Genomic DNA, 55,475 nt, shown 5'->3' with positions numbered 1-55,475 from the left:
TGTGCGTCAGTGCAACACCGCAGTGCACCACAGCAGTGCACCACCACGAGTGAGGACGACGTCATGGACGCCCGTTTCAACCTGTTCGACACCGAGTTCGGCGCCAAGTTCACCAAGCGGTTCGCCAACGCGGGCGTGCTGCTCCACCAGTCGACGCTGCCGAAGACCACGCAGGAGCTCGTGTCGCTGCGCGCCAGCCAGATCAACGGCTGCGGCTGGTGCATCGACATGCACACCAAGGAGGCGGCCGCCGCCGGTGAAAGCGCGGTCCGGCTCAACCTCGTCGCCGCCTGGCGCGAGTCCACCGTCTTCACCGAGGCCGAGCAGGCCGCGCTGGCGCTCGCCGAAGAGGGCACCCGGCTCGCCGACGCCCACGAAGGCGTGTCCGACGAGACCTGGGCCCGGGCGCGCAAGCACTACGACGACGACCAGCTCGCCGCCCTGATCTCCCTGGTCGCCCTGATCAACGCGGCGAACCGGCTCGCCGTGATCGTGCACCAGCGGGGAGGCTCCTACGAGCCCGGCATGTTCGCCACCGCGCTCAACAACTGACCGGCGGACGCGCGCCGGTTCCGGCCCGGGTCAGCGAGCGGGGGACGCGGCGAGCTCGGCGGCGTACGGGGGCCGGGCGCCGGCCCGGGAGCAGGTGACCGCGGCCGCGCGGGCCGCGAAGGCCAGGATGTCGCGCCACTCCTCCGCGCCGAGGACGGGGGAGGGCACGAGGGCGCCGTGGCCGTCAAGGCGGTGCAGCAGCGCCGCATTGACGGTGTCGCCCGCGCCGATGGTGTCGACGACCGTCACCCGCTCGCCGGGGACCGACAGTTCGAGGCCGTCACGGGTCAGGACGGTCAGACCCGCGCCGCCGCGGGTGAGCACCACGGCGTACGGGCCCGCGGCCAGCCACTTTCCGGCGGCGGCCACCGGATCGCCCTCGCCCTCCGGGCCCGCGAGCCAGGCCGCGTCCTCTTCCGAGAGCTTGAGGAGGGTGACGTACGGGAGCCAGGAGCGGAAGCGGGCCCGGTAGGCGTCCGCGTCGGGGATGAGACCGGGGCGCACGTTCGGGTCGAGGGCGGTGAACAGGCCGCGGGCGAAGGCGCGGCGCATCAGCTCCTCGTACGCGCTCGCGCCCGGTTCGAGGACGAGCGAGCAGGTGCCGAAGGAGACGGCCCGGGCCGCTTCGGGCAGAGTGTCCGGGCTGGTGAACAGGCGGTCCGCGGTGCCGCCGGCGTGGAAGGAGTACTCGGCCGAGCCGCCGTCGCCGATGTGCGCCACGGCCAGCGTGGTGGGCTCGGGCCCGCGCTGGACCAGGGAGGTGTCCACGCCGTCCGCCGTCAGGCCGCTGAGCAGCGCCCGGCCGAAGTGATCGGTGGACAGCCGCGAGCAGAAGGCGGTGGAGGAGCCGAGGCGGGCCAGGGCGACGGCGGTGTTGTACGGGCCGCCGCCGCGCTTGGGCAGCAGGGCGGGGAGATCGCCGGCGGTGGGCCCGTCCTGGCCTCCGTCCCCGGGCCGGGCCTCCGCGGGAACGAGGTCGATGAGGGCTTCCCCGGCGACGATGATCATGAAGTGGGACCTTTCGGGACGGCGCGCGGGCGGCTCCGCGGCCACGGTACCAACGCGTCGCTGCGCACGGTCGTTCCCGGAAGGCGGTCGGGCACCGGGCCGGTCGTCCGGACGGACCTCCAACGCCTGCCGCCGGAAGGCCCGGAAGCCCGGAAGCGCCCGGCAACCCGGGAAACACCCTGGGCCCCGCCGGGGATGGCGGGGCCCACGGTGTTCCGGGACCGGCTGGGCCGCGCGGGCCCGGAGTGACCGTCAGGCGTCGGCGACGGCCCGCAGGGGGCTGAGCGCGGCGGCCCGGCGGGCGGGGAGCGCGGCCGCGGCGGCGCCGGCGGCGAGGGACAGGGCGACGACGAGGGCGAGGGTGCCCCAGGGGAGGGCGAACGTGTACTGGGGGATCGCCCCGTTGGCCAGTCCGCTGATCTTCCACGCTCCGAACAGGCCGCAGGCGAGCCCCAGCAGGGTGCCGTAGGCGGCGACAGCGAGGGATTCCAGGCGGATCATGCGGCGGATGCCGGCGCGGTCCATGCCGATGGCGCGCAGGACCCCGATCTCCCGGGTCCGTTCGGTGACCGACATGGCGAGGGTGTTGACCATGCCCAGTGCGGAGATGACGACGCCGACGGCGAGCAGCCCGTACACGATGGTGATCAGGTCGCCGGCGACGCCGGCCTGCTCCTGGACGATCCGGGCACGGCTGTCGACCTTCAGCAGGGGGCTGTTGTCGACGGCGCCGCGCAACTTCTTCTCCAGGCCGGCGGAGGCGGTCCCGTGGTCGGTGGCCACGAGGATGCGCTGCAGGGAGTCGCGCAGGTAGCTGTGCTGCTGCACGTCGCCGCGGTAGGCGAGGACGTCCTGGGCGGTGGGGTTGTCCTCGTAGACGCCGACGACGGTGTAGGGCCGCGCGCGGTCGCCCTGCCCGGGGCCGATGCTCGCCTTGATCCGCCCGCCGGTGCCGACCCGGTTCTCGCGGGCGAAGCTGCTGGAGACGGCGATCCGGCCCGGTCCGAGGTCCTCGGCGGAGCCGCTGGTGAAGCGGAGCTTCATGACCTCCCCGACGGTCTTCGGGTCGACGCCGGAGACCGGCCGGGCGAAGGCGCCGGTGGAGAGGGTGGAATCCGCGACGGCGGAGGCGGTTCTGACGCCGGGGACGGCGGCGACCCGCCGGACGGCGGCCGCGTCGACGGCGGTGGTGGTGTTGCGGGTGCTGATGACGTAGTCGGCGCTCAGACCGGCGGCGGCCTGGGAGTCCAGGGCCCGGCTGGAGGAGTGGTCGATGACGGCGAGGCCGGAGACGAGCGCGGTGCTGATCATCAGGGCGACGGCGGTGGCGGCGGTGCGGCGGGGATCCCGTAGCGCGTTGTCCTTCGCGAGCTCGCCCGCCACGCCGAGCCGGGCGGTGAGCCGGCCGATGAGGCGGATCACCGGGCCCGCCAGGAGCGGGGCCAGCAGGATCAGGCCGGTCACGAGGACGCCGCAGCCGAGCATGGCGGTCTGCAGGTTCTCGTCCGAGGCGTCCTTCGCGTCGCTCAAGGAGAGCAGCAGTCCGGCGCCGAGGAGGAGCGCCGCCGCGCCGGTCGCGCCCCGGACCCTGGACCGTGTCGCGGCGGGCGGCTGGTCGGCGGTGCGCATCGCCTCGACCGGGGCGATCCGCGCGGCCCGCCGGGAGGGCAGCCACGCGGCGAGGACCGTGACGCCGACGCCGACGGCGAGGGAGGCGAGCACCGGGGCGGGGCCGATCACCAGCGGCCCTTGCGGCAGCAGGTCGTCCGCGGTGCCGAGCACGCCGGGCAGGGCGCCGGCGACACCGAGTCCGAGGACGAATCCGAGCAGGGAGGCGACGAGGCCGACCAGCGCCGCCTCGGCGAGCACGGAGCCGACGACCTGGCGCCGGGTCGCGCCGATCGCGCGGAGCAGCGCGATCTCCTTGGCACGTCGCGTGATGAGCATCGTGAAGGTGTTGATGATGAGGAACGAGCCGATGAAGAGCGACACCACGGCGAAGATCATGGGCAGCCGGGAGTAGCTGCTGGTCTTGGTGTCGATGAACACCGACTGCTGGGCGGCCTTCGCCCCCGCGGTGGTCGCCTCCGCACGGTCGGCCGGCAGCAGCGCGCGGACGCGCTCGGCGAGTTCGAACGGGGAGGTGCCGGGCGTGGCGGACAGGTCGATGCCGGTGTAGCGGCCCGGGGCGGCGAACAGCTTCTGCGCGGTGGCCTTGTCGAACACCGCGAGGGTGCCGCCGGCGGTGACCCGGGTGTCCTTGGTGGAGACGATGCCGACCAGCCGCATCTTCAGGACGGGCCCGTCGGTGGCCAGGGTGACGGTGTCGCCGAGCGCGTACTTGCCGGCCGCCGCGGTGCCGCGGTCCAGCGCTATCTCGCCGTCCGTGCGCGGGGCGCGGCCGGCCGTCAGCGGGTAGCGGCTGTCCTTGCCGCCGGCGCCGGGGACGTAGGCGGCGGCGAGCTTGCCCCTCGCGTTGCCGGCGCGCATCGGGGTGCCGTCCTTGGCGGCCAGGGTGGCCGAGCCGTCGGCCGTCGGACGGGCCGCGGCGACACCGGGCAGAGCGGCCAGCCTGGCGACGAGCGCGTCGTCGAGGACGGTGGTGCGCGCGTCGGCCCGGGCGCCCGGCGGGTATTTCGGCTCGACGGTGACCGCGATGCCGGCGTAGTTCCTGGCCATGGAGGCGCGGTAGGCGGCGGTGGTGGAGTCGGCGAAGACGAGCGAGCCGGAGATGAACGCGACCCCGAGACAGACCGCGAGGACGGTCATGATCAGGCGGGCCTTGTGCGCGACGACGTTGCGCAGGGCTGTTCGCAGCATGGTGAGCTTTCGGCGGGTGTGGTCGGCGGGAGGGTTACGGGTACGGCCGGCAGCGGCAGGGGAAGCCGCGGCACGGTCAGGAGACGCGGCCCCGGGCTTCGAACGCGAGCATCCGGTCCAGGACGGCTCCCGACGTCGGCTCGTGCAGTTCGTCCACCAGGCGGCCGTCGGCGAGGAACACCACGCGGTCGGCGTACGAGGCGGCCACGGGGTCGTGGGTGACCATCACCACCGTCCGGCCCAGCTCCCGCACCGAGTCGCGCAGAAACCCGAGCACCTCGGCGCCGGAGCGCGAGTCGAGGTTGCCGGTCGGCTCGTCGGCGAACACGATCTCCGGGCGGGATACCAGGGCGCGGGCCACGGCGACGCGCTGCTGCTGCCCGCCGGACAGCTGGGCGGGACGGTGCGCGAGCCGGCCCGCCAGGCCGACGGTGGCGACGACGGTGTCCAGCCACCCGGCGTCGGGCCGGCGGCCGGCCAGCCGCAGGGGCAGGGTGATGTTCTCCAGCGCCGTGAGCGTCGGCAGCAGGTTGAAGCCCTGGAAGACGAAGCCCACCTTCTCCCGCCGCAGCCGGGTGAGCTGCCGGTCGTTCAGATCGGACAGCTCGACGCCGCCGATCCGGGCCGATCCCGACGTCACGGGGTCCAGGCCGGCCATGCAGTGCATCAGCGTGGACTTGCCGGAGCCGGAGGGACCCATGACGGCCGTGAACCGGCCCCGCGCGAAGTCGACGGACACCCCGTCCAGCGCGGTGACCCGGGTCTCTCCCCTCCCGTACGTCTTGGTCAGGCCGGACGCGCGGGCTGCCGGCTCCGCGAGGGCTGTGCTGGAGGAAGGGAACGTCTGCGACGTGGGTGCCTGCGGCTTGGGTGCCTGCGACATGGATGACTGCGACTCGGATACCTGCGACATGGATACTCCGCCTGGCGTGTGACGGCCCGCGAGGAGTTCCGCGGGCCGGGGGACGTGTCCATCCTCACGGCCCTGAGCTGCGGAAACATCGTGCTGGAGGCGGGAGTTGGCCTCTGCCGAAAGGGCAGCGGCACCCCCGCGCGCCTCTGCCGAAGGGCAGAGATCCGGCGGGGGAGATCTGCCCCAGGGGAGAGGAACGCGGGAGGCTTCAGCGAGCCAGGCCCGTCCGGTGCGCCAGCAGCGCCGCCTGGACGCGGCTCGCCGAACCGGTCTTGTCCAGGATGGCGCCGACGTGGGTCTTCACCGTGCCGGTCCCGATGCCGAGCCGCGCGGCGATGTCCTGGTTCGACAGGCCCTCGCCGAGCATCGCCAGGACCTCCCGCTCCCGCCCGGTGAGCCGGGCGATCCGCTCGTCAGCGAGCGCGCCGCCGGGGCTCGGCGGTTCACCGGCGCGCAGCATCCGGGAGACCACCGCCCCGGTCACGCCCGGGGAGAGCACGGCGTCCCCGGCGGCGGCCGCCCGCACGGCGCTGATCAGCTCCTGCGGGCCCTCGTCCTTCAGCAGGAATCCGGCGGCGCCTTCCCGCAGCGCCCGCACCACGTTGTCGTCGTCGCCGAAGGTCGTCAGCATCACCACGCGCGGCGCCGGATCGAGGGCGAGCAGCGGGGCGATCGCGGCCAGCCCGTCGCACACCGGCATCCGGATGTCCAGCAGCACCACGTCGGGCCGGTGCGCGGCGGCCATCTCGACGGCTTGCCGTCCGTCCGGGGCCTCGGCGACGACCTCGATGCCGTCCGCGTGGCGGAGGATCAGGCGCACTCCGTGCCGGATCATCGTCTCGTCGTCGGCGAGCAGGACATGGATCGGCCGGACGGGCTCGGTCACGGAATCTCCCAGGGTGCGGCGTCCCGGACCGACGGGACGGTGAAACGGTCGACGGCGGTCAGACGCTGTGAGGCGTCGAAGCAGTAGCGGGCGATGACCAGGGCGCCGGGGCGGCGCTCGGTGGCGCCGTTGAACGGATAGATGCAGCCGGCCGTGCCGGCGGGTCGCGGCGGTTCGTGGCCGGTGGCCGCGGCCCGGACGGCCGCGTTGTCCTGGACACCCGAGGCCGTCACCTCGCCGTAGGTCATGCCGGCCCGGGGCAGCGGGCGCGGTCCGGCGTCCCGGTGGGGCGCCGTCGCGTACACGAACAGGGTGCCGAGGAACATCAGCACGCTCAGCGCCGCCAGCCCCAGGGCGAGCGTCAGCACGTGCGCGGTGCGGCGCTCGGGCGCGGCACCGCCTTCGGTGACGGCCTCGCCTGCCTCCGGTCCGGCGCCTGCGGTGCCGGGCCCGGGTGCGGGGACGTCTCCGGGCTCGGCCGGCACGGTCGCGTCGACCCGGAAGCCGCCGGACGGCAGGGGAGCGGCCTCGAACGTCCCGCCCAGCAGCGCCACCCGCTCCCCGAGACCGGTGAGACCGCGACCGGTGCCCACGCCCCCGGCAGGGGCCGCGGCCGCGGGCGGAGCGCCGTTGCGCACGGTCACCCGCACCGTCTCGTCGCCGTGCACCACCGTCACGGTGACGTGCGCCGCGCTCGCGTACCGGTGCACGTTGGTCAGCGACTCCCGCACCACTCGGTGCACCGCGCGGCGCACCGGCGCGGGGCGGGCGCCGAGGTCCGGCCCCGTCCAGTCCAGCCGTACGGCGACCCCGCCGTCACGGGACTCCGCCACCAGCGCCTCGATGTCGGCGCGGGTGCCGGTGGCGTCGGTGAGGGCCTCCGGCCCGGTGTCCCGGCCCAGCGGCCCCAGCACGCCGAGGGCCTGCCGCAGCTCGCGCATCGCGTCCCGGGTGGTCCGCCGCACCAGGACGGCCTCTTCGCGCAGCCCGGGGTCGGCCCGCTCCAGGGCCAGCTCCAGCCCGCCGGCGTGCAGCGAGATGAGACTCAGCCGGTGCCCCACCAGATCGTGCATCTCGGCGGCGATGCGGGACCGCTCGTGAATGCGGGCCTCGCTGTCGGCGAACCGGCGGGCCCGCTCCGCCGCGTCCCCGCGCTCGCGCAGCGCCTGCACCAGACGCCGCTGCTGACCGTAGGACGTGCCGACCAGGCCGGGCACGGCCACGGCGGTCGGCATGAGGACCAGGCCGAGCGCCAGCCCGTACGGCACCGGACCCGGACCCAGCCAGGGCGCGGAGGCCGTCGCGCACGCCACGAGCAGCACGGCCGCCGCGATCAGCAGCCGGGCGCGCCGCCGCGCCCGGGCCGTCTGCCGCGCCACCGTGTACGCGGCCGCCGCCGCGACCGGCCCCACGCAGGACGCCAGGCCGGTCAGCACGGCGAGGACGAGGAGCACGGCCGCTGGGGCGCGGTGACGCAGCGGGAAGAGCCCGGCACCGGCGACCAGCGCCGGCAGCTGCAGATACGGGTGGGGCAGCTGTCCGAGGCTCGCGACCGCGCCCCACACGCCCAGGCCCGCGAGCGCCACGCAGACCGTCCCCGCCGCTGAGGCCGCAGCCCCGCCCGGACGGATTCCGGGCGCACTACGGGGGAGGGGACGGCGGAACGGGCGAGTGGGCGACACGCTGACCAGTATCAATGCCCAAGAGCGGCGGCACCGTGCGCCTCAGGGCTGATTCACGGCTCTGCCGAAAGACAGAGGCGCGACACCGCCGTAGGCCCCCTGCCGGAAAACCCTTGGCGCGGCGGTCTCCCACCCGCCTAGGGTGGGCGGCGTCCAGGTGCGAAGGCAGGACCTACTTCGACTCATAATCGGGAGGCCGCGGGTTCGAGTCCCGCCGCCGGCACACAGGCCGGTGTAGCTCAGCAGGCAGAGCACCTTGTCGGTTCCGCCGCCTCGATCTCTGGACACCTTGCTTCACGCATGTCACGCACCTCCCGGTGCGCGGGCCGGCGGCTGCTTCGTTGTGATCGAAACCCATGCCGCCGGCCCCTTTGAACTCGGGGGAATTCCCATGGCCCGCTTCAACGCCCGCGCGCCCAAGGGCAGCGGCCGTCCCGTCTCGCCCGTCACCACCGCCGGCCGCACCCGCACCCACCTGGGCGGTGCGGGGCACGTGCGGGACGCGCGGTCCGAGCTGTTCCTGCTCGCGGTGGACAACTTCGTCTCCCAGCAGACCCACCACGAGAGTGCCGCCGGCCGTGACGACCGGTTCACCGCGCTCGTGCGCAAGCTCGCCGTCGAGGACCCGTCCTGGACCGCGGGCCTGCTGGGATGGCTGCGCGGCGACGGGCAGATGCGCACCGCCGCCCTCGTCGGCGCCGCCGAGTACGTCAAGGCCCGCCTCGCCGCCGGTGCCGCGGACGGCCCCGCCAACCGCGAGGTGGTCGCCTCGGTCCTGCGCCGCGCCGACGAGCCCGGCGAAATGCTCGCGTACTGGACCTCCACGTACGGCCGCAACGTGCCCAAGCCCGTCAAGCGAGGCATCGGCGACGCCGTGCGCCGCCTCTACACCGGCCGCAACCTCCTCAAGTACGACACCGCCTCCAAGGGCTACCGCTTCGGCGACGTCCTCAACCTCGTCCACCCCGCTCCCGACCCGGGCAAGCCGTGGCAGGGCGAGCTCTTCCAGTACGCCCTCGACCGCCGCCACCACCCCGACGACGCCCTGCCGCCCGCCACGGACCGCACGCTCAGCGCCCACCACGCGCTGATGGCCGTCCCCCTCGCCGAACGGCGCGCCCTCGTCACCGGCCCCGGCGCCGCCGAGCGGCTCGCCGAGGCCGGCATGACCTGGGAGGCGCTGGCGGGCTGGCTGCAGGGGCCGATGGACGCGGCGGCCTGGGAGGCCGTCATCCCGTCCATGGGCACCATGGCCCTGGTCCGCAACCTGCGGAACTTCGACCGGGCGGGCGTACGCGACGAGACCGCCCGGCAGGTGGCGGCCCGCATCGCCGACCCCGCGGAGGTCGCCCGCTCCCGGCAGTTCCCGTTCCGCTACCTCGCCGCGTACCAGCACGCCCCGTCGCTGCGCTGGGCCTATCCGCTGGAGCAGGCGCTGGGCCACTCGCTTGCGAACGTGCCCCGGCTGCCGGGCCGGACGCTGGTCCTGGTCGACCGCTCCGGCTCCATGTGGTCCCCGCTGTCCGAACGCTCCGAGCTCAACCGCGCCGACGCCGCCGCGATCTTCGGCACGGCCGTGGCGATGCGCGCCGCCGCTGCCGACCTCGTCGAGTTCGGCACCACCAGCGCGCCCGTCGCCTACCGCGGCGGCGAGTCCGTCCTCAAGGTGCTGGGCCGCTTCGGCAGCCTCGGCGGTACCGACACCACCGAAGCGGTGCGCCGGCACTACCGCGGGCACGACCGGGTCCTGATCGTCACCGACGAGCAGGCCTCGTACCACCGCGCGGGCGACCCGGCCGCACAGGTCCCGGCGGACGTGCCCGTCTACACCTGGAACCTCGCCGGCTACCGCCCCGGCCACGGCCCCTCCGGCTCGGGCAACCGGCACACCTTCGGCGGTCTCACCGACGCGGCGTTCCGCATGGTGCCGCTGCTGGAGAACGGCCGCGACGCCCACTGGCCCTGGGAGCACTGACGCCCACCGGCCCGGGGAGCACTGAGGAGAGCCTCCCCCGCCGCGTGGCGGCGCTCGCCGCCCGACCGGACAATGGCGGCGAGAGCACAGGGAGGCGCTCATGCGGCTGACCAATCTCCGCGACGAGCCGGCCGACTACGTCCGGGCCCGGGAAGAGCTGCGGCAGGCCGAGATCGAGCTGATGCGTCACCGGGAGCGCGTGGCCGAGCAGCGCCGCCGGCTGCCGCCCGGCCCCGTCGTCGACGACTACGTCTTCGAGGAGGGCCCCGCCGACCTGCAGGCCGGTGACACACCGGTGACGACCGTCCGGCTGAGCGAACTGTTCACCGGGCCCGGCCGTGACCTGGTCGTCTACCACTTCATGTTCGGCAAGCGGCAGACCGAGGCGTGCCCCATGTGCACCATGTGGCTCGACGGCATCAACGGCGTCGCCCGCCACATCGCCCAGAACGTGGACTTCGCCGTCGTCGCCGCCGCGGGCACCCCCGAGCTCCGCGCGTACGCCCGCAAGCGCGGTTGGACCGGCCTGCGCCTGCTCAGCGCCGGGACCGGGACCTTCAAGTACGACCTCGGGAGCGAGGACGCCGAGGGCAACCAGGACTCGACCGTCTCGGTGTTCACCCGCGACGACGACGGAACGGTGCGCCACTTCTACTCGGCACACCCCCGGATGGCCGACGACATCGACCAGCGGGGCATCGACCTGATGAGCCCGGTGTGGCACGTCCTCGACCTCACGTCCCGGGGCCGGGGCGAGTGGTACGCCGGGCTCGATTACTAATCTTGTTGTCAAGCGGCTGCCGTGACGGGTGGTGTCGGCTCGTAGCACCGTCCGTCGCGGAGCAGGGCCCACAGAACGTTGACTCGTCGGCGGGCGAGAGCGAGCACGGCCTGGGTATGCCGTTTACCCTCGGCGCGTTTACGGTCGTAAAAGCGGCGGGACTCATCGCAGTAGCGGATGCTGATCAACGCGGAGGTGTAGAAGACGCGTTGGAGACCTCTGCTGTATCGCTTGGGCCGGCGCAGGTTGCCGCTGATACGGCCCGAGTCGCGTGGGGCTGGGGCCACGCCGGCGAAGCCGGCCAGGCGGTCTGGGGTGCCGAATAGGGCCATGTCTCCGCCGGTGGACGCGAGGAACTCGGCACCGAGCAGTGGTCCGATGCCGGGCACGCTCGTGATCACCTTCGCGTCCCCGTGCTCGCGAAACCGGGCCTCAATGAGCTTGTCGATGTCGGCGATCTGCCCGTTGAGGCGCATCACCTCCTTCGCCAGGGTGTGCACCAGCTGGGCTGTCGGCTTCTCCCCGAACACACTGGTCTGCTGGCGCTCGGCAGCCTCCACGGCGGCCGTGGCCAGTTGCGCGGCGCCGCGGACCTTGCGGTTGCGCAGCCAGGTTTCCAGACGGCGGACACCAGCTCGGCGGATGGCCGCCGGTGTCTGATAGCCGGTGAGCAATATCAATGGGCCTACATTGGTCAGATCCAGGGCCCGTTCCATGCCGGGGAAGATCCCGGTGAGGTGACCTCGCAGGCGGTTGATCATACGGGTGCGGTCGTCTGCCAGGTCTCGACGGTGACGAGTGAGGATCTTGAGTTCAACGACGAGTTCATCACCAGGCCGCAGAACCTGAAGGTCCCGGCGGATCCGGGCCTGATCGGCGATGATCGCCGCGTCCTTGGCATCGGTCTTCCCCTCGCCCCGGTAGCCCTCCGAGGCTCGGTTGACCGCTATGCCGGGGATATAGAGCACGTGTTGCCCATGGCTGAGAAGCAGATCGACCAGGGCGGGCCGCGAGCTAGGCGGCGCCGCCATCGGCAAGGTCGATGCCCCAGGTCACGTCTTCACCCTGGGCAAAGACGTCAGTAAGGAGCCGCAGCAGTTCCTCTTCATCGTTGGCCACACGACGCGACAGAAGATGCCTGCCGCTTTCGTCGATCACCACGCAGTGGTGATGGCCCTTGCCGGCGTCGATACCGGCCCAGATCACTGTCACGCGCTCTCCACAGATCGTTTGCATGCAGGTCCCGCAGACGACCTCGCTGGCCAGTCCCTACTCAGCGATCGGTTCGCAATTACTAATCAGCAGCCGAGTCGTCAGGGGGTGCCGGGCGGCCAATCGAACGCAGCCACACGGTCGGCAGACTACTGAGAGCCACACCCGGCACCCCTGGGTGAGCCAACCCTACGAATGGCTCGCTCATCCCGTGCAACAACGTAGGGACTACTGAAACGACGGCCGCGCAGCGGCGGCGAGACCGGGGGAACAATCCCCGGCGCCCGCTGTTTCGGCTCCGCGCTCGCGGGCACCCGGCCGGGACGGAAGGGTCGATTCCCCACCCTGGCGAGAGGAAGTGCTGACGTGTCCGCCCACCACGAGCCGTCACACCGGGGCAGCCCGGCAGAGCAGGACCCGAAGGACGAACAGCTGTCGCGCTTCCGTGCCGCACCGGAGCACGACGCCCTCACCACCGACCAGGGCGTACGCGTCGACGACACCGACAACGCCCTGCGCGCCGGGACCCGCGGGCCGACGCTCCTGGAGGACTTCCACAACCGCGAGAAGATCACGCACTTCGACCACGAGCGGATCCCCGAGCGCGTCGTCCACGCCCGCGGCGCCGGAGCGTACGGCTACTTCGAGCCGTACGCGTCGCTGAGCGAGTACACCTGCGCCGACTTCCTGGCCGAGGCGGGCCGCCGCACGCCCGTCTTCGTGCGGTTCTCCACCGTCCAGGGGCCGCGCGGCTCGGCCGACACCGTCCGTGACGTACGCGGCTTCGCCACCAAGTTCTACACGCGCGAGGGCAACTACGACCTGGTCGGCAACAACATGCCGGTGTTCTTCATCCAGGACGCCGTCAAGTTCCCCGACTTCGTGCACGCGGTGAAGATGGAGCCGCAGCACGAGATGCCGACGGGAGCATCGGCCCACGACACGTTCTGGGACTTCGCCTCCCTGCAGCCCGAGACCACCCACATGCTGATGTGGCTCATGTCGGACCGGGCCATCCCGCGCAGTTTCCGCATGATGCAGGGCTTCGGGGTGCACACCTTCCGGTTCGTGACGGCCGACGGGCGCGGCACGTTCGTGAAGTTCCACTGGAAGCCCGTCCTGGGCGTGCACTCGCTCGTGTGGGACGAGGCGCAGATCACCGCGGGCCGCGACCCCGACTTCAACCGGCGGGACCTGTGGGAGTCCATCGAGTCGGGCGCGTACCCGGAGTGGGAGCTGGGCGTCCAGCTGGTCCCGGAGGAGGACGAGTTCGCCTTCGACTTCGACCTGCTCGACGCCACGAAGATCATCCCGGAGGAGCAGGTGCCGGTCCGCCCGATCGGCAAACTGGTCCTCAACCGCAACCCGCAGAACTTCTTCGCCGAGACCGAGCAGGTCGCCTTCCACACGGCGAACGTCGTCCCCGGCATCGACTTCACCAACGACCCGCTGCTGCAGGGACGGAACTTCTCCTACCTCGACACCCAGCTGATCCGGCTGGGCGGGCCGAACTTCAGCCAGCTCCCCGTCAACCGCCCCGTCGCCGACGTCAACCACAACCACCGGGACGGCTTCGGGCAGCAGATCATCCACCCGGGCACGAACTACTTCCCCAACTCGCTCGGCGGCGGCTGCCCCGCGCACGCGGGCGCCGGCGGCGGCGCCGGGGTGTTCCGGCACTACGCCGAACGGGTGGAGGGGCAGAAGATCAGGGAGCGCAGCCCGAGCTTCCAGGACCACTACAGCCAGGCCGCCCTGTTCTGGAACAGCATGGCCGACTGGGAACGGCGCCACATCGTCGAGGCGTTCCGCTTCGAACTGGGCAAGGTGGAGACGGCCGCGGTGCGCGAGCGCATGGTCGGCAACCTGGCCCACGTCAACGGCGAGCTGGCCGCCGCCGTCGCCGACGGCCTGGGCCTGCCCGCCCCCCAGCCCGTCGACGGCATCACCAGCGCGGCGTCACCCGCCCTCAGCCAGGAGAACCTGCGCGGCGAAGGCGCCCGGACCCGCAAGCTCGCCGTCCTGGCCGCCCCCGGAACGCAGGCCGCCCAGATCGAGGCCGTCCGCGAGCGGCTGACGGGCGCGGGCCTGATCGTGGAGGTCCTGGCGGCCAAGGACGGCGAGGTCCCGGCCGCGGGCGGCGGGACGGTGACGGTCGACCGGGCGCTGCCCACCATGGCCTCCGTCCTCTACGACGCCGTGCTCGTCCCCGACGGGACCGAAGCCGTGGACGCGCTCGCCGCCGACCCGGCGGCCGTGCGGTTCGTGGAGGAGGCCTACCGCCACGGCAAGCCGCTGGCCGTCCTCGGCGAGGGCACGCGCCTGCTGACCGCGGCCAAGCTGCCCGAAGAGGTCGTCATGGGCGAGTCGGCCGCCTCGTACGGCATCCTGACGGCCGACGGCACGGCGACGCCCGACGCCCTGGCCGACGCCCTGGTCACCGCCCTGGAGCAGCACCGCTTCCCCTACCGCCCCGGACTGCTGAACTGACGGCGCCGGCGGCCTCGGGCGAGGCCCCGGCACCCGTACGGACACGACAGGAGGACCACCCGATGGGCCGGAAGATCCGCGAGATCATGTCGAACGTCCCCGTGGCCGTGGGGCCGCAGACATCCGTCGTCGAAGTGGCCCGGCGCATGCGCGAGGAGGACATCGGAGCCGTCCTCGTCACCGACGGGGACCGGCTGCGCGGCCTGGTCACCGACCGGGACCTCGTGGTGCGGATCCTGGCCGAGGGCGGCGACCCGGGCGAACGGACCGTCCACCAGGCGTGCAGCGAGGAACTCGTCAGCGTGACCCCGGACGATGCGGCCGAGGACGCGGTGCGCCTGATGCGCGAGCACACCGTCCGCCGGCTGCCGGTGGTCGAGGACGGCCGGGCCGTCGGAATCGTCTCGCTCGGCGACCTGGCGGTCGAACGCGACCGGGGCTCCGCCCTGGGCGACATCAGCGCGGCCGAGCCGAACCGCTAGACGGCCGGGCCCCGCCCGCGGCAACCGGCCGCAGGCGGGGGCCGGGCGCTCATTGCGCCAGCATGCGCAGCACGGCCTCCTCGACGGCTCCCTGCGTGGCCGGCGCCCCCCAGGGCACGCCCCGGCCCAGCTCACCGAGGGCCGGGGCCACCGTGACGCCGTCCTCGTAGAGCTCGAAGACCCGCGGGTTGATGTAGGAGGACCGGCACACCGCAGGGGTGTTGCCCAGATAGACGGCGACCTCCTTGACCGCCCGCACGACGGCGCGCCGCCGTGCGGCCTCCGGCGCCCGGGCCACGGGCTCGGAGACGGCCAGGGCGACGGCCGCCAGGACGGTGGCGTGCCAGGTCCGGAAGTCCTTGGCCGTGACGTCCAGGCCGGCGAGCTCCCGGAGCCAGGCGTTGAGCTCGTCGCTGTCCACCTCGCACCAGCCGCCGCGCCGCCGGTAGGCGAACAGCCGCTGTTCTGGCCGCCGGTGGCGGTGCAGCGAGGCCAGGGTGCGGCAGACGTCCGGATCGGCCACGGCCTGCACGCGGTGCTGACCGCCCTTGGCCGGATAGGCGAAGGTCACCTCGCCCCGGCGGCACGTCAGGTGCTCGCTCAGCATGGTGGTGAGCCCGTACGTGCCGTGCTCCTGGGCGTACGCGTCCGAACCCACCCGGAACAACCCCAGGTCGAGCAGGCGGACCGCGCAGGAGAGCACCCGGTCGTGGGCCAGCCCCCGCTCGCCCAGGTGCCGCCCGGCCGTGCGCCGGACCGCGGGGAGGCACTCGGCCACCCGCAGGACGTGCTCGTGCTTCGCCGCCTCCTGCTGCGCGCGGAACGCCGGGTGGTACAGATACTGGCGGCGTCCGGCCGCGTCCGTCCCCACGGCCTGCAGGTGACCGTTGAGCCACGGGCAGATCCACACCTCCCGCCAGGCCGGCGGAATCGCCAGCCCGCGGATGCGCTCCGCCTCGGCGGCCGGCAGCGGGTCGCCGTGCCGGTCCAGGTAGGCGAAGCCCCGCCCTCGGCGCACCCGGCGGTGCCCCGGCCTGTTGGGGTCGCTGGTGCGAAGGCGCATGGCGTGTCCCTCCGCTCATGTGTCTCTCACCCTACGCCTGCCGCCCGCCGGCCCCCTGCGCCCGCCGTCCGGCGGCCTGTGCGAACCGCCGGGGCGGGAGGGGTTTGCGGACGCGGAAGCCGGTAACCCGGTGCCGGATACGCCCGTACCCGCGGAGAAGGGACGCACGCATGGAGAAGGGACGCACGCATGCCGAGCCCTGACGACGCCCGTGGCCGTCTGCGGCAGAACCTGGAAGAGGAAGGCGAGGCCTACACCAGCGGCGAGGACCACCCGCTGGGGGCCTACGTCGGGGCGATGGGCGTCTACGTCGGGGGGATCGCGGCCCTGGCGGCGGTCGCCCGGCTCACCCGCCGGGAGCTGCCGGACCCCGCCCCCTGGGACGTGGTGCTGTGCGCCGGTGCGACCCACCGGCTGTCCCGGCTGCTGGCCAAGGACCCGGTGACCAGTCCGCTGCGCGCGCCGTTCGCCCGCTACCGGGGCGTCGAGGGCCCCGCCGAACTGGCGGAGGACGTACGCGGCACCGGCGCGCGCAAGGCCATCGGCGAGCTCCTGACCTGCCCTTTCTGCACCGGCATGTGGATCTCCACGGGGATCGCCGCCGGGATGGTCTTCGCGCCGCGCGCGACGCGGCTCGCGTCGGCCACGCTGACCGCGCTCGCCTGCTCCGACCTGCTGCAGTTCGTGCGCGTGCGGATGCAGCAGAAGACCGGGGAATCCGGGGAATAGCCCCCTGGGCACACGGGAGGGAGCAACCATGGCCGACCCGTCCGGCACCAGGGCGCCGGGAACGCTCACGCGCGGCGACGCGCAGCGCGGGCGGTCCGGCGCGGCCGCGTGCCCGCCTCCCCGCGGCGAGCTCACCGCGGCGCTGACCGAGGCGTTCGCCCGCGAGCCGGGCAGCGGACGGCTTCCCGGCCGGGCGCTCGCCGAGCGCGCCGACGTCTACGGAGACGACGTCCAGCTCGCCCTCCACCTCTGCTACGAGCTGCACTACCGCGGCTGGGAGGGCGTCGACGACGGCTGGGAGTGGGACCCCGGCCTGCTGGGCCTGCGCCAGGTCCTGGAGCGGCGCTTCCTGGCCGCCCTGCGCGCCGACGCCCCGGGCACCGGGAACGCCGCGGCGGCCCTGGAGGAACTGGTCCTGGACCGGGCGGGCGGCCCGGACGTCTCACGGTTCCTGCAGCACCGGGGCGAGTGGTGGCACATGCGCGAGTACGCCGTCCACCGCTCGCTCTACCAGCTCAAGGAGGCCGACCCCCACGCGTGGATGATCCCCCGGCTGACGGGCCGGGCCAAGGCCGCGTTCGTCACCGTCGAATACGAGGAGTTCGGCGCCGGCCGCGCCGAGCGGGTGCACGCCGAGCTGTTCGCGGCCCTCATGCGCGACCTGGACCTGGACGACGCCTACGGGCACTACGCGCACGCCGTCCCCGCCGTGACCCTCGCCACGGTCAACCTGATGTCGCTCCTGGGACTGCACCGGGCCCGCAGGGGCGCCCTGGCCGGGCACTTCGCCGTCCTGGAGTGCACCTCCCCGCCCGGTTCCCGCAGGCTCGCCCGGGCGCTGCAGCGCCTCGGCGCCGGGCCGGCGGCCGTCGGCTTCTACACCGAGCACGTCGAGGCGGACGCGGTGCACGAGCAGCTCGTACGCCACGAGTTCATCGGCGGCCTGCTCGCCGGGGAGCCCGGACTGGGGCCGGACGTCGCCTTCGGCATCGCCGCCACCCTGTGGCTGGAGGACCGCCTCACCGACCACCTGCTCGGCGCGTGGGAAGAGGGCAGGAGCTCGCTGCGCGCGCCGCTGAGCTGACTACCCCGTGCCGGTCACGGTGCCGGTCACGAGGTGTCGCGCCGGGACGCGGGACGGCGGCGGTGACTGGTGTCGCACCACGGGAAGACCTGGCTGCGGCGGCACGTGCACAGGGCGACCACCGGCCGGTCCGAGCGCACGATCGTGCCGTCCTCCGTGACGACCTCCACAGGGCCGTCGATCAGCATGGGCCCGCCGGGTTCCTGCCGGACCCGCGGGGCCCGCGGCCGGGGCTCAGACGCGCTGGGCACGGATCACCACCAGTTCCTCCTTCTCCTCGCCGGGCGCCAGGAGGCCCCGGGCGAGGAGCCACTCGGCGCGGGCACGTGTTTCCGGTCCCAGCGGGATCAGAACCCGGTCGATCACTTGCGGCTTCAGCCCGCCGGCGGCCAGCAGCGCCAGGGTGGGCCGTACGCCGCAGAGAGCGGAATGGACCAGCAGCAGGACACCCGAGGGCCGCAGCACCGCGGGCACCTGCGTACACAGCCGGTCCAGCACCGTCCGGCCGTCCTCGCCGCCGTCGAGCGTCCGGGCGATCCCCCGCGGCGGGCGCGGGCCCGGGGGAGTGGGCACGTAGGGCGGATTGGCGACGACGAGATCGAACCGCTCGCCGGCGACCGGGGACAGCAGATCGCCGCGCACCGTCCGGATGCGGCAGCCGGCCAGGAGCCCGTTGAGCCGGGCGGTCAGCACCGCCCGGCCGCACACGTCGATCGCCGTCACCTCGGCGGCCCCTCGCCGGGCGGCGGCGACGGCCAGAGCGCCGCTGCCGGTGCCGACATCCAGGACCCGGGCGGCGCGCGGCAGCTCTTCGCGGCACAGAGCGGCGGCCAGGAGGCGCGTGTCCTCCTGCGGGGGGTACACGCCGGGAAGGACGACGCATCGCATGCACCACGAGTGACCGGGCGTCCCGGGTTTAAACCCGCAGAGACGGCCAGGAGCAGGCGCTGCGATCCGCTCCCCGGCGTAAGGACTTGGCTGCACAAGGTTGCCACGGTGCCCGGAGCGGCACCGCCCCGGGCCTCCCGCACCCCGGCTGAGCTGGGCTTTCACTCAGGGTGAGCGACCCCACAGCCGATCGGCTTCCCCGGGCGGGGAAGCGCTTGTGACGATGTCATGGACGCCGGAGCAGCGCCGCGGGAACGGTTCTGCGGTCCCGGCGTTTTTCCCGGCCTGCTGCTTCAGGGACGCCCTGGATGCTCTCGCCGCCCGGCAGGGGCGCGATCGTGGCCGGCCCGCCGCCCAGGACGCCCACGACCCCGGACCGGAGCCTTGCGCCTTTTCTCTCGCCAGCATGCCAGCACGTCTGTGCCCGCAGCCGCCGCAGTGCGGCCCGTGCGGGCGCTCCTCCGTCGCCGCCCGGCGGGCGGGAACCGGTCGCCGTGGCGCTGCCTGCGCAGCCGCAGCATGCGCTGGTGGTCCGCTGCGAACCTGGTGTCGAACCTGGGCACCTGGATGCAGCTGACCGTGCAGAACCTGCTCGTCCTCCAGCTCACCGGCTCCGCCGCCGCGACCGGCCTGTCGCTCGCGGTGCAGGCCGCGCCCGGCCTGCTCTTCGGGCTGCTCGGCGGCGCCGTCGTCGACCGCTGGCCCCGGAAGGTGACCGCCGCGGTCAGCCAGGCCCTGCTGGCGCTCGTCGCCTTCGCCACGGCCGCGCTGGTCGCGTTCGGCATGCTCACCGTTCCCGTCCTGATGGCCCTCGCGGCCGTCACCGGCCTGATCGCCACCGTGGACGGTCCCGCGACGTCGCTGCTGGGCAACGACCTCGTCCCCGAGGAGGACGTGCCCTCCGCGATCGCGCTCGGGTCGGTGGTGCACAGCGTCGGCCGGCTGGCCGGCACCGCCCTGGCCGCCGTGGGCATCGCCGCGATCGGCACCGCCGGCGCCTACGCGATCAATGGTCTGTCGTTCCTCTTCGTGACCGCGGTCATCCCCTTCCTGCGGCTGCACCCGGCCGCCGCCGCGGCCGCCGAGGCGGCCCCGGTGACACGCGAGGAGCGCAAGGCGGTCGCCCGCGGCGGCCTGTCCTTCTTCCTCAGCCGCCGGACCCTGGTCGCGCTGGCCGTCATCGGTGCGGTGAGCGCCGTCCTGGGCCGCAACTACCAGCTGACCCTGGCCACGCTCGTCACCGGCCCGCTGCACGGCGGCCCGGGCGCGTACGGCCTGGTCTCCGCGCTGCTGGCCGTCGGCGGCATCGCCGGTGCCGTCGTGGCCGGACGCCTGCGGCGGCCCACGGTCCGCGTCGTCGCCCTGCTGGCGGCCGCCGGTGCCCTGCTGCAGGTCGTCGCCGGTCTCAGCCCCGTCCTCGCCGTACTGCTGATCATGGTCGTGCCCATGGCGATCGCCGAGTCCGTGGCCGACACCGCCACGGCGACCGTGCTGCAGACCGACCCGCCGGCGCACATGCGCGGCCGTGTCCTGGGCGTGTGGCGCAGCGTCAGCACCGGCTGGAGTCTGGCCGGGCCGCCGCTGCTGGGCCTGCTGGTGCAGGGGGCCGGTGAGCGCGGCGCGCTCGTGATCGGCGGAGTCGTCATCGTCGCCGTGATCGCGGCCGGTGCCCTCGCCCGGCGCCGCCGCACGCCGTCGCGGCCCGTGGCCGTCCCGGCCGCCGTGCCCGCCGCCGCCGAGCCGGTCTTCCAGCCCGCGGCCTGAGCCGGCCCGAGGCCGCGGCCCGAGCCGGTCCGGGCCCGCGGCCCGAGCCCGTCCGGGCCGTGGTCACACGATCGCGGCCCAGATGAGCACGGTGACGGCGAAGAGCACCACCATGGTGCCGATGACGATGACGGGCGCCTTGCCCCAGCCCCGCGAGAGGTCGTCCCGCGGGCCGGCGCCGCTGGTGCTGTCCTCGCCCGGCGGGGTCTCGCCGGGCGGCACTCCGCCGCCCGGTTCCAGGCCGGGGGTGCGGTCGGGTTCGGGGTCGTGGGTCACGACGGGGCCCCTTTCCTCGGTGCGCCGGCTCGCGGCCTTCCGCGAAGGCCCGGCCCGGCCACCTTCACACGACGCGGGCCGGGGTGCGCGCTGTGGTGCGCAGTTGTGTGACAACGGGCCCGGCCACGGATGACCGTTGTGCGGGCGGGTACCCCGCGGCGGGTGAGAATCCAGCATCCCGCCCATCGCGACGGTGACCGCAGGGGCCTCTTCGAGCGGTTCGCCGAGAAGGCCTCCCACTTCACCAGCTCCCGGCCGTTCTTCGGGCTGTGCCTGCTGCTCGTGGTGAACTTCGTGGCCATGCACGTCCTACGGCTCTCGGTCGAGCTGGAGCTGCTCGCCGCGGGCCTCATGACGTGCGTGACGCTCCTGCTGCTCGCCCTGCTGAAGAACTCCGAGCTGCGGGCCGAGCACGCCATCCAGCGCAAGCTCGACGCGGTGGCCGAGGCCCTGCTGGAGCACCACGAGGGCACGGGCGACGGCAAGGCCTTCGACGCGCTGCGCGACGCCGTCCGGATGGAGGAGGAGATCTGAATCCTCCGCCCGGATCGTGACTGCGGTAGGAGCTCCGGCTCCTCCGCCGGGGCTGTCACCGCGGCTCCGTCCCCGGGACCGGTCGTCCGCGGCGCTCGTGCGCGGCGGCCGCGCGCGTGGCGAGCAGGGTGCTCGACCGCCCGTCGACGTACGGCAGGAGGACGGCCTGCCCGCCCCAGGAGGCGAGTTGCGCGGCCTCGGGCATCTGCTCCACCGAGTAGTCCCCGCCCTTGACCCACACGTGCGGGCGCAGCCGGGCGACCAGCCGCTCCGGGGTGTCCTCGTCGAAGGCCACGACCGCGTCCACGCACTGCAGGGCCCGCAGCACCCGGATGCGGTCCGGGAGCGGGTTGATGGGGCGGGCGGGGCCCTTGCGGCGGCGTACCGAGGCGTCCGAGTTGAGGCAGACGATCAGGCAGTCGCCGATGCCCCGGGCCTGCTGGAGCATGCTGACGTGCCCGGCGTGCAGCAGGTCGAAGCAGCCGCCCGCCGCGACGACCGTGCCCCCGGCCGCCCGGACCCGGTGGGCCAGCCGGACGCCGTCGTCGGGCTCCTCGCCCGCGGCCCCGGTCTCCGGGCCGGCGGGCTCGTCGGGGACGCGCTCCCGGACGGCGGTGCGGGCGCCGCCCTCGGCGACGTAGCGGGTGGCCGCCGCCACCGCGCCCTGCACGGCCTCGGCCGGCAGCGCGCCGTCGCCCAGCAGCCCGGCCGCCGTTGCCGCGAAGCAGTCTCCCGCTCCGCACGCGTCGCCGTCGTGCCGGGTGGCCGCCGGCACGAGCAGGGGGCTGTCGCCGTGGGAGAGGAGCGCGCCCCGCGCGCCGAGGGTGACGGCCACTCCGGCGGCCTGCCAGCGCCCGACCAGCTGTTCGGCCATGCGGGCCACCGTGAGCAGGTCCTCGCCGCCGGTGTCGTCGGCGGCCTCTTCCAGGCCCAGGAACCGGCGGGCCTCCTCGCCGGTCGGGGTCACCAGGCGGGCTCCCGGTACGGGCGGGCCGCCGCGGGGGTGGGGGTCCCACACCAGGGTGGCGCGCACGGCCCGGCTGGCGAGCGCGTCGCGCATCGCGTCGGCCGTGCCCCGGGCGTAGTCCGCGACGAGCAGGGCCGGGGCCTGTGCCACGGCCCGGCACGCCGCGTCGGTCGCGTCGGCGGCCCGGCCGGTGCCGCGGTCCAGCCGGACCACGGGCCGCCGGCCGGCCATGACGCGCGTCTTCTCGGACAGGCCGCCGTCGAGGGGCAGCTCCACCAGCGTCACGACGGGCTCCAGCAGCTCGCGCACCTGCCGGCTCGCCGGGTCCGTGCCCAGCGCGGTGACCAGGGTGACCGGGCGTCCGCCGCGGGCGGCCAGGCAGGCGGCCAGCGCCGCGCCACCGGGCCGGAGGTGTTCGGAGCAGCCGTCGAGGACCGGGACGGGGGCGTCCGGTGCGAGCCGCTCGGCCGTGCCCACGAGGTCACGGTCGAGGAGGGTGTCCCCGACGACCACCAGGGGAGTGGTTCCGCTCATGTCGTCCATGGGCCGCCGGCCCCTTTCTCGTTCGGGCTTCTTGCCTCAACCCGGTTGCACGCCGAGTTCCGTGTCGAAGGCGCCGCACATCAAGTGCACCGCCACCAGGTGCAGTTCCTGGACGGTCGCGGTCGTGGCCGCCTCGACGCACAGCGTCTCGTCGCTGACTGCGGCCAGGGGGTTGGGCGCGGGTCCGGTCAGCGCCCACACGTGGGCGGCCGACTCGTGCCCGGCAGCGGCGGCGGACAGCAGGTTGGGGCTGGCGCCGCTCGTCGACAGCAGGATCAGGACGTCGCCGGGGCGGGCGTGCGCCCGCACCTGGCGCGCGAACAGCTCGTCCGCGCCGTAGTCGTTGACGATCGCGGTGCAGCTGGAGGTGTCCGCGTGCAGGGCGATGGCGGAGAACGGTGCCCGGTCCGCGCGGTAGCGGCCGACGAGCTCGGCCGTGAGGTGCTGGGCCTGGGCGGCGCTGCCGCCGTTGCCCGCCGCGAGCAGCCGGCCGCCGGCCGGCAGGGTCGCGGCGAGCCGGGCGCCCCAGCGCTCGGCGGTGTGCACGTGCTCGGCGCGGAACCGCTCCAGCGCGGCGAGGAGGCGGCCGCAGTGGTCGCCGTGCGCGGCGCCGGCGGGCCGGGACGTACGGGTGGTGGTCATCGGGCACCTCCGGAGGGCAGGGACGCGGGGGCGGCGACGCGGTCGTAGACCTCCTCCGCGCCCCGGGCCACGTGATCCCAGGTGAACCGGTTCAGCACGCGCGCCCGCCCGGCTCTGCCGAAGGACGCGAGGCGCTGCGGAGCACCGAGGAGGCCGCGCACCGCCTGCGCGAGGTGCTCGGGGCTGCCCGGCTCGACCAGCAGGCCCGTCTCGCCGTGGGCGACGGTGTCGCGGTGCCCGCCCACGTCCGTGGCGATCACCGGCACGCCGCAGGCCATGGCTTCGAGCGGCACGATCCCGAACGGCTCGTAGACCGGCGTGCACAGGACCACGTCGGCGCTGCGGATCAGCGAGGGCATCTCTTCGTGCGGCACGCAGCCCAGCAGCACCAGCCGGTCCGCGACGCCGAGGCGCCCGGCCAGCTCCCGCAGCCTCACCGCTTCGGGGTCCGTCTGCAGAGCGGCGCCGGGAGGGCCGCCCGCCACCAGCAGTTCCGTGCCGGGGATGTCCGCGAGGGCGCGGAGCGCGAGGTCGAAGCCCTTGCGGGCGACGAGCCTGCCGATGGCGAGGAGACGGTGCCGCTCCCGGCGCTCCGGGGCGGGCGCGAGGGGCCCGTGCGGGGTGAAGTGGCCGGTGTCCACGCCGCACGGCACGACGGAGCAGCGGTGCCCGGGTATGCCCATGGCCCGCAGCTCCCGCACCTCGTCCGAGCAGGTCGCCAGGATCCTGGCACAGGACATGCCGATCCGCCGTTCGACGTCGGGGCGCCCGGCCGGGCTGGTGTCCGCGGCACCCTGGTGGCGGCGCTTGACCGTGCCCAGCGCGTGGTACGTCTGGACGACCGGCACCGTCAGGTGGGTGGTGGCCAGCAGCGCGGCGAGGCCGGACATCCAGAAGTGGGCGTGCACCACTTCTGGCGGCTCCTGCTCCCAGGCCTCGGCGAGGCGGGCGCCGAAGCAGGGCATGTGCTCGAACAGGTCGTCCTTGGCGAGCGCGCGGGCGGGACCGGCCCGTACGTGCTCGACCACGGCGCCCGACGGCAGCGGCACCCGGTCGGGCAGGGCTTCGCTGTCCCTGCGCGTGTAGACGGTCACCTCGTGCCCCCGGCCGGCCAGCCGGTCCGCCAGGCGCGCGACGTACACGTTCTGGCCTCCCGCGTCGGGTCCGCCGAGGGCGGCGAGCGGGCTCGCGTGCTCCGACACCATGACGATCTTCATCGGGTCACCTCCTTGAGCAGCCGGTCCCAGTCGTCCAGGAACCGGGGCAGGCCGTACCGGGCGAGCGCCGCCGCGCGGGCCGCACGGCCGGTCTCCCGGGCCGCCCCAGGATCGGCGAGGAAGCCGCGCAGGGCGTCGCACAGGACGTCCGGGCGGTTGGAGACCACCCCCGCCCCCGGCGGGACGGCCTCGGCCACCTCGGTGGTCGCCAGGGCCACGACCGGCATGCCCAGGTGCATGGCCTCCAGGAGCGACAGGCCCAGCGACGTCCACCGCACGGGGTGGAGGTAGACCCGGCGCTCGGCCAGTGCGCGGTGCAGCGCCGCCTGCGGCAGGTCCTGCGCCCGGCACCGCTCGCGCGGAAGCCCGAGACGCTCGGCGACGCGCTCGGTGCGCATGCCGAAGACGTCCAGGGGAGCCGCCTCGCAGAAGCGGCCGAGCAGGTCGGTGCCGGTTGTCCGGCCGCGTCGCAGGGGCTCGTTGACCACCACGGCGGCCCGCTCCAGCGTGCCCGTCCACAGCGGCCCGGGGTCGACGATGCCGTGCTCGATCACCGTGGTGGGGGTCGTGCCGCAGTCCCAGAACAGCCGGTTGAAATGGGTGACGTGCACGATCGTCAGATCGGGCCGGTCGGCCGCCGGATGCCGCGTGTCGGGTACGGGGCCGCCCGGCGCGTTGTGCTCCAGGTAGACGGTGGGCACATCCCGTCCGGGGCGCCGGCCGAGCCACTGCCGGGCGAGCTCGAATTCCCGCGGGCGCTGGAGGACCAGCACGTCGGCGCCGGCGTCGCGCAGCTGCTCCGGGGGCACTTCGACGACGGAGCCGGGCCAGTCGAAGGTGACGGCGCGGCCCAGCCCGTCGGGCCCCCGGTCCGGGGTGACCGGCACCAGGTAGGTGTGCTGGCCCTGGACGAACGCCGTCGTCCACGAGCCGTGCACGTGCCACAGCAAGATCCTCACGGCGATCACTCCGTCCGTTCGGCGGTCCCCGCCCCGTGCGGGCCGGGTTCGAGGCCGGGCGCGCGTCCCGCGAGCTTCTCCACGGCGGCCAGGACGTCCTCCGGGGAGACCTCGTTCAGGCACGGGTGCCCGGCGACGGGGCAGACCCGGGCGCGGCTGCCCGCGCACGGCGCCCCCTGGTCCCCGAGGAGCACGTGCGGAACCCCGAAGGGCGCCCACCGCTCGGCGGGCACCACGGGCGCGAAGAGGGACACCACCGGGGTGCCCACGGCGGCGGCCAGGTGGGCGGGGCCGGTGTTGCCGGCCACCACCACGGCCGCCCGGGCGAGCACACCGGCGAGCGCGGCGGGCGTGGTGCGGCCGCCCAGGTCGAGGGCGGCACCGTTGGCGACGAACGCCGTCAGGTCCCGTTCGCCGGGGCCGCCGGTCACCACCGTCCGGTAGCCGGCCCGCAGCAGCAGCCGCACGGTCGCGGCGAGCCGCTCGCGCCCCCAGCGGCGCGCCGGCACGGCCGCACCGGGGTGCACGACCACATAGCCGTCCTCCACGCAGCCGTCCTCACCGGCCGGGCAGCCGTCCGCGGGCGGCCTGCGGACGGCGAGCCGCCCGTCGTCGCCCTCCGGCAAGGGGAAACCCGCCGCCTCGGCGAGGTCGAGCGCGGCTTCCGCCTCGTGCCGGTGCGGCCGCCGGTGGTGCCGGACGTCCAGCAGCGCTCCCGGGTAGTCCTCGCAGTCCGCCGCCAGGCGCCGCACACCGGCCATGCGCAGCAGCAACGCCAGCGGCAGCGGGCTCTGGTGGTACGACGTCAGGATCAGGGCCTCGTCCGGCGGGTCCTGGCCGATGCGGGCGACGATCCGGGCCACGTCCGGCGCGTCCACCGGCGGCGGGTCGAAACCCACCCAGGGCGCGTCCCAGACGATCACCTCGTCCACCCCCGGCAGCATGCGCGCCGCGGGGGCACCGAGCGGGCCGCACAGCAGCGTCGTGTGCTCGGCGCGGGCGGCGACCGCCCGCACCGCCGGCCCGGCGAGCAGCACGTCACCGAAGCTGTCCATCCGCGCGACCATGGCTCTCACCGCGGGCCACCCCCTCGCGCCCGCACCGCCGGGCCGGGCAGTGCCAAGGGCCCGGGCACGGCCCCGTCGAGCACCATGCGCACCGCGGCCGTCAGGTCCGGGGCCGAGCGCGGTGCGCGGGCCACCTCGCCGGGCAGCGTGACCGGTGTGGGTACGAGCACTCCCGCCGCGCCCGCGGCGGCCGCCGCCTCCATGTCGCTGCCGATGTCCCCGATCACCACGCACCGTGCCGGTGCGACGCCCAGGGCCCGGGCGGCCGACAGGATCAGCCCGGGGGCCGGCTTGCGGCAGGCACAGCCGGCGTCCGGGTGGTGCGGGCAGATCCGCCACACGTCGAAGGGACCGAGCAAGGCGTCCACCCGTGCGTTGACCCGCCGCACCTGACCGGAGGCCAGCAGCCCCCGGCCGACGCCCGACTGATTGGTGACCACCGCCGTCCGCACGCCCCGCCTGCGCAGCAGCGCCAGGGCCCGGGCGGCGCCCGGCAGCGGCACGACCCGGGCGGGGTCGCCGTTGTAGGGCACGTCCTCGATCAGCGTGCCGTCCCGGTCGAACAGCACGGCCGAAGGGAGCGGGGAGGGGGCCCGCAGCCCTGCGCCCCGCGGACGGCCGCTCATGGCGTGGGCTCCTTCCGTGCCGCTCGCCCGGGCAGCACCGGCACCGGCGGAGCGCTTCGGCCGGGCAGGGGCTGCGCGCCGCGGTGGCGCACGGTGCCCCGCAGCCGGTGCCAGACCGCGGCCGGGGGGATGGCGACGCTCGTGGCCACCATGGCCGCGACCTCCTGCGGGGTCCGCGGGCCGGGAGCGATCCGGGCCCACGCGAACTCGGCGGTGCCCAGGGCCCAGGCGAGCCCGGCCACCGCACCGGCGAGCGGGCGGCGGGCCAGGGCGAACACCGCCGCGGCGGCCCCGGCGGCGGTGACGGCCGCGTGCCGCCGCAGCCGCCCGCGCGGTGCCTCCGCCCGCTCCCACCAGGTGCGGCCGTGCAGCCGCACCATCAAGGCGTCGTCGGCGTTGCCGGCCTGCCGGCGCAGCGACGCCCAGGCGCCGGAGGGGCGCACCGGGTGCCGGGTGACGCGTCCTCCCCTCTCCAGCCGCCACCCCGCGGCCATGACCCGCAGGGCCAGCTCGGCGTCCTCCCGGAAGGCCCGCGGGAACCGCTCGTCGAAGCCGCCCACGGAGTCGAGCAGACAGGTGCGGTAGGCCATGTCGGCCGTCGCCCAGCGGGCCCCGGCCAGCCCGGCGGTGGCGCGCTCCCAGTCCGTCGGCCGCCGCCCGGCGGGCAGCGGCACGTCGAGGACGCCCTGCACCCCGCCCGTCCCCGGCGCCGCACGCTGCAGGTCGCGGCACACCTCCGTGCGCCACGCGGGCGTCACGCGCACGTCGTCGTCGAGGAAGACCACCCAGGGCGCGGTCACCGCCGCCCAGCCCCTGTTGCGGGCCGCGGCCGGCCCCTTCCCTGCGCCGGACAGCAGCGTGGCGACCCGGCGCAGGTCGCCGAGCGCCTCCAGCGACAGCGGCGGCCGCCCGTGCCGGGGCCCCGGGCGGTCGTGCACGACCACCACCTCGCGCGGCGCCGGGCCCACGGAGCGGGCCAGCGCGGCCAGGCAGTCGTCCAGGCAGGGGCGCCCGAGGGTGGGAATGACCACCGCGTAGTCCACGGGAGTGCTCACGCCGCCTCCCCCGTCCCGCAGAACCGGCTCCGCCGCACCGCGTACGGGCCGATCGCCAGCAGGTCCACCGGTGCCGAGCCGAAGCACTCCAGGGCGTCCCGCGGATCGTCGACCATCGGCCGGCCCGCCGTGTTGAGGCTGGTGTTGACGACCACGGGAAGCCCCGTCCGCCGCTCGAACGCGTCCAGCATCCGGGCCACCAGCGGCTCGCGCGCCGGGTCGACCGTCTGGATCCGCGCGGTGCCGTCGACGTGCACGACCGCCGGGATCCGGTCCCGCCACGGCTGCTTCACCCCGTGGACGAAGAGCATGTACGGGCTCGGCAGCGGCCCCTGGAAGATCTCCGCGGCCCGGTCCGCCGCGACCATCGGCGCCACCGGCCGGAACTCCTCGCGGCCCTTGACGTGGTTCAGCCGTTCCAGATTGGCCACGTGACCGGGGTGGGCGAGCAGCGACCGGTGCCCCAGCGCCCGGGGCCCGTACTCACTGCGCCCCTGGAACCAGGCCACGATGCCGTCGCGCGCCAGCTCCTCGGCCACCGCCTCAGCGATGTCGCGAGGCCGCTCGTACGGCACGCGCGCCCGCTCCAGCCAGCCCCTCAGCTCCTCGTCCGACCACTCCCGGCCCAGGTCCGCGCCCTCCATCGGATCCGGCAACCGCCCCTCGGACGCCTCCAGTTGCAGCGCGCCGCCGAGTGCGGTGCCGGCGTCACCGGCCGCGGGCTGCACCCACACCCGGCGGAAGGGGCCCTCCTCGGCGATCCGCGAATTGGCCACGCAGTTGAGCGCCACCCCGCCCGCCATGGCCAGCGCCTGAGCACCCGTCCGGCCGTGCAGCCAGCGCACCAGGTCGAGGAGCACCTCCTCCAGGCACGTCTGGGTGCTCGCCGCCAGGTCGGCGTGGTCCTGCGTCCACTCCTGCCCCGGGGCCCGCGGCTCGGTCAGCGCCGCCCACGGCACCGCGTGCGCGGCGAAACCACCGTCCCCCGTCGCGTACATGTGGGCCCGCATCTCCGTCAGGAACCGGGGCTTGCCGTAGGCCGCCAGCGCCATCACCTTGTACTCGTCGCTGCTGCGCAGGAAGCCCAGGTGCTCGGTCAGGCCCTCGTAGACCAGCCCCAGCGAGGACGGCAGGTCCTGCGCGGCCAGCACCTCCAGATGACCGCCCCGGTACACCCCCGCCAGGTGCGAGGCGCACTCGCCGCGCCCGTCCAGCACCAGGACGGCGCTGTCGCGGTCCGGCGCGGCGAGCCCCGCGGAGGCGGCGTGCGCGACGTGATGGGGAACGAAACGCACCTGCTCCGGGTCCAGACCCGGCAGCGCCTCCGCCAGGAACTGCGGCGCCTCCCTGGCGTACGTCTGGCGCAGGCTGTCCCACGGGTCGTCGAGCTCCATCGACTCCGCCGGGCGGGCGAGGGCGGGGTCGTAGGAGTAGGTGACCGCGTCGAGATCCGCCGGGCGCAGCCCGGCCCGGTCCAGACACCACTTCGCGGACTGGACCGGCAGCTCCCAGGCAGCGAACGGGACCGGCCGCTTGCCGTGCTTGCGCCGCGAGAACCGCTCCTCCTCCGCCGCGGCGACGATTCTCCCGTCGGCGACCAGAGCGGCCGCGGGGTCGTGGAAGAGGGCGTTGATTCCGAGGATGCGCATGGCTTGCTCCGTCTCCGGGCGGGGGCCTGATCAGGGCACGGCAGGGGGCACGTTCGGATCGCGGCGCGGCTAGGGCAGGGTGGAGCGGGCGAACCACTCGACGGTCCGCTTGAGCCCTTCCTCGCAGCCCACGCGCGGCTGCCAGCCCAGCAGCCGGCGGGCCGTCGTCGTGTCGGGGCGGCGCTTTCCGGGGTCGTCCACCGGGCGGTCCACGAAGCGGATGGTGGACGCGGAGCCGGTCAGGCCGATGATGCGCTCGGCGAGTTCGAGCACCGACTTCTCGTCGGAGCCGCCGATGTTGACCGGGCCCGGGTGACCGCTCGCGGCGAGGGCCAGGATGCCGTCGACCGTGTCGTCGACGTAGGTGAGACAGCGGGTCTGGCTGCCGTCCCCGGCGACCGTCACCGGCTCGCCCGCGAGGGCCTGCCGGATGAACGTCGGCACGGCCCGGCCGTCCTCGGCCCGCATCCGGGGGCCGTAGGTGTTGAAGATGCGGACGATCGCCGTGTCCGCGCCGTGCGTGCGCCGGTACGCGCTCACCAGCGCCTCGGCGTAGCGCTTGGACTCGTCGTAGACGCTGCGCGGCCCGATCGGGTTGACGTTGCCCCAGTACTGCTCGCGCTGAGGGTGTTCCAGCGGGTCGCCGTACACCTCCGAGGTGGAGGCGAGCAGGAAGCGGGCGCCGTCGCGCAGGGCCAGGTCCAGCGCCGTGCGCGTGCCGTCGCTGCCCGCTTCCAGCGTCTCGATGGGCAGCCGCAGGTAGTCGGCGGGGGAGGCGGGGCACGCCAGGTCGAGCACCAGGTCGACCGGCCCGGGGACGGAGCCGAGACTGCCGGGCCGGGTGACGTCCGCCTCCGCGAAGTGGAAGCGGGGATCCGCCTCCAGGTGACGGAAGTTGGCCGCGGATCCGGTCGACAGGTTGTCGACGCAGTGCACTTCGGTGCCTTCGGCCAGGAGCCGCTCGCAGATGTGGGAACCGATGAAGCCGGCCCCGCCGGTCACCAGTGCGCGATTCCAGTCCCTGCCCATGACGAGCCTCCTTCGCATGCGCGCGGCCGCCGACAGCCCGTCGTACGGGACGGGAAGGGAAAGAAAAAGCGGAGGGAATCCGTCGGCAACGCGTGTCTTCAGTTCGGCCGCCCCTCGTCCCTGACGTGGTCCGTGGCCCGGGTCCGTGATGCGGCCCGTGGCGCGGGGAGGACGGCTCGGCTTCCGTTGCTGCTCGGGAGCTGCTCGCGGGTCCGGAAGGCGACGCCCGGTCTGCGCAGCGTGAACGACTCCTAGAAGCGTCGCACAGAGCGACGAACTACTCCACTCGGGAGCCGCCGGGGGTGCGCCTGCCGGACGGGAGGGGCCGCGGCGCCCCTGACCGAGGCCGCCGCGGCTGCCCTTGCTGCTCGCTGCTGCTCATTTCTGCTCGCTGCTGCTCGTTGCCGCTCGTGGCTGCTCGTTCAGGAGACGACGACCTTCACGCTGGTCACCTCCGGGTCGGCGGCGTCCGGGACGACCATGCCCGCCTCCACCCCGGTGCGCAGGTAGCGCAGCACCTCCGTGCCGAGCCGCTCGCCCGGCACGACAGCGGGGATGCCGGGCGGGTAGGGAGTCAGCATCTCGGCGGCGATACGGCCCGCCGCCTCGTCCCACGGCACCTGCTCGGAACTGCCGAAGAACGCGTCCCGGGGCAGCATCACCTGCTCCAGCCGCAGTTCCGGCGGATCGGGCACCTCCACGCTCCGGGCCGGGCGCAGCGCCGCGGCGTTCTCCACCAGGTCGCGCAGGGCGTCGAGCAGGATCCGCGCCGTCTGCTCGTCGTCGGCATGCGTGAGTTGGGCGCTGATCCGCCGGTGATCGGACACGTGGAGGTTCACCCGGTGCCGCTCCCGCAGCCAGTCGGCGGCCCGGTACCCGGTCGTGCCCAGGGCGGACAGATCGACGATGACCTGAAGGGGGTCCAGGTCAGCCGCGCGGCCGGGCCCGCAGAAGTCGGCGCGCCCGTGGACGTGCAGGCCCTCCAGCTCCTCGATGCGCCCGCGTACCGTCTCCGCCAGGCCGAGGGCGCGGTCGTACAGCTTCCGGCCGTCCAGGACCATCTGGCGGCGCCATCCGTCGAGGGCCGCGTAGACGAGCACGGAGGGACTCGTGGTGCCGAGCAGGCCCGCGCACGAGCTCAGCTTCTCCGCCTGGAGCCGGTCGCCCTGGAGGTGGAAGACCGAGCTCTGCTCCAGGCCGGACCCCATCTTGTGCACGGACGTGACGCACACGTCGGCGCCGGCGTCCATGGCCCACGTGGGCAGGTCCGGGTGGAACGGCAGGTGCGCGCCCCACGCCTCGTCCACGATCAGGGGCTTGTCCAGCCGGTGACAGACCTCGGCGACCCCCGAGAGGTCCGCGCAGGTGCCGTACGGGGTGGGGCTGGTGATCAACGCTCCCTTGGCATCGGGGTGCCGGTCGAAGGCCTCGGCGAAGGCACGGGCGGACGGCGGGTGCGCCAGGTGCAGGCCGGCGTCCCACTGCGGGTCCACCCACACGGGACGCACACCGGAGAGGATCAGCCCCGACACCACCGACTTGTGGGCGTCCCGGCCGATCAGCAGCTCTTCGTGGGGCCCGGCGACCGCCAGCATGGCGGCCTTGACCGACAGGGAACTGCCGCAGGTGGAGAAGAACGTGTGCTCGGCACCGACGGCATCCGCCATCAGTTCCTCGGCGCGCTCCAGCACGCGCTGCGAGCTCTTGCGGTCGTCCAGGCCGCTGGTGGCCAGGACGTCCCCCGTGAAGACCGCGTCCCCCAGGACCTCCAGGACCTGGGGGTCGGTGCCCCGGGCCTGCTTGTGACCCGGGGGAGTGAAGGGAGTCTGTCCTTGGGCGTGGTAGGCGGCGAGTGCTTCCAGTACGGGCGCGCACGTGTGGTCCATGGAAGAACTCCTTGCCCCCGTTCGGGAGAGACAGACGTGGCGGAACCGGTGTGCGGGTGGGACGGTGCCGGCGCCTCCAGCAGGGGGCCCGGCGCCTCCAGCCCACGCCGTCCCCTGCCCGTCCGCAACCGGAGGCGGAACGGCGGGCGGAACCGCAGGCCACCGGACCGGAGGTGGTCCGGGCGGCGTCGCGTGGAAGGCCCCCAGCGCTCCGGGGCCCGGCGATGCGCCTCGCGGCGCGCCTCGCGACGCGCCCGATCGGAGTATGCATGGCGGGCGCCGGTGCCGGGCAGATGCCAGCGTGGCTGACGAGGACGGCCAGGGCCGTAGCCGGTGAGGCCGGCCGCGCCGGCAGCCGCTCCGCCCGATCAGCCACCGGCGACCGACCACGAGGCGGCAACCATGACCGCGTACGACGACATGACCAGCGCCGCGGACTCCCCGCACCCTCGCGCGGCGGTCTTCGACGTGGACGGCACGCTCGTGGACACCAACTACCTGCACGCGGTCTGCTGGTGGGAAGCCTTCCACCAGGCGGGCCACCGCGTCGCCATGACGGACATCCACCACACCGTCGGCATGGGCTCGGGCCGGCTCCTGGACCGGCTGCTCGGCGAGGACCGGGACCACGACGGCGACGAGTCGCTCAACGCCGCGCACAAAACCCTCTACGCCACCTGGTTCGACCGCCTCCCGGTGCTCGACGGAGCGGCCGCGCTGCTGCGCGCCCTCGCGGACCGGGACTGGCGGGTCGTCCTGGCCACCTCCGCGCAGGGCTCCGAACTCGCCGCGCTGCGGCGCGCGATCGGGGCCGACGACGCGATTCTCGGAGCCACCAGCGCGGATGACGTGGAGGCGAGCAAGCCCGCCCCCGATCCGGTGGAGCAGGCGCTCGAAGAGGCCGGAGTGCCCCCGGAACGAGCCCTGTTCGTCGGGGACACCGTCTGGGACGTCAAAGCGGCGCGCGAGGCCGGCGTCGGCTGCATCGCGCTGCTGTCCGGGGGAATCGGCCGTGCCGAGCTGGAGGAGGCGGGGGCCGTCGCCGTCTACCGCGACCCCGCCGCGCTCCTGGCGGGTCTGGACGACAGCCCGTTCGCCCGCATGGAGCGCGCGGGGAGCTGACCGCCTCCCGCGGCGTCAGCTGGTGAAGCGGTGGTCCTCCTCGACGACGGGAGCGGCCGGAGGCGGCGGCTGCGTGTGCCTGCGTTTGAACACGCTGACGTACGCGACCGTGCCGATGAACCCGACCACCATCAGGATCAGGCCGACAAGAGTGAGGTTCATGCCTTCCACGTGCCAGTCCACGGCGAAGCTGAGGATCGCACCCACGGCTATCAGACCGATGCACCATCCCATGCCCATGGTTGATACCTCCATCCGTTTGACTCAGGGGCGCGTACCCCCGGCCGGGAGGGTCAACCATCGGGCCTCGCTCGCAGGGCCTGCCGCTGCCGTGACCTACCGGTAGTGGCGCCTGCGGGCCTGCCAGTGGCGGTACCGGCGGGTCTGCCAGTGGTGGTCGGCGGGCCTACCAGTAGTGGCGCCGGCCGCCCACGGCGTGCCCGGCGGCTCCCAGGAGCCACAGGATGAGACCGATGACGACCAGAATGATGCCGATCGTCCACAAGATATGGATTCCCACGAGGAATCCGATGATGAGGAGTATGAGACCAAGGATGATCATGACGATCTCCTGGGGTTCCGTTTTGCTGGTGTCGTCGGACCAGGACGCTTGAGCCTTCAAGATCTACGACGCGCAAGCGGCTAAGGCCCACATATCAGGATATCGCCGGCGCCCGAGGCCGGAAAGACGGGGCAGCGCCGCCCCGGAGCAGCACTGCCGCTCATCACTGTTCGCCACGTTTCCCGGCGCTTCCCGGCTGCTCGCCACTCTTCCCGGCTACTCGCCGTGCTTCCTTCTGTGTTTCCTGACCTTGGCGACCGACTCCCTCGCCTTGGCTTCCAGCTTCTCGATGTGCCCCTGGGCCTCCCGCTTCGGATTGCCCGTGAGGCGCCCGGCGGTCTCCTTCACAGCGCCCTTGACCTGCTTGGCCTTGTCCGTCGCCTTGCCCATGATCGTCATCTCCTGCGGGACGGGAGTGCTCGTGCGAGACGGGAGTGCTCGTGCCTCCAGCTCACTCCCCGCACTCCGCCGGTGCAACCGGTGGTGCGTGCGAGTCCCGGCACCGACGCCCACGGGGCCGGTTCTTCTGCCACCCTCTGGTGTGCATGAAGCTCGTGCGATCTACGACCGGGCGCAATGCCGTACGGTGCCCCCTGGGTTCGGCATCGGTCGTCTTCCTCCGTTTGGTATCGGTTGTCCTGGCCACTCTGTTCGCCGTGGCCGGGTGCGGTGGTGGACATCCGCCCGGCGGCAGCAGGGCAGCCGGTACAGCCGGTACAGCCGGTCAGAAGGTGCCGCCCGAAGCCTTTCCACAGGGTCCCACGGCGAGGTTTCAGGGCGACTGGCCTTCTCCGGGCGCCGAGCACGATGCCGCCGGCGTCGTGGCGCTGGGCGCACGCCTCGCCTACGCCTACGACCGGGACGACGTCGGCATCACCGCGTTCCGGCTGGACAACGGTGACGTCGCCTGGCACACCACCGTTCCGGACGGCAGCTCCGTCGCACAGGCGCCCCGCCTCTCGGGCACCATGGTGATCGGCGCCTTCGCCACCACGGCGAGCGGAGCAGGAACGTACGCCGATCGGCACGGCATCAGCGTCGTCGCCCTGGAGGCCGGCACCGGCAGGACCCTCTGGACGCGGAAGATCGAGAACTCTTCGCCTGACAGCGTCCCGGACGACGCCGCGGGCGCCCTCGCCGAACCCCATGTGGTCGGGGCGGACGCCCGGCACGTCCTCGTAGCCTCGTACGAGCAGGGTTTTTCGCAGACGCCGCCGCTGTCCGTCCTGCTCGACACGCGCACGGGCCGGGTCATCTGGACCGACACCGGCTTCAAGGGAGTGGACCTGGAGGAGTCGGTGGCCGTCGGTGTCCGCGACGACGGCGACTTGGCGGGAAAGTCGGTCGCCGACGGCAGGCAGCAGTGGAGGCGGGACCTTCGGCTCGGCGAGATCACGGCAACGGACCCCGGCCCGGGGCTGACCCTCGCCGACGGGACCGCCGCGGGCACCAGCCTCCTCATCGACGCCACGACGGGCGCGACCCGTCTGGACACCGGTGACACTTCCCTGCTCGACTGCCACTACGACGGACGGGACACGACCGTCTGCGCGGCAGCCGACGGATCCGGCAACGCCGCCGTATGGGCACTCGACATCCGCACCACGGACGTCCTGTGGCGTCTGCCCGACGCGCCGGCGCACCGTATCGCCCCCCGGATCACCTCGGCACGGCACGGAGTCGTCTACGCCCAAGCCGGTCAGGCCATGACCCTGGACGCTCGTACCGGCAGGGACCTGCGCACGAACACCGGCCCCGTCTCGCCCACGATGGTGGGCGACGGCTACGGCCTGGTCTACGACGACTCGGCCCGGACGATCGACGTGTACCGCGTCGCCGGCGGATCCGGCCCGGACTGAGCCGGACCGAGCCGGACTGAGCCGACTGCTCAGGGGGCGCGCCGGGTGCCCAGGGGCCAGGCCGCCACGGTCTCGTACCGGGGGCGGTGGTCGGCAACCCCGCCCAGGTGGCTGCGCACCAGTTCCACGCGCTCGACGCGCCACCGGCGGCCGCGGAACCCGGCCAGTTCCTCAGCGTACGGGCGCAGGTTCACGTGCCCGGCGACGCGGGCGAGGGTGAGGTGGGGGCGGAAGGGGCGTGCGCATGGACGACGCCCGCCTGCCGGGCCGCGGCGGCGGTGGAGCGGGCCAGACCACCCAGCGTCTCCAGCGAGCCGGTCGCCCCGACCCACAGGATCCGGTCGCCGAACCGGCCGCCGCCTGCGAACCGCAGCTCGTGTGCGGGATGCCGGTGAGCGGCGCGAGCGAGACGCTCGTCCAGCCCGGGGAGCAGGCCGTCGTCGACCTCGCCGAGGAAGGCCAGGGTGAAGTGCCAGGTGGCAGGGTCGGTCCAGCGCAACCGCCCGCGCCGCTCGGGAAGGGCGGCGCGGAGCTGTGCCACTTCGGCCGCCAGCTCGTCGACGGCGGCCTGGGGAGGGAGCACTGCGGCGAACAGTCGCATGAGGGTGAGTGTGACGAGATCGGGTGGCGATGTCGTGCAGGGTGGGCCGGGTGCCGGGGTGGCGCGGCGCCGGGTGACCGGGCGTGACAAGCGGACCGAGCAGTCGTTGATCGAACCATGACTGCTCTTAGGAAGATCATTACGGCTGTTTCGGCAACCGCTGCGGCAGCTGCCGTCGTCTTCGCTGCCGGGCCGCCCGCGGCCGCCGCCGGAAAGTGGTGCAACCACTCCGTCTGCATCGAGACGTACGACACGGGGACCTATCTGGGCCGGGTCGAGGTGTCGGTCGTCAACACCAATCAGCCCCACACGATCAGCGCACGGGTGTGGACCACGAACGGCTGGAGCGCCAGGACGAAGACGGAGAACGTCGCCGCGTTCCGGACCTACCGCGATCAGGCCTACCCCCAGCGCCACTTTCCGGCGGGCACCAGGCTGTGCGCGGAAGGCTTCCGCGGCGGGCAGAGCGTCGGCCTTCCCTGCGTGACGCTCACGGGCTGAGTGCTCGGCGGCGGACGACCGGGGTGGGGCGGGCCCCAGGAGCCGCGGTCGTCCGCACGGATGGGACGGAATGGGATGGGGTGGGATGGGGGGATGGGATCGCCGGTCTTCGGCGACCATGCGAAAGGTCCCCGGCAACGTCGAGCCGGGGACCTTTCGCATGTGTTCCCCCGTACGCGGGGGTCGGTCCGCCGGGCGCATTTTCGGCGCCCGGCGAGACAAAGCAGATTCACACCAGTTCGGGCTGTGTCTGCGGTTTCCGGGGTGACGGGATCCCCGGCGCCTGCGTATCCCACTGTCCGGTGGTCCGTATGTAGCCGTAGATCACCGAGGCCATCGCCAGAATGAGAAGCGGTCCGAAGACCCAAGGATTCTCGGCCATCTCCATCGGCAGATAGCGGTACGACACCAAGTACGCGGCGAAGACGACTGTGCCGTAAGCGACCAGTACGGTTCCCGACCGGTCCCAGCCGCGTTCGAGCGAGCGCAGTGCTGTTTCGATCGTCAGCGTGAACACGACGCCGGCGATGATGTCCGTGCCGTAGTGGTAGCCGAATCCGAGTGTCGCGCCGAGCGTGGTGATAAGCCAGAACGCGCCGAAGAACCGCAGAATTCTCGGGCCCTTGCGGGAATGGATGAAGATGGCGGTAGCCCACGCGGTGTGCAGGCTGGGCATGCAGTTGCGCGGGGTGGAATCGTCGAACAGCATGTGGTGCGGCGTGCTGATCGGCGTCGCCGTGTGCGGCCAGAGGTCGGCGACCGCCCAGTGGTCACCGTCGGCTCCGTAGGCGAAGATCGGTCCGACCACGGGGAAGATCATGTAGATGCCGGGCCCGAGCAGACCGATGACCAGGAAGGTACGCACCAGGTGATGGCTCGGGAAACGGCGCTCGACCGCCACATGACGCAACTGGTACAGCGAGACGATGACCGCGGCCACCGCGAGCTGAATGTAGACGTAGTCGAGAATGTGGTCGCCGATCGGGCCGGTGGCCTTCACGAACCGGCCCACCAGCCATGACGGGTTGCCCAGCGCGTGATCCGCAACCGCCACGTACTGGTCGAGCACCGTCGGCCGCGTTTTCGACGTGATGAGCAGCCAGGTGTCACCGGTTTTGCGGCCGGCGACCAGCAGCAGGCCCAGCCCGACGCCCTTCAGCAGCAGAAGCCGTTCCCGGCCGGTGCGGCGAGTGAGGGCGATGACCGCATAGCCCAAGGTCACCCACAATGCACCGTTGCCGAACATCATCTTGGCGTCGACTGCCCACCGCACCAGAAAGAACACGACGTCGAGGCCGACCGCGACACCGGCCGCGATAAACCGTTCCCGCCAGGTGAGCACGACCATCATCAACGCCATACCGGCGTACAGCAGCGGCCCCGACTTGGGCGCGAATATCACCTCTCGAACCTGATTGGTGATCGGCCCCCGCATGCCGTAATGACGCGCAGCGACCTCCAGAACGATGAGGAATCCGAGGGCCACTACGGTCACTGCCGCCCACAGCATCACCCGTGGTCGGCGCCAGGCGGTGGATGTGATTCTGTTGTTTATTCTCGAAAACACCCGTGATGATATAGATATCAATTGTTTGGCCGATACGTTGTTTAAGTTGAATAGGTCAATTGGTGCTGGGCGGTGCAGTTTTCCGGCGAAGAGCGGGCGACCATGCTGATCGTCGTAAGTTCGCACATGCTATCGGAGTGGTGCGGGTCTGGTTTAGGCGGTCAAGGGCGATGCGAGGGACAGCCGATCCTTCGCACGGACGTCCGGCGTCCGGGGGCGGAGGCTGTCAGGGCGATCTTCGGCAGTCCCCGCACGAGGGGGGCCGACGCCGCTGCCGCGGAACCGGATGCGTCTGGAGGTGGCGGACAGCGCGAGGGCGGCCATTGCCCGCCCCGCCGAAGGGTCGTGCCGCCTGCTCGGACGCCACCGGGAGCCGGGCGTACGTCTGACCGGTGGCCTCGCCGAGCGGATCCCCGATGCGCACTCATGCCGCCTTCCTCTCACGCCTCCCGCCGGAGGGTACGCGCCGGGAGCGCCGCGATCAGCCCGGCGCGGTTCGGCCGGCCTTCGCGCTGAGCTCTCTGCGGTCCGGCAACCACGCCGACGCCGCGCGGAACGCAGGAGTTCGCCGTTACGGCCGCAGACTGGAACTGCGCCGCGGAAGTCCGCGGATGGGCTTCCGGCGGGCGCACGGTCTACCCATCGACGAAGGACCGAAGGGAGTACACGGTGCGAAAGATCATTGTTTGCACGTTCCTGACGCTCGACGGTGTCATGCAGGCGCCGGGCGGCCCGGACGAGGACGCTGAGAGCGGATTCCAGCACGGCGGCTGGCAGAAGCCGGTGTCCGACGACGAGGTCGGCACGGCCATCGCCGGCTGGTACGAGCACTGCGACGCGATGCTGCTCGGCCGCAAGACGTACGAGATCTTCGCGTCGTACTGGCCGACCGCCGATCCCGGCAACCCGTTCACCGATCGGATAAACGGCATGCACAAGTACGTGGCGTCCCGGACCCTGACATCTGTCGAGTGGCAGAACTCCACACTGCTGGAGGGCGACACTGTCGGTGCCGTACGCAAGCTGAAGGCGTCCGACGGCGGCGACATCAACGTCGTCGGCAGTGGCAACCTCGCTCAGACCCTCATGCGGCACGGCCTCGTCGACGAGTACCGGCTGACCATCCATCCGGTGATCATCGGCACGGGCAAGCGGCTGTTCGCCGACGGAGCGATCCCCACTGCGCTGGAGCCGGTCAGCGTCTCGACGACGAAGGGCGGAACCGTCATCGGCGTCTACCGGCCGAACGGTCAGCCCAGCTACGACAGCTACTGATGTCTGTGCCGCCTGCGGCCGACGCCCGCAGGCGCCCATCTGTGGCTCACCTCACCCCGTGAGACCCGTTGTACGGAGCCGTATAACGCGTCTAGCCTCGCGTTGTACGGCACCGTATAACCCAGGAGGGGACACCTCATGTCATTCGGCTTCGTTGCTTTCCACTACCCCGCTCCCGAGCACGTCGAGGAGTTCGTTCGCGAGTGCCATCAGGTCGCCGAGGCGATGCGGCGGCAGCCGGGCTTCGAGTCCGTCGGGGTCTGGGTCACCCCGGGTGGCGACGCTGTCGTCACCACCGGCGCATTCGAGTCCGAGGAGGCATTCGCGGCGACGGCCGACCTCGCCCGCGAGATGGGCGCGACGCCCGACGGCCTGAGCGACCTGGAGATCAGGCCCCGCGAGGTCCACTTCCTTGTGTCGCGCTAGGAAAGCCGACCAGAACCAGCACGTGCCTTCGCCGCACTCCGCTCAGGCCGCGGCGAGGGCAACCGTGCCGTGAAAGGCCCATGCCATTCTTCGTACGGCGCTGCGTCGATGGTCGGCTCGACTTCGTTCCTGCGGGCGTACCACGCCACGGTGACGGCCCAGGACCGGGAGCGGCCGCGGGCCGTCACCCGACTGCCCAGGTGTCGCTGAGAATGGCCGGTGGCTGGCAGCCACACAGGAGCGAATGAGCCTGCAAGAGTGCGGTTGTGGGGAGCGGGAGCACAATGCCCCCAGACCAGCACTGCATCCTGAGCCCGAGGACGCCCCCACAGCCGAGGACGTCCTGCGACAGCACCTGTACTGGCTCTACCGGCACCATGCCGTGGCCGTGGCCGTGGCCTATGCGCGCACCTGACGAGGACTATGTACCCGACGCGCGCACCGTCTTCCGCCCGCCCGGCACCTGAATCGACCGCCGACTCGCGACTACTGGCAGAGAAACGCGCCCACCAAGTCACGAGCTACGCAGGCCAGGCCACGTGTCTGCCCGGGCCCTACTCCGACTCGGACGGCCCGCCGTCTGCCGACTTGGACTCGGGCCGGCCCACCGCCCCGTCCTGCTGCTGCGTCAGGACGTAGGTGACCGAACGCCCCTGCTTGCCGCGTTGCACCTTGCCACGCGCGACGAGTGCTTCCAGCGTGTTCCGCACGACAGCACCCTGCACCGTACGCGCCGGATGGGCAGCGCTCACGCCGTTGGTGATCTCAGCGACGGACTGCGGCCCTTGCTGCCCGGCCAGATACGACAGCAGGATCTCACCCCACGTGGCTTCCCCCCGGCCGGCCTTCTTCGTTGCGCGGCGATCGGCCCGTGCACGCGCGGGCGGCTGCGACGTACGTGGCCGGGGAACCTTCGCGCCCGCCTTCCGGCTGGTCTCCGGCTCGTCGGCGGAGTCGGCCGGCGACGGCTGCGTCGCTGCGGCCGGCTCACCGGTGAGAGTGGTTCGCAACTTCAGTAGTTGCCGATGGTCGGCTTCCAGTGTCTCCAGACGCTTCTGCAACGCCGAGATCTCCGTGCGTACCTGCTCCCGCTCCTGGGCCACACGCTCGATGTCCGCGGTGACCCGGGCCGTGTACTGGTCCGTGAGGGACGTGGCAATGTCAGGCATGAGGCTGTCCTCGCTCCGGTTGCCGTGTGTGACCCGCGATGTTACCCATGTCAGCGGCCAATCGTCACTGCACCCGTAAACGTCAGTGACAGAACGAAGGGCAGCCACAGGCGGAGATCCGGATACGGTTGAGCCATCGCACCCCTCTTCACCAGGGCGAGAATGAAGCCATGGACAAACTGCTGCACCTCGACCGCACCCTCGACGAGTTGGACCCGCCTCGCTGGACAGCACCGGCTCAGGACGCTACTCACCTGGTCCGTACGGTGCATGAGCTGCGGCGCGTGCCGCTGAAAGAACTCCGTCCGGCTGATCTGCGCACACTCATAGCCCAGCAGGTGGCCCTGCCCTACGTCCTTCCGCTCGCGGTGCGCTTGCTGACCGAAGAGCCGCTGCTGGACGCTTACTTCTACGAGGGTGACCTGCTGGTTGCAGCGGTCGAAGCGCCTTCCTCTGCCTGGTCCGTACTGCCGGACCTCGGAGAGCGACTGTGCAGTGTTATCGAGAGTCTGCCGGAGTCGGCAGTTGCCGGCCTTCCCAGTGGCGCAGCCGAGGCTCTGGCCCGCTTCGTTGCGCGGACCAGGCAATCGTCAAGCTGACCGAACGGCGGACCCGGTGATGAGAATTCACCGGGCATCGTGAGCCGGACCGGTGGCTGTGGCGATGTCGTGGGGCCCCTCCTACACCATCGACATCAACAGCCGGTGGGTCCCGGCATCGGCGGCCACGACAAGCCCGCGCCCTCCCCGCCCGGCCGGAGCACCGTCGATCCCGGTGACCACGCAGCCGGCGGCCCGGCACAGAGCGATGCCGGCAGCAAAGTGCACGCTGCGGGACAGGTCTCCGCCGTCGGTGACGTAGGCGGCGCGCCTCCCGGAAGCCACCCAGGCCAACGCGAGCGTCGTGGAGACGACCCGAGGCCGGAACCGCTCGGCGAACTCAGGGTGTGCGAGAAGGTCCACCGCCCGGAAGCCGGGCGCGCTCGGGAACGGCGGATCCAGGTTGACGTCCACCAGCCGGCTTGCGGAGGCAGGCGCCAGCTGCGTATCGGCCTCGTCCTGCCGTACCCAGGCGGTCTCACCGTCGGTGAAGAAGACCTCACCGCTGAACGGGTCGGCCACCGCTGCCGCTCCGCCGCGCAGCGCCACGTTGACGGCGACCAACATGTTGCCGACGGCGTAGTTCAGAGTGCCGCACAAGGGATCCACCAACCACTGGCGCGCAGCGCCCCGGCTACCCTGCTGCCCGCCCTCCTCGCCGAGAACCGAGTCATGCGGCCGAGCAGAGCGGATGACGCCGAGTATCGCCTTCTCGGCCTCCACGTCGGCGGCCGTGGCGAAGTCCCCCGCCCCTTTGTCGATACGGGCGAGCCGCTGACCGTACCTGGCCCGCACCACGTCCGCACCGGCACGCGCCGCAGCTATGGCAACCTCGGTATCGTCCAAGCCTGCACAAGAGTTGATCACGTTGTGCAGCGTAGCCCGAGAACATCCGTGCCCGCCCTCACCTTCGAGCACGGTGCCGGGCCGGACGGAATACTCCGAGCACGGCCGAGGCTGACGTGCTCATGAGCGAGATTCTTGTGACCGGTGCGACCGGCAATGTCGGCCGAGAAGTTGTTGCTCAGCTCCTGGCGGCAGGCGCCGCTGTGCGTGCGTTGGTGCGCGATCCCGAATCGGCCGACCTGCCGGACGGTGCCAAGGGCGTGAGCGGCGACCTGTCCCGGCCGGACACGCTGGAGGGGGCACTGACCGGGAGCGAGAAAGTGTTCCTGATCTGGCCTTTCCTCACGACAGAGGGCGCCTCTGCCGTACTGGAGGCGATTGCACGCCGTGCCCGCCGCATCGTCTATCTCTCATCGTCGGGCGTGAACGAGGACGCCGAACGGCAGACTGACCCGATCAACCAGCTCCACGCCGACATGGAGCGCCTGATCGAAAAGTCCAGCTTGGAGTGGACAGTCCTGCGGTCGGACACCATCGCTTCCAACGCGCGAGGGTGGGCCGAGCAGATCCGCACCACGCAGGTTGTCCGCGGTCCCGACATCGCCGCCACGGCAGTGATCCACGAGCGCGATGTCGCGGCCGTGGCGGTGCGTGCGTTGACCGATGACGGGCATGCGGGTTTGACGCACGTCCTGACCGGCCCGCAGGTACTGAGCAGGGCCGACCAGGTACGCACGATCGGCGAAGCGATCGGCCGCGCGACACGCTTCGAGAAGGTCCCCCTGCAGGTGGCAAGAGAGCAGATGCTCGCCGACGGCAGGCCGCCCGCTCTCGTCGAAGCCCTGTTGGCCAGTGCTGAAGCGCGGCGCGAATCGAACTTGATCACCTCCACGGTCGAGGAGATCACCGGAGCGACGGCGCGCACGTTCCGTTCGTGGGCGGAGGAGTACGTGGACGATTTCCGCTAGGTCGGATGACAGTGGGACGGCAGCCGTTGCCGCCATCAACGACAGGTCGTGGCGTACTGGTCGAACGACAACTCAAACACCCGTACTCGCCGACCGGAGGTGGGATTGACGGTTTCACGGAACGGACGCATCCCCAGTTTGGTCGCGATCCGTTCGGAGGCGTCGTTGCCCACTTGAATGATGCTGACGATCCGCTCCAGCCCTCGCTCTTCGAACCCGAACCGTACAGCGGCAGCAGCAGCCTCGGTGGCCAAACCCTGCCCCCAGTGGGCACGCCCCAGCCGCCAGCCGACCTCAACCGCCGGCAGCACCTCCGGCAAGAAGCCTGGCACCGAAAGGCCGGTGAACCCGGCCAGCTCGCCGGTGGCCCGGATTTCCACCGCGAACAGACCGAAGCCCTGCGTCTCCCACTCGCTCTCCCACGCCTGGATCCCACCGCGAGTCTGCTGTTTGTCCCGGACGCTGCCGTCACGGATCCACCGCATGACCTCGGGGTCGGCATTGACCGCAGCCATGGGCGCAACGTCTTCCTCGCGCCAGCGACGCAGGATCAGACGGGGAGTTTCGAGCATGACCATCCCATCATTCTGGCTCCCCATGGGTCTCTCCACCATCCCCCTCCTCATCAGACGCTTTCGCCACACGCCCCAGGGCGGAGCCTCCTGCTGTCGCAGCGCAGTGATCCGGTTCTGACGCGTCGTTCAGGTCGGCTTCGTGGCCGAACTGGATGACCTGGTGGCGAGCGCCCAGCGCACCGCGGCTGGAGCATGGTCCGGACGGCGCTGTGGGCGGCCGTGTGGCAGGATTCGCTGGATGTCCGTCTTGAGATTCCTTGTCGACTTTGCTCGTACCGGTGGTGTCGGTCCTGCGCGTTGCGGTGTCCGGCTGGACGACGTGATTGAGGCGTGGGGGCCGCCGTGGGCAGAGGGTTCATCCCTCGGAAGTGACGGCCGCCCGTACCTCTACGCATATGGCGGTGTGGAGATAGGCACCTGCCAGTCCTTCTGCCGGCGGGTCGAAGGGATCGTTGTGCAGACCGACACGCCCACGCTGGAGATGCCCGCACCGGAGCCGGTACCGGCGACGCAGTCGCTCGCCGGAGGCCCAACGTACGGGGAAGTCCTGGATGCGTTGGCGGCCGGCGGCTGCCGATGGGAGGACTTCGCTCCACTGACCTGTGAGGACCAGCGTGCCCTCCGTGTCATCCCCTCAGGCGTGATCTTCGTCTTTGATGTTCCCGAAGACGGGAACCCCACCTTGGCCAGTGCGTCAGTATCCGACACCGGCCACATGTGCGGTTGTCTCGCGACGGAGCACTGACACGGCGGCCCGGCGCAGATCACTGACCGGCAGTACAGCAGCGACCGGACGCTTCGGTCCTGCCGCAGCAGAACTGATTGCCTCCTCGAGGCCCCCTCCAGCCAGTTCGTCGCCCCACTCGGCACGCAGACCGTTGAGGCCGACCAGCGACCCCGGGTCCAGCCGACGCCAGGCTACGACTGAGTAAGCCTGCCTCCGCGGGTGATCCCGAGGCTGCCCGGCGAACCGGCCCGAGGCCCGGCGTGCGGGACGCGACGGCCAGGCGCAAGCTGGTGGGAGTGCTGAAGGCGCAGCATCCGGCAGCCATCAGGGCGGGTGCTTTGGGCAGCTACCGTCGGCCGATCCAACCCTCCGGTGGTCATTCGAGCGTTCCAGCCCCGTGCACAGGTCCGGCACCTCGCGCTGCTGGTGGGGGCACCGTCCCCATGGTGTGAGACCCCGTGGGAAGAGGTGATCTTGTGCCCGACCGATCGCACACAGCCTCGTCGGCAGCGCGCGACACTCAGCGCGACAAGCAGTGCGACATTCAGCGCGACAACCCCGGCACGGAGCCCGTCGAGCCCAGTGCGGAAGCCATCACACCCGACGCCGGAATCGACGACAAGCGACTGGAAGAGCTGATCTCGTCCGCACACACCGCCATGCCGGTCGAGCTCTCCGCACTCGTGGACCGATGCGCCACCGCGCTGGGCATGGACACAGCACTGATCTACCTCGTCGACCTGCAGCAAAGACTGCTCGTCCCGCTCAACGAGCAGTACCGCACGCTCCCGGTGGACGGCTCCTCTGCCGGCTGGGCGTACCGCACGATGTCCCTGCGCGTGGCCGACGAGGATGACGGCGTGATCGTGTGGGTGCCGCTCGTCGACGGTGCCGAACGGCTGGGAGTGCTCGCTGTCCGGTCCGCGCGGCTCGACGGCCCGCGGCTGCGCCGCAGCCGGATCCTTGCCGACCTCCTCGCGATGGCGATCACCTCGAAGCGGACCTACAGCGACTGGCTGGTCGCCCGGACGCGGAGGGCGCCCATGCACCTGCACGCCGAGATGCTGCGGGCCTTCCTGCCGCCGCGCACCATCGGCAACAGCGAGTGCGTCTCGACCGCGGTGCTGGAACCGGCCTACGAACTCGGCGGAGACGCCTTCGATCACTCAGTGGTCAAGAACATGCTCCACACCGCCATTTTCGATGCCATGGGCCACAACCTCGCCTCGGGGCTGACCACCTCGGTCGCCCTCGCGGGCGCACGCAACGCCCGCCGCAGCGGTGCCGATCTGCCCGAGCTGGTCGGCACCATCGACCAGGCACTCGCCCAGTGGCTCCCCGAACAGTTCTGCACAGGTGTCCTGTGCGCTCTCGACGCGAGTACGGGAACCTTGCGGTGGATCAACTGCGGCCATCCGACCCCACTGCTGATCCGCGACGAGCGCGTCATCGACCACGCCCTGGACAACCCCCCTCAGCCGCCGATGGGCCTGCCCTTCCAACTCGCACCTATCAACCGCGAGGTCCAGGAAACGACACTCGAACCAGGCGACCGAGTTCTCCTTTACACCGACGGCGTCACGGAAGCGCGCAGCGAAGGGGGATCAGAGTTCGGGCTCGACCGGTTCACGGACTTCATCATCCGCTCCACCGCCTCCGGCCAGCGCCCGGCAGAAGTACTGCGGCTCCTCATCCACGCGATCCTCGACCACCAGCGCAACGACCTGCGCGACGACGCGACCATCCTGCTCTTCGAGTGGCGTCCGCAGAAGCGCTGACGGCATCAGCCGCGTGCGTTGTGCCCCCGGCCCGACCGCGCACCGTGTGCAGGTTACCTTTACGGATATCCCTGCTCAGCGGGCAGAGAACATGGACCGTACAGCGCCGCCGACGACTCGGTTTTCATGGCCCAGTAGCGGTCACCGTAGCTCCAGTGCCACCACTCCGTCTCATAATTCACAAGCCCCGCACCAGCGAGCGCGTGGCCGAGGATGCGCCGGTGGTAGCGGGCCTTGGCGCTGATGTTCCTGGCATCTGTGTAGCAGGCGCTGTTGCTCTCCTCGGGGGTCGCGTTCGTACGGGTGCCCAGGTCCAACTCGTGGCCGTTCGCGTCGGCGAGGGTGATGTCGACGGCTGCACCGGCAGTGTGCGGAGCGATCTCCGGGGGAGCAACGAAGCGGCCGGCGGCTTTGTGTACTTCGGCGCCGGACCACTGCGGGTTCGCGGCCCGCAGCTCTGCAACGTACCGCTCGAAGTACCGCTGCTGGAGAGCCGGCGGCCGGTAGGCCTCGATGAGCAGCAGCCGCACTCCGTCAGGCAGAGCCGACTGGGCACGCAGGAGCCGTTCGAGGACCCCTTCTCGTACGTGGGCGAAGGCTCCTTCCGGGTCCTCCCGGCTGTGATCCACCAGCAGGCGGCTGTAGCGCACGTCTCTGAGCCGTTCGCCGCACTCATGAACCGGTATCGCCGCGACGCGCGGGTCGCACATCAAGATGATGTCGGGCATGAACGCTTGCCTTCCGTAACCGCTCTTGTCCTCCCGGCCGCGTCGCTACCGGATATCGGCCAGGTGACTGGCTTCGCGTAGGTAACGGCACCGTCCTCCGCGCAGCACATCGGTGGCGATGGCCAGTACACGCGCCTGCTGCGGATGCACCAGTGGCGCCCACTCCTCGGCAGTGAGCATGCGCCAGTCGTCATGCTCGTCGGACAGCTTCACCTTGACCGTGCCGGCCTCGACAAGGGGGCCCTTGAACAGGGCGAAGACCTCGGGAATGCCTTCGGGGTGCAGGCCCCAGTCCACAGCCAGCAGCTCAGGGTGGTCCGGCATGCCCAGGCCGGTCTCCTCGTACGTCTCGCGCACAGCCGTCTGCCACAGGTCCTCGCCCTCGTCGTGACCGCCGCCGGGCAGTTGCCACTGATCGTCCCACGAGGTGTGCAGCAGCAGGATCCGGTGCTCAGCGTCGTGAACCAGGGAAGCGGCGCAACCGAGGATCCGCGCACGGCGGGCGAGCCATTCGGCTCGGGGAAGCTGCGGGTGTTTACTCAACCTTCCGACCCCCTCCATCAGGACGGCTGACCCGGCAGTGCGACGATCCGATGGGCGACGGATTCAAAGCACCTTGCGATTAACGGTCCAGCCGGATGGAAAGTCACGGCTGGTCTCGGGCAGATCTGCGCGTCGGGACGGCACCCGGCAGGATGGGGTCTGCACGCCCGCTGAAGCCCCGGAGAGAACCGAGCCGAACCCACCCTCCTTCTGCTGCGACCTCGCGGGCGTCAGAGCACGAGGCCGCGTCGATAGAGCGGATCGGTCAGGTCCGGCCGTACATCGCCGGCCACCGCGGGATGTGTCAGCAGCGACCGCCGCGCGATCTCGGCGAAGGACAGATCGATCTGCGGCACACCGAAGGAGATGAGCTTCGCGACGGACGTTCCGTAAGCGACGGCTCGCACTCTTCCCCACAAGAGCGCGCCCGCGCACATGGCACACGGCTCTGCCGTACTCACCACCACATACGCGGGCAGGTGCAGACCCGCCGCCGCGGCCTCGCGCAGCAGATTGACCTCTGCGTGGGCGGTGGGGTCACCGGACTTGTCCGAGGTATTGCGGGCCCCGGCCACGACGGCTCCGCTGTCGGCGTCGAGCAGTACCGCACCGAAGGGCCAGGGCGCGAGGCGGGCCCACTCCACGGCGACGGGCATGGCCTGCTCCACGGCGTCCTTCAGATGCTCAGGCCAATCGCCGGACCAGTTCTCCTGCGGCCCGGCTTGACGGCGAGGGGAGCGGGGCCCGTCCGCGGTGGCAGCGCTCGCGGCCGGCGAGAGCGCCGCTACCACCGACAACGGGGCGGCCGCTGCGGCTGCCGTGCGCAGGAAGTGACGCCGGGATGCTTCCGACAAGGTCATTCCGTGTGTATAGCAGCCCGCATGACCGCCTGGCTGCTGTTCGGCCTGATACGTGGGCGAGCCGTTCCGAGGGGGCCGGGTGTGGCCGGGCGTGGGGTGCGCGGGTCACCCCCCTGGCACGGGCGGCAAGTGTCGGCAGGGCCGCGAAGTCGCGAGGGCCCGTCGCTCGGTGGAGCACACTCCACGGAGCGACGGACCCGACGGACCCTCGTGCGATGCGCGCGTGGACGCATTGCTCAACCCGGCTCGATGCCGGACCAGTCGTGCAGCCTTGCGCCGACCCCCGTGCGGCGCCCTGCAGCGACATTGCGTGTTACGCGCCGCTGCGAGGCGGCCCCCAGTGATGGACGGTGAAGTCGCCCTTCTCCAGGGTTTCGAACGGAGCGCTGCTCACGCATTTGCCGACGCTGTTGACGGGGAAGCCGTCCATGGCCCAGCTGTAGCCGAGCCGGTCCTTCTTGCCTCCCTTGCCGCCGTCGAGGATGGTGAAGCCGAACCGCTTGCCCTTCAATTCCTCGGCGGGCGGCACGGGGATTCCCGGGGCGGCCTTGACCTGGGCGTCGGTGACAATGCCGGTCGCCACGGCGACCGGTCCGCCGGTCAGCAGGCAGTCGATGCGTCCCTTGAACCGCGCGTCGAAATCCTTGCCGTGCTGGTGGCTGACGTCGAAGGTTCCCTGCGCCTTGTCCGCGAATCCGTGAGCGTCGATAGTGAAGCGGACGTCGTCGCCGGGCTTCCGCTTCAGCTTGACGGAGCCGACAAGAGAAGGCTCGTCCTTGGCTTGTGCTACGGCTGTGCCGTCGGTCGCCGCCACTCCGGCGATGACAGCCGCGCACACGCCCAGCGCGACGATGACACTGGGCAGGGAACGGCGGCGGCGTACTTGTGGCATGGGTCCTCCCGATGGAAAGGTGAGCGGCCGGGTCCGTGGTGGCCCGCGATTTCGCCGGCCTCCCGGCCGCTCACTTCCACAGTGCCGTCGCTCAGACCCCAGCCACGTCACGCGTCAGATGGATCCCCCTCCGCCGCACGGTGGAACAGCGTTCCTCCTCGGCGCCGGCGTCGAGGAGGAACGCCGGCACCGGTCCCGTCAGCCGACCCGCCGGGCCAGTACCTGCCCCGGCCAGGAATCGCAGAGGAATCGGTCGGTGCGGATGAATCCATTGCGCTCGTAGAAGGCGACCAGCTCGCCCCCGCCACCCGCCCAGCAGTCGACCCGCAGCAACCCGACACCAGCCCGCCCGGCTTCTTCGGCGGCATGGGCCAGCAGGGCCGCCCCGATGCCCCGACCTGCGTATCGCCGATCGGTCACCAGCAGGCGTACGTATCGCTCGGGTTCCTCGGCCGGGGCGATCGGCATTTGCGGGCTGGGCCCGGAGTCCAGTACCAGTGCTCCGACCGGTAGTCCGTCCAGTTCCGCGATGTAGGGGGCGTTCTCGGTGGTGTACCGCTCGACTCGGGCCGCCCCGCCGGGCTTCTGCGAGTACGGCGTCGTGCCCCATTGTTCGGTGTTGCCGCGAGCGTTCATCCAGGCCACCGCGGAGTCGAGCATGGCCAGAATGGCCGGTACATCGGCCGGGCTGCCTGGCCGGATCCCTATGCGGGGTTCCCCAATGCCGGCTTCCCCTCTGCCGGCTTCACCTATGTCGGGTTCCCCTATGCCGGGTTCTTCTCCTATGGCGGGTGTCCCTACGCAGGGCGGGGTGTCGGTCATGCCGAAAGCCTAGGCGCCGATGGGTGGATCACGGGACCCCGGGACGGCTCCGGCGCGTGTACGCGGTGGAAGGAGGGCGATTTCGGACACGCGACCCGTTCGGGAGAGGATGCCGCCCATGTATGCCTACCGAGATGGATCGTTCACCTACGAAGAGGTGGAGCAGTGGGTGGCCGAACCCGTTCGTCGCCCGTGGCAACTGGTGCTGCAGTTCCTTGCCACGGTAGTCCTGCTGCCCCTGTGGTGGCTGCTGCTCCTGGCCGCGTTCGCCGCGGTCATCGTCATCTCCCTCTTCGCGGAAATCCTCACGGTGATTCCCGGCTTCGAGCGGAATGCCGAGCGTGTGATGGACGCCGCCTTGAGCAAGATCGTGGTCTGGCCGCGGTGGTCAGTGACCTGGCCGGAGCTGCGGCATGAGGGCGACACCGACTTCTATCGCGCGCGGGTCGACGCGTTTCTCGGCAGCAGGACGAAGCGGGCCTCGGCCGATCGGCAGGAGGGGAAACCGATGCCGCCTGCCGAGTGCGAAGTGCCCTTGCGCACGTACCGTGGCGTGGGCGGAGCGTACGTGGTTCAGGCGGCACTGTCCCGCGGCTGGGAGCTCAGGCCGTCCGATCCGCAGGTCGAGATCCGCCTGTGGTGGTCGTCGGCGTCGGATGCCGACCGCTGATCCTTCTATCAGGGGCCGTGCAACTCGGTCTCCCATGCCGCGAAGGGCGGCTCCACCCGGTAGGCCGGATCGCAGTAGGCGCGAATCCACTGCGCTGCCCGGTACTCGGCGTCCCCGCCGTTCGTCACCTCTCCGTTCTCGTCCACCTGGAGGACGTTGGTGAAGACGGCGAAGACCATCTCCATCGCGGACCCCGACGCCATAAGCCTGGGCTTGTAGTCGACGCCGTCGAGGAGGTCGAGCTCAAGGGTGCCATTGGCCAGGTAGAAGGCGAAGAAGCGGATTGCCGCGCGTACGTCGGTGGGAAGGCGTGTCACGGACCCATTGTTCCCCCGACGAGCGAATCCGCCGTCGGGGGCCTTGCTTTTGGCTGCTTGCTCTAGCTGCTTGCCTTTGGCTGCTTGGCTTTGGCTGCGGAAGGGCGGCAGCCGGGCCGCTCCGGGGGAGGAATAGGTCGCGGCCCCGCGCGCCGCCGCCCTCGTCAGTGGCGGAGAGCGTTCCTCGCGTGCTCTCCGGCCAGCTTCGCGTCCGCCTTGGCCTGTTCCGCCTTGCCCCGGGCCCGCTTGGCGTCATTGCCCGTGACGGAACCGGCGGTCTCCTCGGCCTTGCCCTTGGCCTTCTCCGCTGCGTGCTTTGCCTTCTTCTCGGCACTCATCGAGGCCTCCAAGATGTGCTCGGCGTTGACGTGCTCGGCGTTCGGACACTGTCCCGCCTTCCTCGTACGGGCTCCGGTAAACGCGCTTTGTGCGGTTGCGCCTCGAAAAAGGATCCGCATCCACGACTGTTGGGAACCCGGGCGGCGGCTGCCGGGTGGTCGGCGGGCGCGGTGTGCCACTCTCCGAGCCCCTTGCCTGGCCGGATGCGGTGCTGCGGATTCGGTGCGGATTCGGTGCTGCTTCGGTGCCGCTCGTACGCGAGGCCGGCACCGCGGGGAAGCGCCCGTCCGAGGCCGGGGCGTCCCACCCCTCACATGCCGCCCGCCCCGAACGCGTGGCCCGCCAAGGGTTGCCCTGGACAGCGCAGATCGCGGCTGACGGCGGTCCCTGGCTCCGAGCGCTGCCGGCGGCCGGACTGCTGGTCGGCGCTGCCTCCCCCAGAGGGCGCGCGCACCTTCACGGCGCCGTCGGACAACGACCCGTCGAGGCAGGCGGCGGCCCCGCCGGCCGAGGGAAGCCGGCCGTCGGCCACGTCCAACGAGGCCGGCAGCAGCCGCCCCGGAACACCGCGTTCCGCAGCGCGACAGCGCCACAGGGCGAAACCGCTGGCGTGGGCGAGGCGGCCTTGGCCACCTGGCGGTGGCCACACATGACTGGCTTCACCGCGGGCGACCATTCCATGCTGCACAGTGCCCAGCCCAGTTTCACGACTGCATCGACCGCGGCCGGGCCGAGCTACCGCCGGAATGGTTGGTGCCCTGTTGTCACGGCTACGGGGGAGGGGGAGGCGAGCATCATTTGCCGAGCTTCTGCGCCCGGGCGGCACGCCGGGCGAACACCTCGTCCTTGGCCGCAGCCATCTCCTCAAGAGCCGACTTCCGTTCCTTCCGCGGGAGCCGGTCCAGGTACAGGTGACCGTGCAGGTGGTCCGTCTCGTGCTGCAGGCACCGGGCGAAGTAGCCCCGGCCCTCGATCACCAGCGGCTTGCCGTCCTTGTCCAGGCCCCGGACGACGGCACGGTCCGGACGCGCCACCATGCGGTACGGACCGGGGACGGACAAGCACCCCTCCGGCTCCTCGACCAGCTTGCGGTCCTCCGCCGCTATCTCGTCGAGAACCGGGTTGGCGATGTGGCCCACGTGCCGGACTCCCCAGTCGTCCGTGATGTCCCATACGAACAGCTGCAGGTCCACGCCGATCTGATTGGCGGCGAGCCCCGCGCCGTCGGCCGCCTGGTTGGTGGCGAACATGTCATCGATCAGCTGTGACAGTTCCGGAGTGCCGAACTGTGTGACCTCCTGGCACCGGCGCCCGAGGATCTCCTCCCCGACGACCGTGATGCGGCGCACCTCGCCCCGCTCCACTTCCGGGGCGAGCCGCGGATACCGGTCGACGGGCTCACCCTGCACCCGCACCCGACGGTCATGAGCAATGTGACCAGGCTGAACAGCCATGAACTACCAACGCCTTCCGAGCATTCCCCAACCGGCCACGGGCCGTAGCCCAGGAGTCACCCCGGCCGGTCGCGGCCGACCTTGACCGAACGCTTTGCAAAGTAGCAGACTTTGCAAAGTGAGCGACGCAGACGCAGAAGCAGACGCAGAAGACGCAGAATTCGAGCGCAGGAGCGAGAGCACGGCCCCGTTGCCGTACCACCGCAAGCGGCCGTCCCTCCCCGAACATCCCGTACGCATCGCCCTGCTGGACCTGCTCGCCGAGGTCGGCACCCTCACCTCCACACAGGCCGCGCAACGCCTCGGCTACAGCTCCGGCCTCTGCTCCTTCCACCTGCGCCAGCTAGCCCGCCACGGCCTCATCGAAGAGGCTCCCCAGACGGACGGCAGGGCGCGGCCATGGCAGCTGCGCTGGGGATCCCCTGAGCGGTCAGGCCGCGAAACAACGGAAGCGCCGGAAACGCCGGCGGAGTTCGATGCGCTCGCCCGCGGCCTGGAGGACGAGAGCTATCAGCACTGGCTCAGCCACCGGGCCCAGGCACCGGCCGAGTGGCAGCAGGATGAAAGCTTCAGTGCGGTGGTCCACCTCACCCCGGACGAGATGACCGAACTGGCCGCCTCCATCCGCGGCCTCCTGGCCGGCTACCGCGAACGGGAGAGGGACCCCGCGGCACGCCCTGCCGGCACCATGGCCGTAGCCGCGATCACCAGGCTGTTCCCTCTGCTGACCGACACCGCCGTACCACCGACGGCACCTCCGCCCCCGCCCCGACGCCGGCACGTAGATCGACCGACCGATTCCTGAACAGCGCCGGGAGCGGCCGCGTCCCGAGGTATCGCAGCCCGAACTCTCCGACCTCTCCGACGCCGTATCGCCGGAGACGAGGAAGCGACCACCGGGGCACGATGGGCGAGGGAGGTGGAGCTGGCCCCCGTGCCAATCGGGGGTGCGCCCCAGTGAACCGGGGTAGGCCGCGCCCCTAGCGTCGGATGCATGACGCACTTACGGCGCCGTGAGCAGGGGGTCGCTTCCGGCGATCCTCAACCTGCGCGGTCCACCGCGGCGTTAACCCTCACCCTGGGCGCTCTTGCCACCAGGCACAGCATCCCCGGCGCGGCCGCGGAGGTGACCGCCCCGTGCCGCGGCCGGCGGAGTACCGCCCGCGGCGTCGCCGACCTGACGACCCGCCGACCGATGCGCGCCCGGCGGACCTACGGCACTGAGTCGAACAAGACCTTCGGCGGCGTGGGCAGGGCGTGGATGCGCCCTTCGTCGCCGAGATACGACTCACCGTCCGTACGGTTTCCACCGTTCACCGCCGACTCCGCCCCCGCCCCGAGCCCGGTACGGGCGCTGCCTGACCGCTCCACGTCGGAGTGCGGCGACCGGTGGTAGGGCCAGCCCGAGTCGATGCCGGGCGGGCACCGGACGCCGGCCGCGACGGAACCCCGGCGCCCGCGGCGTCACCCTCGCCCTCGCCTCCGCCCCACCCACC

Annotated in this window: 54 protein-coding genes and 2 pseudogenes; 20 read left to right on the top strand and 36 right to left on the bottom strand. The window is 72.2% G+C overall.

What is annotated here, in order from left to right; translation table 11 throughout:
* Positions 1-63: 63 nt before the first annotated feature.
* Positions 64-552, top strand: coding sequence for a carboxymuconolactone decarboxylase family protein (locus ACSNOH_RS04050; protein WP_436719773.1), 489 nt, complete (start codon positions 64-66; stop codon positions 550-552).
* 30 nt (positions 553-582) lie between these two features.
* Here ACSNOH_RS04050 and ACSNOH_RS04045 read toward each other — a convergent pair whose 3' ends face one another.
* From ACSNOH_RS04045 to ACSNOH_RS04025, 5 genes are all read right to left on the bottom strand, one after another.
* Complete coding sequence (locus ACSNOH_RS04045; protein ID WP_436719772.1) at positions 583-1,560, bottom strand: carbohydrate kinase family protein; 978 nt, start codon at positions 1,558-1,560, stop codon at positions 583-585.
* Positions 1,561-1,812: 252 nt separating this feature from the next.
* The gene (locus ACSNOH_RS04040) at positions 1,813-4,380 is read right to left on the bottom strand and encodes an ABC transporter permease (RefSeq protein ID WP_436719771.1); all 2,568 of its coding nucleotides are present in this window, start codon (positions 4,378-4,380) and stop codon (positions 1,813-1,815) included.
* A 76-nt stretch (positions 4,381-4,456) separates the two neighbouring features.
* Positions 4,457-5,263 carry an ABC transporter ATP-binding protein gene (locus tag ACSNOH_RS04035; protein WP_436719800.1) on the bottom strand — a complete coding sequence of 269 codons (807 nt, stop codon included), beginning with the start codon at positions 5,261-5,263 and terminating at the stop codon, positions 4,457-4,459.
* 238 nt (positions 5,264-5,501) lie between these two features.
* The gene (locus ACSNOH_RS04030; protein ID WP_436719770.1) at positions 5,502-6,179 is read right to left on the bottom strand and encodes a response regulator; all 678 of its coding nucleotides are present in this window, start codon (positions 6,177-6,179) and stop codon (positions 5,502-5,504) included.
* On the bottom strand, positions 6,176-7,765 hold the full coding sequence (locus ACSNOH_RS04025; RefSeq protein ID WP_436719769.1) for a sensor histidine kinase: 1,590 nt from the start codon (positions 7,763-7,765) through the stop codon (positions 6,176-6,178). The genes ACSNOH_RS04030 and ACSNOH_RS04025 overlap by 4 nt, the downstream gene beginning before the upstream one ends.
* Positions 7,766-8,252: 487 nt before the next feature.
* Here ACSNOH_RS04025 and ACSNOH_RS04020 point away from each other — a divergent pair, with 487 nt between their 5' ends.
* Entirely contained in the window at positions 8,253-9,836 is a 1,584-nt protein-coding gene (locus ACSNOH_RS04020) for a TROVE domain-containing protein (RefSeq protein ID WP_436719768.1), read from the top strand.
* Between the two features lie 100 nt (positions 9,837-9,936).
* The gene (locus ACSNOH_RS04015) at positions 9,937-10,617 is read left to right on the top strand and encodes a DUF899 family protein (protein WP_436719767.1); all 681 of its coding nucleotides are present in this window, start codon (positions 9,937-9,939) and stop codon (positions 10,615-10,617) included.
* 8 nt (positions 10,618-10,625) lie between these two features.
* Here ACSNOH_RS04015 and ACSNOH_RS04010 read toward each other — a convergent pair.
* Positions 10,626-11,853, bottom strand: a pseudogene (locus tag ACSNOH_RS04010) (IS110 family transposase).
* Positions 11,854-12,195: 342 nt separating this feature from the next.
* Between ACSNOH_RS04010 and ACSNOH_RS04005 the strand changes: the two are divergent.
* Entirely contained in the window at positions 12,196-14,319 is a 2,124-nt protein-coding gene (locus ACSNOH_RS04005; protein WP_436719766.1) for a catalase, read from the top strand.
* A gap of 62 nt (positions 14,320-14,381) precedes the next feature.
* The gene (locus ACSNOH_RS04000) at positions 14,382-14,801 is read left to right on the top strand and encodes a CBS domain-containing protein (RefSeq protein WP_436719765.1); all 420 of its coding nucleotides are present in this window, start codon (positions 14,382-14,384) and stop codon (positions 14,799-14,801) included.
* Positions 14,802-14,850: 49 nt separating this feature from the next.
* Here ACSNOH_RS04000 and ACSNOH_RS03995 read toward each other — a convergent pair whose 3' ends face one another.
* Complete coding sequence (locus tag ACSNOH_RS03995) at positions 14,851-15,864, bottom strand: DNA topoisomerase IB (protein ID WP_436719764.1); 1,014 nt, start codon at positions 15,862-15,864, stop codon at positions 14,851-14,853.
* A gap of 189 nt (positions 15,865-16,053) precedes the next feature.
* Between ACSNOH_RS03995 and ACSNOH_RS03990 the strand changes: the two genes are divergently transcribed.
* Together ACSNOH_RS03990 and ACSNOH_RS03985 are read left to right on the top strand one after the other, a co-directional pair.
* Positions 16,054-16,593, top strand: a complete 540-nt coding sequence (locus tag ACSNOH_RS03990; RefSeq protein WP_436719763.1) for a DUF1360 domain-containing protein — start codon at positions 16,054-16,056, stop codon at positions 16,591-16,593.
* 28 nt (positions 16,594-16,621) lie between these two features.
* A complete protein-coding gene (locus tag ACSNOH_RS03985) occupies positions 16,622-17,677 on the top strand; it encodes an iron-containing redox enzyme family protein (RefSeq protein ID WP_436719762.1) in 1,056 nt (351 codons plus the stop codon).
* A 26-nt stretch (positions 17,678-17,703) separates the two neighbouring features.
* On the opposite strand, the gene ACSNOH_RS03980 is transcribed toward ACSNOH_RS03985, so the two are convergent.
* A complete protein-coding gene (locus ACSNOH_RS03980) occupies positions 17,704-17,928 on the bottom strand; it encodes a CDGSH iron-sulfur domain-containing protein (RefSeq protein WP_436719761.1) in 225 nt (74 codons plus the stop codon).
* A complete protein-coding gene (locus ACSNOH_RS03975) occupies positions 17,912-18,565 on the bottom strand; it encodes a HemK2/MTQ2 family protein methyltransferase (protein ID WP_436719760.1) in 654 nt (217 codons plus the stop codon). Before ACSNOH_RS03975 ends, ACSNOH_RS03980 begins: the two co-directional genes overlap by 17 nt.
* A 519-nt stretch (positions 18,566-19,084) precedes the next feature.
* Here ACSNOH_RS03975 and ACSNOH_RS03970 point away from each other — a divergent pair.
* A complete protein-coding gene (locus tag ACSNOH_RS03970) occupies positions 19,085-20,329 on the top strand; it encodes an MFS transporter (protein WP_436719759.1) in 1,245 nt (414 codons plus the stop codon).
* A 63-nt stretch (positions 20,330-20,392) separates the two neighbouring features.
* On the opposite strand, the gene ACSNOH_RS03965 is transcribed toward ACSNOH_RS03970, so the two are convergent.
* A complete protein-coding gene (locus ACSNOH_RS03965) occupies positions 20,393-20,605 on the bottom strand; it encodes a DUF6480 family protein (protein WP_436719758.1) in 213 nt (70 codons plus the stop codon).
* 162 nt (positions 20,606-20,767) lie between these two features.
* Here ACSNOH_RS03965 and ACSNOH_RS03960 point away from each other — a divergent pair, with 162 nt between their 5' ends.
* Positions 20,768-21,139: a hypothetical protein gene (locus ACSNOH_RS03960; RefSeq protein ID WP_436719757.1), complete on the top strand. Its 372-nt coding sequence runs from the start codon at positions 20,768-20,770 to the stop codon at positions 21,137-21,139.
* A 55-nt stretch (positions 21,140-21,194) separates the two neighbouring features.
* Here ACSNOH_RS03960 and rfaE2 read toward each other — a convergent pair whose 3' ends face one another.
* The 10 genes from rfaE2 to ACSNOH_RS03910 form a co-directional block, all read right to left on the bottom strand.
* Positions 21,195-22,640 (bottom strand): D-glycero-beta-D-manno-heptose 1-phosphate adenylyltransferase, encoded by a 1,446-nt coding sequence (gene rfaE2 / locus ACSNOH_RS03955; RefSeq protein ID WP_436719799.1) that lies wholly within the window; start codon positions 22,638-22,640, stop codon positions 21,195-21,197.
* 45 nt (positions 22,641-22,685) lie between these two features.
* A complete protein-coding gene (locus tag ACSNOH_RS03950) occupies positions 22,686-23,291 on the bottom strand; it encodes a D-sedoheptulose-7-phosphate isomerase (RefSeq protein ID WP_436719756.1) in 606 nt (201 codons plus the stop codon).
* Entirely contained in the window at positions 23,288-24,508 is a 1,221-nt protein-coding gene (locus ACSNOH_RS03945) for a glycosyltransferase (RefSeq protein WP_436719755.1), read from the bottom strand. The genes ACSNOH_RS03950 and ACSNOH_RS03945 overlap by 4 nt, the downstream gene beginning before the upstream one ends.
* Positions 24,505-25,467 carry a glycosyltransferase gene (locus tag ACSNOH_RS03940; protein ID WP_436719754.1) on the bottom strand — a complete coding sequence of 321 codons (963 nt, stop codon included), beginning with the start codon at positions 25,465-25,467 and terminating at the stop codon, positions 24,505-24,507. Before ACSNOH_RS03940 ends, ACSNOH_RS03945 begins: the two co-directional genes overlap by 4 nt.
* Positions 25,468-25,472: 5 nt before the next feature.
* The gene (locus tag ACSNOH_RS03935; RefSeq protein ID WP_436719753.1) at positions 25,473-26,543 is read right to left on the bottom strand and encodes a glycosyltransferase family 9 protein; all 1,071 of its coding nucleotides are present in this window, start codon (positions 26,541-26,543) and stop codon (positions 25,473-25,475) included.
* Entirely contained in the window at positions 26,540-27,160 is a 621-nt protein-coding gene (locus ACSNOH_RS03930; protein ID WP_436719752.1) for a D-glycero-alpha-D-manno-heptose-1,7-bisphosphate 7-phosphatase, read from the bottom strand. Before ACSNOH_RS03930 ends, ACSNOH_RS03935 begins: the two co-directional genes overlap by 4 nt.
* Complete coding sequence (locus ACSNOH_RS03925; RefSeq protein WP_436719751.1) at positions 27,157-28,215, bottom strand: glycosyltransferase family 2 protein; 1,059 nt, start codon at positions 28,213-28,215, stop codon at positions 27,157-27,159. Before ACSNOH_RS03925 ends, ACSNOH_RS03930 begins: the two co-directional genes overlap by 4 nt.
* Entirely contained in the window at positions 28,212-29,864 is a 1,653-nt protein-coding gene (locus ACSNOH_RS03920; RefSeq protein ID WP_436719750.1) for a carbamoyltransferase family protein, read from the bottom strand. The genes ACSNOH_RS03925 and ACSNOH_RS03920 overlap by 4 nt, the downstream gene beginning before the upstream one ends.
* A 69-nt stretch (positions 29,865-29,933) precedes the next feature.
* Positions 29,934-30,893 (bottom strand): UDP-glucuronic acid decarboxylase family protein, encoded by a 960-nt coding sequence (locus tag ACSNOH_RS03915; protein WP_436719749.1) that lies wholly within the window; start codon positions 30,891-30,893, stop codon positions 29,934-29,936.
* 422 nt (positions 30,894-31,315) lie between these two features.
* On the bottom strand, positions 31,316-32,779 hold the full coding sequence (locus tag ACSNOH_RS03910; RefSeq protein ID WP_436719748.1) for an aminotransferase class I/II-fold pyridoxal phosphate-dependent enzyme: 1,464 nt from the start codon (positions 32,777-32,779) through the stop codon (positions 31,316-31,318).
* A 402-nt stretch (positions 32,780-33,181) separates the two neighbouring features.
* Here ACSNOH_RS03910 and ACSNOH_RS03905 point away from each other — a divergent pair, with 402 nt between their 5' ends.
* Positions 33,182-33,901, top strand: a complete 720-nt coding sequence (locus ACSNOH_RS03905; protein ID WP_436719747.1) for an HAD family hydrolase — start codon at positions 33,182-33,184, stop codon at positions 33,899-33,901.
* 15 nt (positions 33,902-33,916) lie between these two features.
* Here the strand turns inward: ACSNOH_RS03905 and ACSNOH_RS03900 are convergent, their stop codons facing one another.
* From ACSNOH_RS03900 to ACSNOH_RS03890, 3 genes are all read right to left on the bottom strand, one after another.
* A complete protein-coding gene (locus ACSNOH_RS03900; RefSeq protein ID WP_436719746.1) occupies positions 33,917-34,141 on the bottom strand; it encodes a DUF6458 family protein in 225 nt (74 codons plus the stop codon).
* Positions 34,142-34,307: 166 nt separating this feature from the next.
* A complete protein-coding gene (locus ACSNOH_RS03895) occupies positions 34,308-34,463 on the bottom strand; it encodes a DUF6131 family protein (RefSeq protein WP_436719745.1) in 156 nt (51 codons plus the stop codon).
* Between the two features lie 216 nt (positions 34,464-34,679).
* Entirely contained in the window at positions 34,680-34,862 is a 183-nt protein-coding gene (locus tag ACSNOH_RS03890) for a CsbD family protein (protein ID WP_436719744.1), read from the bottom strand.
* Between the two features lie 422 nt (positions 34,863-35,284).
* Here ACSNOH_RS03890 and ACSNOH_RS03885 point away from each other — a divergent pair, with 422 nt between their 5' ends.
* Complete coding sequence (locus tag ACSNOH_RS03885) at positions 35,285-36,322, top strand: outer membrane protein assembly factor BamB family protein (protein WP_436719743.1); 1,038 nt, start codon at positions 35,285-35,287, stop codon at positions 36,320-36,322.
* Positions 36,323-36,351: 29 nt separating this feature from the next.
* Here the strand turns inward: ACSNOH_RS03885 and thpR are convergent.
* Positions 36,352-36,923: pseudogene (gene thpR / locus ACSNOH_RS03880) on the bottom strand (RNA 2',3'-cyclic phosphodiesterase).
* 117 nt (positions 36,924-37,040) lie between these two features.
* Here thpR and ACSNOH_RS03875 point away from each other — a divergent pair.
* On the top strand, positions 37,041-37,424 hold the full coding sequence (locus ACSNOH_RS03875; RefSeq protein ID WP_436719742.1) for a hypothetical protein: 384 nt from the start codon (positions 37,041-37,043) through the stop codon (positions 37,422-37,424).
* Positions 37,425-37,653: 229 nt separating this feature from the next.
* On the opposite strand, the gene ACSNOH_RS03870 is transcribed toward ACSNOH_RS03875, so the two are convergent.
* A complete protein-coding gene (locus ACSNOH_RS03870) occupies positions 37,654-38,934 on the bottom strand; it encodes a phosphatase PAP2 family protein (RefSeq protein ID WP_436719741.1) in 1,281 nt (426 codons plus the stop codon).
* A 726-nt stretch (positions 38,935-39,660) separates the two neighbouring features.
* Here ACSNOH_RS03870 and ACSNOH_RS03865 point away from each other — a divergent pair.
* Positions 39,661-40,266 carry a dihydrofolate reductase family protein gene (locus ACSNOH_RS03865; protein ID WP_436719740.1) on the top strand — a complete coding sequence of 202 codons (606 nt, stop codon included), beginning with the start codon at positions 39,661-39,663 and terminating at the stop codon, positions 40,264-40,266.
* A gap of 138 nt (positions 40,267-40,404) precedes the next feature.
* Complete coding sequence (locus tag ACSNOH_RS03860) at positions 40,405-40,692, top strand: antibiotic biosynthesis monooxygenase (protein WP_436719739.1); 288 nt, start codon at positions 40,405-40,407, stop codon at positions 40,690-40,692.
* A gap of 554 nt (positions 40,693-41,246) precedes the next feature.
* Here the strand turns inward: ACSNOH_RS03860 and ACSNOH_RS03855 are convergent.
* Complete coding sequence (locus ACSNOH_RS03855; RefSeq protein WP_436719738.1) at positions 41,247-41,861, bottom strand: hypothetical protein; 615 nt, start codon at positions 41,859-41,861, stop codon at positions 41,247-41,249.
* Between the two features lie 170 nt (positions 41,862-42,031).
* Between ACSNOH_RS03855 and ACSNOH_RS03850 the strand changes: the two genes are divergently transcribed.
* Positions 42,032-42,460 (top strand): contact-dependent growth inhibition system immunity protein, encoded by a 429-nt coding sequence (locus tag ACSNOH_RS03850; protein ID WP_436719737.1) that lies wholly within the window; start codon positions 42,032-42,034, stop codon positions 42,458-42,460.
* Between the two features lie 81 nt (positions 42,461-42,541).
* Here the strand turns inward: ACSNOH_RS03850 and ACSNOH_RS03845 are convergent, their stop codons facing one another.
* Complete coding sequence (locus tag ACSNOH_RS03845) at positions 42,542-43,327, bottom strand: inositol monophosphatase family protein (protein WP_436719736.1); 786 nt, start codon at positions 43,325-43,327, stop codon at positions 42,542-42,544.
* 101 nt (positions 43,328-43,428) lie between these two features.
* Between ACSNOH_RS03845 and ACSNOH_RS03840 the strand changes: the two genes are divergently transcribed.
* Positions 43,429-44,274: an NAD(P)H-binding protein gene (locus ACSNOH_RS03840; RefSeq protein WP_436719735.1), complete on the top strand. Its 846-nt coding sequence runs from the start codon at positions 43,429-43,431 to the stop codon at positions 44,272-44,274.
* A gap of 35 nt (positions 44,275-44,309) precedes the next feature.
* Here the strand turns inward: ACSNOH_RS03840 and ACSNOH_RS03835 are convergent, their stop codons facing one another.
* On the bottom strand, positions 44,310-44,846 hold the full coding sequence (locus ACSNOH_RS03835; RefSeq protein ID WP_436719798.1) for a GNAT family N-acetyltransferase: 537 nt from the start codon (positions 44,844-44,846) through the stop codon (positions 44,310-44,312).
* A gap of 241 nt (positions 44,847-45,087) precedes the next feature.
* Between ACSNOH_RS03835 and ACSNOH_RS03830 the strand changes: the two genes are divergently transcribed.
* Positions 45,088-45,594 (top strand): hypothetical protein, encoded by a 507-nt coding sequence (locus tag ACSNOH_RS03830; RefSeq protein WP_436719734.1) that lies wholly within the window; start codon positions 45,088-45,090, stop codon positions 45,592-45,594.
* Between the two features lie 641 nt (positions 45,595-46,235).
* A complete protein-coding gene (locus tag ACSNOH_RS03825) occupies positions 46,236-47,354 on the top strand; it encodes a PP2C family protein-serine/threonine phosphatase (RefSeq protein WP_436719797.1) in 1,119 nt (372 codons plus the stop codon).
* A 59-nt stretch (positions 47,355-47,413) separates the two neighbouring features.
* Here ACSNOH_RS03825 and ACSNOH_RS03820 read toward each other — a convergent pair whose 3' ends face one another.
* The 5 genes from ACSNOH_RS03820 to ACSNOH_RS03800 all read right to left on the bottom strand — a co-directional run bounded on the left by ACSNOH_RS03820 (position 47,414) and on the right by ACSNOH_RS03800 (position 51,037).
* Positions 47,414-48,082, bottom strand: coding sequence for a M15 family metallopeptidase (locus tag ACSNOH_RS03820; protein ID WP_436719733.1), 669 nt, complete (start codon positions 48,080-48,082; stop codon positions 47,414-47,416).
* Positions 48,083-48,127: 45 nt separating this feature from the next.
* The gene (locus tag ACSNOH_RS03815) at positions 48,128-48,625 is read right to left on the bottom strand and encodes an NUDIX domain-containing protein (protein ID WP_436719732.1); all 498 of its coding nucleotides are present in this window, start codon (positions 48,623-48,625) and stop codon (positions 48,128-48,130) included.
* Between the two features lie 230 nt (positions 48,626-48,855).
* Positions 48,856-49,281: a nucleoside deaminase gene (locus ACSNOH_RS03810; RefSeq protein ID WP_436719731.1), complete on the bottom strand. Its 426-nt coding sequence runs from the start codon at positions 49,279-49,281 to the stop codon at positions 48,856-48,858.
* Between the two features lie 517 nt (positions 49,282-49,798).
* Positions 49,799-50,377, bottom strand: coding sequence for a hypothetical protein (locus ACSNOH_RS03805; RefSeq protein WP_436719730.1), 579 nt, complete (start codon positions 50,375-50,377; stop codon positions 49,799-49,801).
* Positions 50,378-50,575: 198 nt separating this feature from the next.
* Positions 50,576-51,037 carry a GNAT family N-acetyltransferase gene (locus ACSNOH_RS03800; protein WP_436719729.1) on the bottom strand — a complete coding sequence of 154 codons (462 nt, stop codon included), beginning with the start codon at positions 51,035-51,037 and terminating at the stop codon, positions 50,576-50,578.
* A gap of 280 nt (positions 51,038-51,317) precedes the next feature.
* Between ACSNOH_RS03800 and ACSNOH_RS03795 the strand changes: the two genes are divergently transcribed.
* Positions 51,318-51,869, top strand: coding sequence for a hypothetical protein (locus tag ACSNOH_RS03795; RefSeq protein WP_436719728.1), 552 nt, complete (start codon positions 51,318-51,320; stop codon positions 51,867-51,869).
* An 8-nt stretch (positions 51,870-51,877) separates the two neighbouring features.
* On the opposite strand, the gene ACSNOH_RS03790 is transcribed toward ACSNOH_RS03795, so the two are convergent.
* From ACSNOH_RS03790 to def, 3 genes are all read right to left on the bottom strand, one after another.
* Positions 51,878-52,186, bottom strand: coding sequence for a DUF7677 family protein (locus ACSNOH_RS03790; protein WP_436719727.1), 309 nt, complete (start codon positions 52,184-52,186; stop codon positions 51,878-51,880).
* Positions 52,187-52,350: 164 nt separating this feature from the next.
* Complete coding sequence (locus tag ACSNOH_RS03785; protein WP_436719726.1) at positions 52,351-52,524, bottom strand: CsbD family protein; 174 nt, start codon at positions 52,522-52,524, stop codon at positions 52,351-52,353.
* Between the two features lie 795 nt (positions 52,525-53,319).
* The gene (def, locus tag ACSNOH_RS03780) at positions 53,320-53,979 is read right to left on the bottom strand and encodes a peptide deformylase (protein ID WP_436719725.1); all 660 of its coding nucleotides are present in this window, start codon (positions 53,977-53,979) and stop codon (positions 53,320-53,322) included.
* Between the two features lie 118 nt (positions 53,980-54,097).
* Between def and ACSNOH_RS03775 the strand changes: the two genes are divergently transcribed.
* Positions 54,098-54,784, top strand: a complete 687-nt coding sequence (locus ACSNOH_RS03775; protein WP_436719724.1) for a winged helix-turn-helix domain-containing protein — start codon at positions 54,098-54,100, stop codon at positions 54,782-54,784.
* The last annotated feature ends 691 nt before the right edge of the window (positions 54,785-55,475 follow it).

Source organism: Streptomyces sp. URMC 127, from assembly GCF_051386535.1.
Taxonomy (GTDB): Bacteria; Actinomycetota; Actinomycetes; order Streptomycetales; family Streptomycetaceae; genus Streptomyces.
This window is presented reverse-complemented; position numbering and strand designations above follow the sequence as displayed.

Coding starts and splice junctions, on each gene's coding strand:
- ACSNOH_RS04050 (WP_436719773.1), top strand. CDS start 64: ATGGACGCCCGTTTCAACCTGTTCGACACCGAGTTCGGCGCCAAGTTC.
- ACSNOH_RS04045 (WP_436719772.1), bottom strand. CDS start 1,560: ATGATCATCGTCGCCGGGGAAGCCCTCATCGACCTCGTTCCCGCGGAG.
- ACSNOH_RS04040 (WP_436719771.1), bottom strand. CDS start 4,380: ATGCTGCGAACAGCCCTGCGCAACGTCGTCGCGCACAAGGCCCGCCTG.
- ACSNOH_RS04035 (WP_436719800.1), bottom strand. CDS start 5,263: ATGTCGCAGGCACCCAAGCCGCAGGCACCCACGTCGCAGACGTTCCCT.
- ACSNOH_RS04020 (WP_436719768.1), top strand. CDS start 8,253: ATGGCCCGCTTCAACGCCCGCGCGCCCAAGGGCAGCGGCCGTCCCGTC.
- ACSNOH_RS04015 (WP_436719767.1), top strand. CDS start 9,937: ATGCGGCTGACCAATCTCCGCGACGAGCCGGCCGACTACGTCCGGGCC.
- ACSNOH_RS04000 (WP_436719765.1), top strand. CDS start 14,382: ATGGGCCGGAAGATCCGCGAGATCATGTCGAACGTCCCCGTGGCCGTG.
- ACSNOH_RS03995 (WP_436719764.1), bottom strand. CDS start 15,864: ATGCGCCTTCGCACCAGCGACCCCAACAGGCCGGGGCACCGCCGGGTG.
- ACSNOH_RS03990 (WP_436719763.1), top strand. CDS start 16,054: ATGCCGAGCCCTGACGACGCCCGTGGCCGTCTGCGGCAGAACCTGGAA.
- ACSNOH_RS03985 (WP_436719762.1), top strand. CDS start 16,622: ATGGCCGACCCGTCCGGCACCAGGGCGCCGGGAACGCTCACGCGCGGC.
- ACSNOH_RS03975 (WP_436719760.1), bottom strand. CDS start 18,565: ATGCGATGCGTCGTCCTTCCCGGCGTGTACCCCCCGCAGGAGGACACG.
- ACSNOH_RS03970 (WP_436719759.1), top strand. CDS start 19,085: ATGCGCTGGTGGTCCGCTGCGAACCTGGTGTCGAACCTGGGCACCTGG.
- rfaE2 (WP_436719799.1), bottom strand. CDS start 22,640: ATGAGCGGAACCACTCCCCTGGTGGTCGTCGGGGACACCCTCCTCGAC.
- ACSNOH_RS03950 (WP_436719756.1), bottom strand. CDS start 23,291: ATGACCACCACCCGTACGTCCCGGCCCGCCGGCGCCGCGCACGGCGAC.
- ACSNOH_RS03945 (WP_436719755.1), bottom strand. CDS start 24,508: ATGAAGATCGTCATGGTGTCGGAGCACGCGAGCCCGCTCGCCGCCCTC.
- ACSNOH_RS03930 (WP_436719752.1), bottom strand. CDS start 27,160: ATGAGCGGCCGTCCGCGGGGCGCAGGGCTGCGGGCCCCCTCCCCGCTC.
- ACSNOH_RS03920 (WP_436719750.1), bottom strand. CDS start 29,864: ATGCGCATCCTCGGAATCAACGCCCTCTTCCACGACCCCGCGGCCGCT.
- ACSNOH_RS03915 (WP_436719749.1), bottom strand. CDS start 30,893: ATGGGCAGGGACTGGAATCGCGCACTGGTGACCGGCGGGGCCGGCTTC.
- ACSNOH_RS03910 (WP_436719748.1), bottom strand. CDS start 32,779: ATGGACCACACGTGCGCGCCCGTACTGGAAGCACTCGCCGCCTACCAC.
- ACSNOH_RS03905 (WP_436719747.1), top strand. CDS start 33,182: ATGACCGCGTACGACGACATGACCAGCGCCGCGGACTCCCCGCACCCT.
- ACSNOH_RS03900 (WP_436719746.1), bottom strand. CDS start 34,141: ATGGGCATGGGATGGTGCATCGGTCTGATAGCCGTGGGTGCGATCCTC.
- ACSNOH_RS03895 (WP_436719745.1), bottom strand. CDS start 34,463: ATGATCATCCTTGGTCTCATACTCCTCATCATCGGATTCCTCGTGGGA.
- ACSNOH_RS03890 (WP_436719744.1), bottom strand. CDS start 34,862: ATGACGATCATGGGCAAGGCGACGGACAAGGCCAAGCAGGTCAAGGGC.
- ACSNOH_RS03875 (WP_436719742.1), top strand. CDS start 37,041: ATGACTGCTCTTAGGAAGATCATTACGGCTGTTTCGGCAACCGCTGCG.
- ACSNOH_RS03870 (WP_436719741.1), bottom strand. CDS start 38,934: ATGCTGTGGGCGGCAGTGACCGTAGTGGCCCTCGGATTCCTCATCGTT.
- ACSNOH_RS03860 (WP_436719739.1), top strand. CDS start 40,405: ATGTCATTCGGCTTCGTTGCTTTCCACTACCCCGCTCCCGAGCACGTC.
- ACSNOH_RS03855 (WP_436719738.1), bottom strand. CDS start 41,861: ATGCCTGACATTGCCACGTCCCTCACGGACCAGTACACGGCCCGGGTC.
- ACSNOH_RS03850 (WP_436719737.1), top strand. CDS start 42,032: ATGGACAAACTGCTGCACCTCGACCGCACCCTCGACGAGTTGGACCCG.
- ACSNOH_RS03840 (WP_436719735.1), top strand. CDS start 43,429: ATGAGCGAGATTCTTGTGACCGGTGCGACCGGCAATGTCGGCCGAGAA.
- ACSNOH_RS03835 (WP_436719798.1), bottom strand. CDS start 44,846: ATGCTCGAAACTCCCCGTCTGATCCTGCGTCGCTGGCGCGAGGAAGAC.
- ACSNOH_RS03830 (WP_436719734.1), top strand. CDS start 45,088: ATGTCCGTCTTGAGATTCCTTGTCGACTTTGCTCGTACCGGTGGTGTC.
- ACSNOH_RS03825 (WP_436719797.1), top strand. CDS start 46,236: ATGCCGGTCGAGCTCTCCGCACTCGTGGACCGATGCGCCACCGCGCTG.
- ACSNOH_RS03820 (WP_436719733.1), bottom strand. CDS start 48,082: ATGCCCGACATCATCTTGATGTGCGACCCGCGCGTCGCGGCGATACCG.
- ACSNOH_RS03810 (WP_436719731.1), bottom strand. CDS start 49,281: ATGCCCGTCGCCGTGGAGTGGGCCCGCCTCGCGCCCTGGCCCTTCGGT.
- ACSNOH_RS03805 (WP_436719730.1), bottom strand. CDS start 50,377: ATGCCACAAGTACGCCGCCGCCGTTCCCTGCCCAGTGTCATCGTCGCG.
- ACSNOH_RS03800 (WP_436719729.1), bottom strand. CDS start 51,037: ATGCTCGACTCCGCGGTGGCCTGGATGAACGCTCGCGGCAACACCGAA.
- ACSNOH_RS03795 (WP_436719728.1), top strand. CDS start 51,318: ATGTATGCCTACCGAGATGGATCGTTCACCTACGAAGAGGTGGAGCAG.
- ACSNOH_RS03785 (WP_436719726.1), bottom strand. CDS start 52,524: ATGAGTGCCGAGAAGAAGGCAAAGCACGCAGCGGAGAAGGCCAAGGGC.
- def (WP_436719725.1), bottom strand. CDS start 53,979: ATGGCTGTTCAGCCTGGTCACATTGCTCATGACCGTCGGGTGCGGGTG.